At 45.3% G+C, this 57,671-nt stretch carries 54 protein-coding genes, 3 pseudogenes and 1 riboswitch (1 of these 58 running past the window's edge); of the genes and pseudogenes, 27 read left to right on the top strand and 30 right to left on the bottom strand.

Annotated elements, in window-relative coordinates:
- The 4 genes from ACFQNG_RS15790 to ACFQNG_RS15775 all read right to left on the bottom strand — a co-directional run.
- A protein-coding gene (locus ACFQNG_RS15790) for an endonuclease V (protein WP_379866491.1) crosses the window boundary here: on the bottom strand, positions 1–297 show its start. It extends 405 nt beyond the left edge of the window; the window shows 297 of its 702 coding nt (coding positions 1–297); the start codon lies at positions 295–297; the stop codon falls past the left edge of the window.
- A 132-nt stretch (positions 298–429) separates the two neighbouring features.
- Positions 430–684 (bottom strand): integrase core domain-containing protein, encoded by a 255-nt coding sequence (locus ACFQNG_RS15785; protein WP_379866489.1) that lies wholly within the window; start codon positions 682–684, stop codon positions 430–432.
- Positions 681–1,001, bottom strand: a complete 321-nt coding sequence (locus tag ACFQNG_RS15780) for a DDE-type integrase/transposase/recombinase (protein ID WP_379866487.1) — start codon at positions 999–1,001, stop codon at positions 681–683. The genes ACFQNG_RS15785 and ACFQNG_RS15780 overlap by 4 nt, the downstream gene beginning before the upstream one ends.
- 268 nt (positions 1,002–1,269) lie before the next feature.
- Positions 1,270–1,428, bottom strand: coding sequence for a hypothetical protein (locus ACFQNG_RS15775; RefSeq protein WP_379866485.1), 159 nt, complete (start codon positions 1,426–1,428; stop codon positions 1,270–1,272).
- A 204-nt stretch (positions 1,429–1,632) separates the two neighbouring features.
- On the opposite strand from ACFQNG_RS15775, the gene ACFQNG_RS15770 reads away from it, so the two are divergent.
- On the top strand, positions 1,633–1,866 hold the full coding sequence (locus ACFQNG_RS15770) for an HNH endonuclease (protein WP_379866513.1): 234 nt from the start codon (positions 1,633–1,635) through the stop codon (positions 1,864–1,866).
- A gap of 249 nt (positions 1,867–2,115) precedes the next feature.
- On the opposite strand, the gene ACFQNG_RS15765 is transcribed toward ACFQNG_RS15770, so the two are convergent.
- Together ACFQNG_RS15765 and lysA are read right to left on the bottom strand one after the other, a co-directional pair.
- Complete coding sequence (locus tag ACFQNG_RS15765; protein ID WP_379866483.1) at positions 2,116–2,673, bottom strand: GNAT family N-acetyltransferase; 558 nt, start codon at positions 2,671–2,673, stop codon at positions 2,116–2,118.
- A 118-nt stretch (positions 2,674–2,791) separates the two neighbouring features.
- The gene (lysA, locus tag ACFQNG_RS15760; protein ID WP_379866481.1) at positions 2,792–4,111 is read right to left on the bottom strand and encodes a diaminopimelate decarboxylase; all 1,320 of its coding nucleotides are present in this window, start codon (positions 4,109–4,111) and stop codon (positions 2,792–2,794) included.
- A 113-nt stretch (positions 4,112–4,224) separates the two neighbouring features.
- Positions 4,225–4,415, bottom strand: a riboswitch (Lysine riboswitch).
- A gap of 179 nt (positions 4,416–4,594) precedes the next feature.
- On the opposite strand from lysA, the gene ACFQNG_RS15755 reads away from it, so the two are divergent.
- The 5 genes from ACFQNG_RS15755 (at position 4,595) to ACFQNG_RS15735 (ending at position 9,146) form a co-directional block, all read left to right on the top strand.
- Entirely contained in the window at positions 4,595–5,689 is a 1,095-nt protein-coding gene (locus ACFQNG_RS15755; RefSeq protein ID WP_379866479.1) for an ATP-binding protein, read from the top strand.
- Complete coding sequence (locus tag ACFQNG_RS15750; protein WP_379866477.1) at positions 5,686–6,219, top strand: DUF5682 family protein; 534 nt, start codon at positions 5,686–5,688, stop codon at positions 6,217–6,219. Before ACFQNG_RS15755 ends, ACFQNG_RS15750 begins: the two co-directional genes overlap by 4 nt.
- The gene (locus tag ACFQNG_RS15745; protein WP_379866475.1) at positions 6,164–7,069 is read left to right on the top strand and encodes a hypothetical protein; all 906 of its coding nucleotides are present in this window, start codon (positions 6,164–6,166) and stop codon (positions 7,067–7,069) included. Before ACFQNG_RS15750 ends, ACFQNG_RS15745 begins: the two co-directional genes overlap by 56 nt.
- Positions 7,070–7,080: 11 nt before the next feature.
- Positions 7,081–7,950: a hypothetical protein gene (locus ACFQNG_RS15740; RefSeq protein WP_379866473.1), complete on the top strand. Its 870-nt coding sequence runs from the start codon at positions 7,081–7,083 to the stop codon at positions 7,948–7,950.
- A gap of 107 nt (positions 7,951–8,057) precedes the next feature.
- Entirely contained in the window at positions 8,058–9,146 is a 1,089-nt protein-coding gene (locus ACFQNG_RS15735; RefSeq protein WP_379866471.1) for an NAD(P)H-dependent flavin oxidoreductase, read from the top strand.
- Between the two features lie 94 nt (positions 9,147–9,240).
- On the opposite strand, the gene ACFQNG_RS15730 is transcribed toward ACFQNG_RS15735, so the two are convergent.
- From ACFQNG_RS15730 to ACFQNG_RS15720, 3 genes and pseudogenes are all read right to left on the bottom strand, one after another.
- On the bottom strand, positions 9,241–9,936 hold the full coding sequence (locus ACFQNG_RS15730; RefSeq protein ID WP_379866469.1) for an LrgB family protein: 696 nt from the start codon (positions 9,934–9,936) through the stop codon (positions 9,241–9,243).
- A complete protein-coding gene (locus ACFQNG_RS15725; protein WP_379866467.1) occupies positions 9,933–10,304 on the bottom strand; it encodes a CidA/LrgA family protein in 372 nt (123 codons plus the stop codon). Before ACFQNG_RS15725 ends, ACFQNG_RS15730 begins: the two co-directional genes overlap by 4 nt.
- A gap of 442 nt (positions 10,305–10,746) precedes the next feature.
- Positions 10,747–10,872: pseudogene (locus ACFQNG_RS15720) on the bottom strand (LysR family transcriptional regulator); the annotation flags it as partial.
- Between the two features lie 322 nt (positions 10,873–11,194).
- Between ACFQNG_RS15720 and ACFQNG_RS15715 the strand changes: the two are divergent.
- Complete coding sequence (locus ACFQNG_RS15715) at positions 11,195–11,689, top strand: SgcJ/EcaC family oxidoreductase (protein ID WP_379866465.1); 495 nt, start codon at positions 11,195–11,197, stop codon at positions 11,687–11,689.
- Between the two features lie 149 nt (positions 11,690–11,838).
- Here ACFQNG_RS15715 and ACFQNG_RS15710 read toward each other — a convergent pair whose 3' ends face one another.
- Positions 11,839–12,882 (bottom strand): tyrosine-type recombinase/integrase, encoded by a 1,044-nt coding sequence (locus ACFQNG_RS15710; protein ID WP_379866463.1) that lies wholly within the window; start codon positions 12,880–12,882, stop codon positions 11,839–11,841.
- 505 nt (positions 12,883–13,387) lie between these two features.
- Positions 13,388–13,846, bottom strand: a complete 459-nt coding sequence (locus tag ACFQNG_RS15705) for a GNAT family N-acetyltransferase (RefSeq protein WP_379866461.1) — start codon at positions 13,844–13,846, stop codon at positions 13,388–13,390.
- A 203-nt stretch (positions 13,847–14,049) separates the two neighbouring features.
- On the opposite strand from ACFQNG_RS15705, the gene ACFQNG_RS15700 reads away from it, so the two are divergent.
- The gene (locus ACFQNG_RS15700) at positions 14,050–14,652 is read left to right on the top strand and encodes a hypothetical protein (RefSeq protein WP_379866459.1); all 603 of its coding nucleotides are present in this window, start codon (positions 14,050–14,052) and stop codon (positions 14,650–14,652) included.
- Between the two features lie 45 nt (positions 14,653–14,697).
- Here ACFQNG_RS15700 and ACFQNG_RS15695 read toward each other — a convergent pair whose 3' ends face one another.
- A complete protein-coding gene (locus ACFQNG_RS15695) occupies positions 14,698–15,759 on the bottom strand; it encodes a M28 family peptidase (protein ID WP_379866457.1) in 1,062 nt (353 codons plus the stop codon).
- A gap of 653 nt (positions 15,760–16,412) precedes the next feature.
- Positions 16,413–16,748, bottom strand: a complete 336-nt coding sequence (locus ACFQNG_RS15690) for a hypothetical protein (protein ID WP_379866455.1) — start codon at positions 16,746–16,748, stop codon at positions 16,413–16,415.
- A gap of 479 nt (positions 16,749–17,227) precedes the next feature.
- Between ACFQNG_RS15690 and ACFQNG_RS15685 the strand changes: the two genes are divergently transcribed.
- The 7 genes and pseudogenes from ACFQNG_RS15685 to ACFQNG_RS15655 all read left to right on the top strand — a co-directional run bounded on the left by ACFQNG_RS15685 (position 17,228) and on the right by ACFQNG_RS15655 (position 25,405).
- The gene (locus tag ACFQNG_RS15685) at positions 17,228–17,383 is read left to right on the top strand and encodes a hypothetical protein (protein WP_379866453.1); all 156 of its coding nucleotides are present in this window, start codon (positions 17,228–17,230) and stop codon (positions 17,381–17,383) included.
- A 295-nt stretch (positions 17,384–17,678) separates the two neighbouring features.
- Entirely contained in the window at positions 17,679–19,421 is a 1,743-nt protein-coding gene (locus ACFQNG_RS15680) for a sigma 54-interacting transcriptional regulator (RefSeq protein ID WP_379866451.1), read from the top strand.
- Positions 19,422–19,791: 370 nt separating this feature from the next.
- The gene (locus ACFQNG_RS15675) at positions 19,792–21,186 is read left to right on the top strand and encodes an amino acid permease (protein WP_379866449.1); all 1,395 of its coding nucleotides are present in this window, start codon (positions 19,792–19,794) and stop codon (positions 21,184–21,186) included.
- 288 nt (positions 21,187–21,474) lie between these two features.
- Positions 21,475–22,838, top strand: a pseudogene (gene gabT / locus ACFQNG_RS15670) (4-aminobutyrate--2-oxoglutarate transaminase).
- Positions 22,839–22,850: 12 nt separating this feature from the next.
- Complete coding sequence (locus ACFQNG_RS15665; protein ID WP_379866447.1) at positions 22,851–24,272, top strand: aldehyde dehydrogenase family protein; 1,422 nt, start codon at positions 22,851–22,853, stop codon at positions 24,270–24,272.
- 118 nt (positions 24,273–24,390) lie between these two features.
- Positions 24,391–24,966, top strand: a complete 576-nt coding sequence (locus ACFQNG_RS15660) for a DUF2087 domain-containing protein (protein WP_379866445.1) — start codon at positions 24,391–24,393, stop codon at positions 24,964–24,966.
- 13 nt (positions 24,967–24,979) lie between these two features.
- A complete protein-coding gene (locus ACFQNG_RS15655; protein ID WP_379866444.1) occupies positions 24,980–25,405 on the top strand; it encodes a GNAT family N-acetyltransferase in 426 nt (141 codons plus the stop codon).
- Between the two features lie 44 nt (positions 25,406–25,449).
- Here the strand turns inward: ACFQNG_RS15655 and ACFQNG_RS15650 are convergent, their stop codons facing one another.
- Positions 25,450–25,626 carry a hypothetical protein gene (locus ACFQNG_RS15650; protein WP_379866443.1) on the bottom strand — a complete coding sequence of 59 codons (177 nt, stop codon included), beginning with the start codon at positions 25,624–25,626 and terminating at the stop codon, positions 25,450–25,452.
- 137 nt (positions 25,627–25,763) lie between these two features.
- The gene (locus tag ACFQNG_RS15645; RefSeq protein WP_379866441.1) at positions 25,764–26,669 is read right to left on the bottom strand and encodes a LysR family transcriptional regulator; all 906 of its coding nucleotides are present in this window, start codon (positions 26,667–26,669) and stop codon (positions 25,764–25,766) included.
- 160 nt (positions 26,670–26,829) lie between these two features.
- Here ACFQNG_RS15645 and gltB point away from each other — a divergent pair, with 160 nt between their 5' ends.
- The 5 genes from gltB to ACFQNG_RS15620 all read left to right on the top strand — a co-directional run bounded on the left by gltB (position 26,830) and on the right by ACFQNG_RS15620 (position 38,320).
- Entirely contained in the window at positions 26,830–31,416 is a 4,587-nt protein-coding gene (gene gltB / locus ACFQNG_RS15640; protein ID WP_379866440.1) for a glutamate synthase large subunit, read from the top strand.
- 11 nt (positions 31,417–31,427) lie between these two features.
- Positions 31,428–32,906 carry a glutamate synthase subunit beta gene (locus ACFQNG_RS15635; protein ID WP_379866438.1) on the top strand — a complete coding sequence of 493 codons (1,479 nt, stop codon included), beginning with the start codon at positions 31,428–31,430 and terminating at the stop codon, positions 32,904–32,906.
- A gap of 380 nt (positions 32,907–33,286) precedes the next feature.
- A complete protein-coding gene (locus tag ACFQNG_RS15630) occupies positions 33,287–35,029 on the top strand; it encodes an ABC transporter ATP-binding protein (protein WP_379866437.1) in 1,743 nt (580 codons plus the stop codon).
- Between the two features lie 964 nt (positions 35,030–35,993).
- Complete coding sequence (locus tag ACFQNG_RS15625; RefSeq protein WP_379866436.1) at positions 35,994–37,319, top strand: MFS transporter; 1,326 nt, start codon at positions 35,994–35,996, stop codon at positions 37,317–37,319.
- A 380-nt stretch (positions 37,320–37,699) separates the two neighbouring features.
- Positions 37,700–38,320: a DUF2238 domain-containing protein gene (locus ACFQNG_RS15620; protein ID WP_379866434.1), complete on the top strand. Its 621-nt coding sequence runs from the start codon at positions 37,700–37,702 to the stop codon at positions 38,318–38,320.
- A 277-nt stretch (positions 38,321–38,597) separates the two neighbouring features.
- Here ACFQNG_RS15620 and ACFQNG_RS15615 read toward each other — a convergent pair whose 3' ends face one another.
- Together ACFQNG_RS15615 and ACFQNG_RS15610 are read right to left on the bottom strand one after the other, a co-directional pair.
- Entirely contained in the window at positions 38,598–39,665 is a 1,068-nt protein-coding gene (locus tag ACFQNG_RS15615) for a C45 family autoproteolytic acyltransferase/hydolase (RefSeq protein WP_379866432.1), read from the bottom strand.
- A gap of 66 nt (positions 39,666–39,731) precedes the next feature.
- A complete protein-coding gene (locus ACFQNG_RS15610; RefSeq protein ID WP_379866431.1) occupies positions 39,732–40,322 on the bottom strand; it encodes a TetR/AcrR family transcriptional regulator in 591 nt (196 codons plus the stop codon).
- A 442-nt stretch (positions 40,323–40,764) separates the two neighbouring features.
- On the opposite strand from ACFQNG_RS15610, the pseudogene ACFQNG_RS15605 reads away from it, so the two are divergent.
- The 3 genes and pseudogenes from ACFQNG_RS15605 to ACFQNG_RS15595 form a co-directional block, all read left to right on the top strand.
- A pseudogene (locus ACFQNG_RS15605) lies at positions 40,765–42,222 on the top strand (spore germination protein); the annotation flags it as partial.
- A complete protein-coding gene (locus ACFQNG_RS15600; protein ID WP_379866429.1) occupies positions 42,219–43,484 on the top strand; it encodes a GerAB/ArcD/ProY family transporter in 1,266 nt (421 codons plus the stop codon). The pseudogene ACFQNG_RS15605 and the gene ACFQNG_RS15600, both read left to right, overlap by 4 nt.
- Entirely contained in the window at positions 43,468–44,664 is a 1,197-nt protein-coding gene (locus ACFQNG_RS15595) for a Ger(x)C family spore germination protein (RefSeq protein ID WP_379866428.1), read from the top strand. Before ACFQNG_RS15600 ends, ACFQNG_RS15595 begins: the two co-directional genes overlap by 17 nt.
- A gap of 167 nt (positions 44,665–44,831) precedes the next feature.
- Here the strand turns inward: ACFQNG_RS15595 and ACFQNG_RS15590 are convergent, their stop codons facing one another.
- From ACFQNG_RS15590 to ACFQNG_RS15565, 6 genes are all read right to left on the bottom strand, one after another.
- On the bottom strand, positions 44,832–45,314 hold the full coding sequence (locus ACFQNG_RS15590) for a DedA family protein (protein ID WP_379866427.1): 483 nt from the start codon (positions 45,312–45,314) through the stop codon (positions 44,832–44,834).
- Between the two features lie 18 nt (positions 45,315–45,332).
- Positions 45,333–46,247, bottom strand: a complete 915-nt coding sequence (locus tag ACFQNG_RS15585; protein WP_379866425.1) for a lysophospholipid acyltransferase family protein — start codon at positions 46,245–46,247, stop codon at positions 45,333–45,335.
- Between the two features lie 4 nt (positions 46,248–46,251).
- Entirely contained in the window at positions 46,252–47,025 is a 774-nt protein-coding gene (locus ACFQNG_RS15580; RefSeq protein ID WP_379866423.1) for a GNAT family N-acetyltransferase, read from the bottom strand.
- Positions 47,026–47,135: 110 nt separating this feature from the next.
- The gene (locus tag ACFQNG_RS15575) at positions 47,136–47,450 is read right to left on the bottom strand and encodes a hypothetical protein (RefSeq protein WP_379866421.1); all 315 of its coding nucleotides are present in this window, start codon (positions 47,448–47,450) and stop codon (positions 47,136–47,138) included.
- Positions 47,451–47,720: 270 nt separating this feature from the next.
- The gene (locus ACFQNG_RS15570; protein WP_379866420.1) at positions 47,721–48,977 is read right to left on the bottom strand and encodes a threonine synthase; all 1,257 of its coding nucleotides are present in this window, start codon (positions 48,975–48,977) and stop codon (positions 47,721–47,723) included.
- 1,108 nt (positions 48,978–50,085) lie between these two features.
- Positions 50,086–50,514, bottom strand: coding sequence for a GNAT family N-acetyltransferase (locus ACFQNG_RS15565; RefSeq protein ID WP_379866419.1), 429 nt, complete (start codon positions 50,512–50,514; stop codon positions 50,086–50,088).
- Positions 50,515–50,635: 121 nt separating this feature from the next.
- On the opposite strand from ACFQNG_RS15565, the gene ACFQNG_RS15560 reads away from it, so the two are divergent.
- Together ACFQNG_RS15560 and ACFQNG_RS15555 are read left to right on the top strand one after the other, a co-directional pair.
- A complete protein-coding gene (locus ACFQNG_RS15560; protein WP_379866417.1) occupies positions 50,636–52,018 on the top strand; it encodes an aminotransferase-like domain-containing protein in 1,383 nt (460 codons plus the stop codon).
- A 139-nt stretch (positions 52,019–52,157) separates the two neighbouring features.
- Complete coding sequence (locus tag ACFQNG_RS15555; RefSeq protein WP_379866416.1) at positions 52,158–52,430, top strand: hypothetical protein; 273 nt, start codon at positions 52,158–52,160, stop codon at positions 52,428–52,430.
- A gap of 14 nt (positions 52,431–52,444) precedes the next feature.
- On the opposite strand, the gene ACFQNG_RS15550 is transcribed toward ACFQNG_RS15555, so the two are convergent.
- Both ACFQNG_RS15550 and ACFQNG_RS15545 read right to left on the bottom strand, forming a co-directional pair.
- The gene (locus tag ACFQNG_RS15550; RefSeq protein ID WP_379866414.1) at positions 52,445–52,921 is read right to left on the bottom strand and encodes a DsrE/DsrF/DrsH-like family protein; all 477 of its coding nucleotides are present in this window, start codon (positions 52,919–52,921) and stop codon (positions 52,445–52,447) included.
- A 16-nt stretch (positions 52,922–52,937) separates the two neighbouring features.
- Positions 52,938–53,165, bottom strand: a complete 228-nt coding sequence (locus ACFQNG_RS15545) for a sulfurtransferase TusA family protein (RefSeq protein WP_379866413.1) — start codon at positions 53,163–53,165, stop codon at positions 52,938–52,940.
- 294 nt (positions 53,166–53,459) lie between these two features.
- Here ACFQNG_RS15545 and ACFQNG_RS15540 point away from each other — a divergent pair, with 294 nt between their 5' ends.
- Entirely contained in the window at positions 53,460–53,762 is a 303-nt protein-coding gene (locus ACFQNG_RS15540; protein ID WP_379866412.1) for a DUF3817 domain-containing protein, read from the top strand.
- Positions 53,763–53,793: 31 nt separating this feature from the next.
- On the opposite strand, the gene ACFQNG_RS15535 is transcribed toward ACFQNG_RS15540, so the two are convergent.
- Together ACFQNG_RS15535 and ACFQNG_RS15530 are read right to left on the bottom strand one after the other, a co-directional pair.
- Positions 53,794–53,991: a hypothetical protein gene (locus tag ACFQNG_RS15535; RefSeq protein WP_379866410.1), complete on the bottom strand. Its 198-nt coding sequence runs from the start codon at positions 53,989–53,991 to the stop codon at positions 53,794–53,796.
- Positions 53,963–54,943, bottom strand: a complete 981-nt coding sequence (locus ACFQNG_RS15530; RefSeq protein WP_379866408.1) for a GAF domain-containing protein — start codon at positions 54,941–54,943, stop codon at positions 53,963–53,965. Before ACFQNG_RS15530 ends, ACFQNG_RS15535 begins: the two co-directional genes overlap by 29 nt.
- 153 nt (positions 54,944–55,096) lie before the next feature.
- Between ACFQNG_RS15530 and ACFQNG_RS15525 the strand changes: the two genes are divergently transcribed.
- Positions 55,097–55,909: a serine hydrolase gene (locus ACFQNG_RS15525; protein ID WP_379866406.1), complete on the top strand. Its 813-nt coding sequence runs from the start codon at positions 55,097–55,099 to the stop codon at positions 55,907–55,909.
- A gap of 198 nt (positions 55,910–56,107) precedes the next feature.
- Here ACFQNG_RS15525 and ACFQNG_RS15520 read toward each other — a convergent pair whose 3' ends face one another.
- From ACFQNG_RS15520 to ACFQNG_RS15510, 3 genes are all read right to left on the bottom strand, one after another.
- Positions 56,108–56,365, bottom strand: a complete 258-nt coding sequence (locus ACFQNG_RS15520) for a hypothetical protein (RefSeq protein ID WP_379866405.1) — start codon at positions 56,363–56,365, stop codon at positions 56,108–56,110.
- Positions 56,352–56,900, bottom strand: a complete 549-nt coding sequence (locus ACFQNG_RS15515) for a S1 RNA-binding domain-containing protein (RefSeq protein ID WP_379866404.1) — start codon at positions 56,898–56,900, stop codon at positions 56,352–56,354. Before ACFQNG_RS15515 ends, ACFQNG_RS15520 begins: the two co-directional genes overlap by 14 nt.
- 167 nt (positions 56,901–57,067) lie before the next feature.
- The gene (locus ACFQNG_RS15510) at positions 57,068–57,475 is read right to left on the bottom strand and encodes a GNAT family N-acetyltransferase (protein WP_379866403.1); all 408 of its coding nucleotides are present in this window, start codon (positions 57,473–57,475) and stop codon (positions 57,068–57,070) included.
- Between the last annotated feature and the right edge of the window lie 196 nt (positions 57,476–57,671).

Genomic DNA, 57,671 nt, shown 5'->3' with positions numbered 1-57,671 from the left:
TTCCCACGCTTTTAAGAAGAGAGGGAGTTCGCGAAAAGCGAGAAACCCAGGAATATACTCTTGCGAAACGGTATCTTGGCAATGAACGGTTTCAACTAGTTGTTTGCTTGCATAGTCCATGATCGCAATAACGGCTACGGCTTGTTGATTATCTGGGAAGTAAGCCAAGTCGACACCCGCCACCAGCCGAGGCTGCCCAAGATAAGGGGTAAGCCGAATCTGTTGCCGGAGCGAGTGCTGAATGGCCCTCATTTCATCCAATGACAAATCAAACGAATGGATTGGGTTGATTTTCATAAAAATGCCTCCTAAATGACAGGAAAATCCTTAGGCTATCTCGATCTTACCATAATCAATGAAAAGGCAACCAATATAGTAGCATAGACTTAATGAACCCCGTATGTCCAGACAATCATGCAACGTTTGAAGTTACAGATTGACGAAATTCGGTGACAGATATCCAAGCGCTGAGTGAGGTCTTTCATCATTGTAAAAGGCTATGTAATGATCAATGTCCTGTTTAGCTTCCAGGAACGAACCATATTCTTGGAGCCAAACCGTTTCCTCTTTTAGCGTACGAAACCAACGCTCAATGTAAGCATCAGCGTCAGGATTGTTGTAACCCGTTCTTTCTTGCTTCATTCCAGCATCTTTCAGCGCTTTTACATAACGTCGGCTGGTCATTTGACAGTTTTATCACTCCGTATGCTTAGCCCTTTGCCTTTTACCCCTTCAGGAAAACGGTAATTCAAAGATTGGTTTACAGCCATAAGAAGCTCCTCGGTTCTGCAGAACCGAGAGAAAGAATAGCCTACGATTTCTCTGTCAAATGCATCAATCACCGCAAACAAATACCCCCAGCCATCTCTGCCACACCAGACTTTTGTCATATCTACTTGAAAATGCTCATTGGAACGAGTAACGGGAATCTTTCCTGGTCGCTTTTTTCGTTTGGCTTCAAAACGCTTCGTCTTAACTAGTACATTCAACTCCTTCATCATTCGGTAAACACGTTTGCCATTAACCTGGAGTTGAAATCACTTTTTTAGCCATACTCGAATACGGCGATATCCGTTCGTAGGAAACTCGCCACACAACTTTAAAATCTTTTGACGAAGCGATGCTTCTTCTGTCTTTTCTCGCTTCTTAGGTTGTTCTTGCTTAAGTAAGGCATTTCCATAGGTACGTTTGATTTGAAGGGCATATGTAATTTTGGGACCGAATACCCTTCATCCACCAAGGTTCGTGCCAACTCTCTTAAACTTACCTTCAGCCCCAATTGGTCTTTTTTCTGAGGATCTCAATCTGCATTACTTGGTGAACAAGCAATGCCTTGTCTTCTTTCAATTCTTTCTCTAATTCTATCTCCCGTTTAGATGGATTTGTTGCCAGGGCTGAAAGCCCTCGCTCCTCATGGCTTCTTTCCAATCCATTTTGCCCTCCCCTTTCCTTGATTAAAAAAGACGTTTGACATGCGATGCAATCAAGTCACTCAACGTCTTGGTTTCCCGACGCACTTTATCCCTCAACCGTTTGCGGAGTTTTTTCTTCGCATCCGTCGCATGGAGGACGACGTCATCCCCCTTTTTGAGGACGTGGGAACTATACTTTGAGAAACGTCTTGGCATTAAGATGGTGGACAACCTCAAAGGAAAACGCCAGCTTCTGCAACTTTGGAAAGAACAACAGGGCATTTGCCCTGTCTGTAAAGAAAAGATCACCAAACTTACAGGATGGCACAGCCACCATATTGTCTGGCGATCTCTAGGTGGTTCCGATTTGCAAGAGAACCGCGTTCTCTTACATCCAAATTGTCACGCCCAAGTCCACAGCTTAGGGATAACCGTTGAGAAACCGCGTCCCTAACGGGGCGTTTGAAGAGGCTTGAGCCGTGTACGGGGAAACTCGTATGTACGGTTCTTAGGGGGGGAACGGCTCCGAAAGGAGCCTGCCCTACCCGACACCCCCTTTACAAGTGGTTAATTAATGCCGCATGGGTGCCGTAATAAGCCGTTCCTCTTACATTATAACCACGACCATCATAATAGTTTGTAATCATAGCAGCAGTAGTAGGCCCACATGATGAATAAATAAGCGAGCCCCAATGAGGCTCGCTTATTTATTGACATAACGTTCGCGATATTCATCTTCAAGCATGCTCATGATGATAGAATCGTGGTACTGGTGATTGTAGAATAACGCATCACGCTGAACGCCTTCTTTTTTGAAGCCCAGCCGTTCATACACATGAATCGCACGTTCATTGTATGAATAAACATTCAGTTCAATCCGATGTAAGTTTAAATCACCGAACGCATAGTCCAGCATCAGCTTCATCGCTTCGGTGCCATAGCCTTTGCCTTGATGGATTTGATTGTCAATCGCAATGCGGATATAGCAACTGCGGTTGAACGGATGGATCTCAAGCAGTTGAATGTCACCTATGACGGTGTCGTTTTCCGTTAAAGCGATGAGCATGAGCACACCGGACGAATCTTGGGCCTTTCCTTCAATATACTGCCTCACTTGTTCTCTGGTGAAGCATTTTTGCGTCCCGGTGAGGCGTCTTGTTTCTTTATTGAACAACATGCGGAAATACAATTCCGTGTCTTCGACGCTAATCGGCCGCAAATATACCTGATCTCCTTGTAAAAAGCGAACGGGTGTATACATGAACGTTCCCTCCTGTATCCATATTAACTATAGCCAATTCTCCCTAATTTGAAAATGTTTTTACTAAAAAACAAAAAAGAACCTGACCAAGTGACAGGCTCTTCTCTCATTTATAAAACTAAATTTGTGATAATACAGCTCTTTTACGGTCTTTGCGGATCAGGTCTTCATAGGTTTCCCGCTCCACAACCAATTCCGCTTCGCCATCTTGGACGAAGACGACGGCAGGACGGCGCAGGCGGTTATAATTGCTCGCCATGGAATAACCATAGGCCCCAGTCGACAAAACAGCAAGAATATCCCCGCTATTCACTTTGGGCAGGGCGATGTCCCAGATGAGCATGTCTCCGCTCTCGCAACACTTCCCCGCGATGGATACCGTTTCCGCCGGCGGCAACGACGCTTTGTTGGCAAGCAGCGCGTCATATTTCGCTTGATAAAGCGCGGGACGGATATTGTCTGTCATGCCACCATCCACAGCGACATAGGTGCGAATGCCCGGAATTTCTTTGATCGAACCGATCGTATAAAGCGTGGTACCCGCATTTCCCACGATGCTGCGACCCGGTTCAATCCAGATCTCCGGTCTCGGCAAGTCGCGTTCATCCCATGTGGCCGCCACTTCACGGGTAATAGTCTCCACAAAGGCCTCGATCGCCACCGGATCATCTTCGCTTGTATAGGAGATGCCAAAACCACCGCCCAAGTTAAGCACTTGTACTTCATACCCCATCTCTTCATGCACCCGATCCAAAAACGCCCTGACGATCCGAACCGCCTGCACAAATCCGGTCGTATCAAAAATTTGCGATCCGATATGCACATGAATGCCCAGGAGGTTAAACTGTTTTTTTGCCAGCGCGTGTTGGATCGCCTGCATGGCTTGCCCATCGGAGACACCGAAGCCGAATTTCGAATCTTCTTGGCCAGTGGAAATGTATTCATGGGTGTGCACTTCGATACCGGGTGTAAGACGGAGCATCACATTGACGCGTTTGTTGGCAGTGCTCGCCAGATCATGGAGCAACTCCATTTCATAGAAGTTATCCACGACATAACACCCGACATTCGCTTCGAGGGCCATCCGCAATTCTTCTTCCGTTTTATTGTTGCCGTGAAAGTGAATGCGTTCAACAGGGAACCCGGCTTGGAGAGCGGTATACAACTCACCGCTGGACACGACATCCAGAGAGAGGTTTTCTTCGGCGGCCAGCTGTGCCATGGCGATACAGCTAAAGGCTTTGCTGGCGTAAGCGACTTGAAAAGCAAAACCGCTTTGTTTGAATGATTCGACAAAACGGCGGCTATTTTGCCTGATCAACGCCTCATCATATACATAAAGGGGTGTTCCAAACTCTTTGGCCAATTCCATCGCATCGCACCCACCAATGGTGAGATGGCCTCGCCCGTCAATGCGGCTCGTACCAGATAAAGGCATAAAAAAACCTCCCAATCACGAATGAAATTAGGAGAATACAGTCGGGCCAAAATAAAAAACACCATCTGACTATAGACGGCATCCCTCATTAAAACCGCACCATAACCATATCTCCTGAAGATAGCGCACCACGCATATGCGGATCGATATACGTGACAGTTCTGCCCCTGTTCGGGTACAGACCCAGCCCCCCTGCCCAGAGAAAGCAAGAGAACTTCGGCGACTTTTCCTTTCCATCGCTGTCATGGATCTTCTCTGGATCTCAAGCCATGTACTATTAAAAGTCGCAACCTCTACCTCATCAAGTTATGATGAGGTTTTGCTTATGCAGTTGGTTTATTAATGTGTTTTAGTATAGCACGCAATAGGTTCGATGTGAAGAGGTTAAACACATTCTTTACAATGTATTGCGAACATAAGTTCGGTATGTGATGATAGAGAAGTGAGCGCAACAGATACATACAACAGAGAGGGGACCGTCTTATGGCCGTTCGTTACCCTGCAGAAATTCGCTGTCAAAAAGAATTGGAAGCTTTGCAATTGGCAGATACATATCCCAAACCGCAAGGATGGCTGCTGTCACCACGGATGGTGGAACGTTTCATTTTAGGTTCCGAAGAAGAATGGGTTACCAAAGACGGAGAGAAAATCCGCATTCGGCCCAAATACTGGGGAGATCGATCCTTGATACAAGTAGCAATTGCCACCTTGGCATCGGATCGCGGGCTTATGTTGGCGGGTGAACCAGGAACCGCCAAAAGTTGGTTATCCGAACACCTATCCGCTGCGATTTCGGGAACCTCTCAATTAATTGTCCAAGGGACATCCGGCACCAATGAAGATCAGATCAAATACACATGGAATTATGCGATGTTGATCGCGCAAGGCCCGTCAACGGAGGCGTTGGTGGAAAGCCCGATGATGGATGGCATGAAACAAGGAAAGCTTGTTCGATTTGAAGAGTTAACCCGTTGTCATTCGCAAATACAAGATGTGATGATCTCCATCTTGTCTGAGAAGCAAATCGCAATTCCCGAATTGAACACTGTAGTCAATGCGGAAAAAGGCTTTAATGTCATCGCGACGGCAAACACGGCGGATAAAGGGGTCAACGACATGAGCGCCGCATTAAAACGCCGGTTTAACTTCGTGGTGATTCCTGTGCTCACTGACTTGGAACAAGAGATGAAGTTGGTGGAAGAAAGAGCCAAGGAGCAGATGCTCAGCTTGGGGTTGGAAGCGCAAATCCCACCTGACCTCGTGCGCCTGATGACTACCGTATTCCAAGAATTACGACGCGGGAAAACCATCGACCGCCAAATGCAAATCAAAAAACCTTCCACCGTGTTAAGCACAGCCGAATTGATTTCGGTGATGTCCAACAGCGCGATTCTTTCTACTTACTTCGGAGACGGCTCCATCCAAATGAAAGAAGTGGTGCGCAGCATGTTTGGTGCGGTATCCAAAGAGGATGACACGGACTTGGATGTGGTCAAGGAATATGTGGAAACCGTCGTTCGCGACCGCGAAGGCCAGGTGTGGGCCGATTTTTATCAAACATGTAAGGAGCAATTATGAGTCACATTCATTTCTTACCGATCCGCCACCATTCTCCGTCATGCGCTTATCACGTTCAGCGGGCGATTAACCAAATTCGCCCCAGCCATATCTTGATCGAGGGGCCCAGCGATGCCAATCCGTTGATTCCGCATTTGCTGGAAGAGGATCTGCAACTTCCCGTTGCGATTTATTCATATAAAACCTCACCGCAACCAGAACGGTTGTATTACCCTATATGCGATTATTCACCTGAGTTTGTGGCGATTTTCACGGGATCCTTGTTGGGTGCCCATTGTTCTTTCATCGATATTCCTTCCGCATGGATGATGGAGACACGGAAACTTGGAGAACGTGTTGAAACAGGAGAATGGTGGGCTCGGGGAACCACACTGTATATGGAACGACTGGCCCAAACGGATCAAAAAGACGAAGGCGGAAAAAGAGGCATTGCTTTCGTCGGGGCTCCACTTGGTGGAAAAGGGGGTAGCGGAGTTGGTCCAGCAAGGATACAGTATGGTCAGCGAACAAAGTATCGCTACTTTCGCTGAATTGTCTGAGTTTGTGAAGTCGTATAAACTCCGGCGTCTGGGTAATATTCTTACCTCGTTAAAAGAAGAGTTGCATTTTCACCCGACGAACCAAATCGAAATCGCCCGTTTGTTAAGCGACGCTTGGTTTACCGTAGCGGCGATCCGCAAACATCTGCAAGACGGTTTAAAGAACCCTGTTTTGCTAGATGAGCTCGTCGGAAAAACTTGGCGCAAAACAGAGCTGGAGCGAGTATCCGGGTTGAACTTGGTAGAGTTGGGGTATGAACGCCAACTCCTGACTTCCGGCTTCATCGTGGAGACGAGTATGTTAATCGATTTGAATCAAGGAACGTTATTTGCGGAGAAGCAGATTACCCCGCAAAAAATGAACATATCTTCCAAGGCATCTTACTTTCAAGTGCTTGAAGCGGATTCAGCTTATCTCTATCCAGGTCAGGAACCACGCCGAATCAAGCTGGAATCCTTCCGGCAGCGCACACTGACGCACACCGATTTAGATCGGTTGGTGCCCTATGCGGTTTCTTCTTTTCAACCTCTGCTAACTCAGTTGCAAGAGCAAGCTTCCTCTTTATTCCCGCAAGAAGAGATTTGTGCCCTGATTCATCCGAAGCTGTTGGTGCAAGCGGGAAACGTTGTATATGCGATTGATCAACAGCATCGCATGTTGCGTGTTGCCGAAAAAAGTAGAGGTGGCTTGAAACGTCTGGTCAAAGAGTTTGCTGATGGGTTGCTATTTGGCAAACTCCTGTTAACCGATCAGCCGGTTTTGTCTGTTCTCTCCTTTATTCCGTTGGATTCTCCTACGCATGCACGGTATCTCTACACTTGGCCCATGATGAAATGGTGAGGAGGGAATCGATGACACAGATGGTTAGGCTAATCGAACAGTTAGAAGAGCAACTCCTGTTTCTGTTGGCCTCCGGTTTACAGCACGCCCGTTTGGAAATGCAGGAGATCGCCGAGCAGGCGACTCTTTGGCAAGAATGGGGGTTTCCCGAGCTGTCCCATCATTTAACACAGCTAGCAGACAAGCAAGGGCCAGAACAAATCACGCAACTATTCTTGTTGCTGCGGCAATGCGATTGGCTTAAACGGCAATTTATCCAACTTGATTCTTATGATCCACCGAAGAAGCGACAATGCAAAAAGAATAGCAAATGGTCTTTATATCCCCTCTCTCTGATGACAATGAATGAAACCAGCTATATCATCGTCCATCTATGGGAGCAACAAAAAAAGAAAGAAGAGGGGGTCCTGATCTGGATCCCAGAATCCTGTTTTCCCACCCCCATCCGGCCCCGGTTGCTTAGAAGTGTGTTTGAGGTGGAAGATTGCCAATTCGACCACTACTTTGCCCTTGATAAATCGACCCATCTTCCCGTGTTCCGAGTGAAGGTAACAAACGAGCTCGATGTCGAAGCAGATGAATTAGTCCGTTCCCTTTCGGGGCGGATGTGCTTGAAATTGGCTCGGGGCGCGGTTTATCTTGACCGACTCAAGGAATCCGACAAGACGAGACGGTGGACCTTGTTCAATAACACAAGCCGGATGAACATGAAGCAATTAGAGCAAATCTGGCCGGCCTATTGCTTTTATTACAAAACGGAGCAATTTTTCATTCCGCTGATCTTCGCGAATCAATTGGATTTAAAACAGGCCGTGATCCTGCATGTGTATGAATCAGCTTGGACGGACGAACAATTAAGTGTGTTTAAACAAGAGAGATAGAGTGTGCAAAGAGTGGCACATACGTTTGAGTGCCTCTCTTTGCAAAGCCTGACCGCGACGGCTTTGTTACAATATAATTAGTTTTGCGAAAAGAAGGGGGTAGCAAGATGTTTCAGCAAACAACATTTGCTTCGCTATGTTCCGTTCAACACCCGATTGTTCTGGCCCCGATGGCGGGAGGGGTCACAACACCCGAATTAGTCGCGGCTGTATCCAATGCGGGTGGATTGGGTTCATTGGGTGCCGGATATTTGTCTCCAGCCAAATTGCGCGAAGAGATTAAGGAGATACGCATGCGCACTTCGCGTCCATTTGCTGTCAATTTATTTGTTCCCGGAAATGATAACAGCCCGGATAACAACGTATGCACTGAACTAAAAACCGGCCTCAAACCCATTTGTGACGAGTTGGGCATAGAGCCGGAAGAGTTGACTTGCGCTTATGAGGATCAGTTTGAGGAGCAATTTGCCGTTATTATAGAAGAGCGTGTTCCCGTCTTCAGCTTTACGTTTGGGATGTTGGCGAAAGAGAAGATTCAGAAATGCAAACAGGCAGGGATTCTTACCATCGGCACGGCTACAACGGTCCTTGAAGCAATCCGGTTGGAAGGGAGCGGAGTGGATGCGATTGTCACGCAAGGAAGTGAAGCCGGAGGGCATCGCGGAACCTTTGCGCATCCATACCATGAAGCGTTGATCGGAACCATGGCATTAGTGCCGCAAGTGGCGGATCACGTCAGTATTCCCATCATCGCGGCTGGTGGCATCATGGATGCAAGGGGAATCGTAGCCAGCTTCGCCTTGGGAGCCTCTGCCGCTCAGATGGGAACAGCCTTTATCCCATGCAAAGAAAGTGGCGCCCACCCTTTATATAAAGACGCGTTGCTCCGAGCTTCAGAAGATCGGACCGCCGTTTCGCAAGCGATTAAGGGTAAAGCCGTCCGCGGATTGCATAACCGTCTGATGGACTTGGTTGAACAGATGCCGACAACCTTGCCTTACCCGTATCAACATGCCCTGACACAAAAAATCCGCCAAGCCGCAGCCCAACAACAACGCCCTGAATGGATGTCCATGTGGGCGGGCCAAGGAATACGCCTGGCTAAAGAGACAACTGTTCAAGACTTCATGACAGAAATAACAGAAGGGATTGGCAAACTATTGGGAAGATTGAATGAAATAGATAATAGGCAATAGTGATTCAATATAGATAAACCGAATTGTAGTATAGATTGGTTTGCGATATAAACAAAAAATGCATTGTCTGATCGAATCGCGTTTTTCCGGTTAATTACATTAAGAAAGATAGATTGGGTAATAACAAAATCCAAATGAATGTGATAAAGGCCCCAATGATCATGGCCAAACTGGAAAAGGTACCTTCCAACTCGCCCAGTTCAAACGCTTTGGAAGTTCCAGTGCCGTGTGCACCCATTCCCATCAATAATCCTTTGGCAATGGGGGATTTCAAGGAAAGAAGTCGGATGAGAAGCGGACCCAATACAACGCCGGATAAGCCGGTAATCATCACAAAAACAGCGGTTAATGAAGGGTTTCCGTGAAGCGTTTTGGCATATTCCATCGCGATCGGTGTGGTAACCGAACGAGGAATAATGCTGATTACCATGATTTTGCTTAGCCGGAACAGAAGCGCAAGCAAAATGGACGTGATGACGGCAAAAAATGAACCTATGCTTAAGCTGATAATCATTTCCTTCAAATGTTGTTTAAGAAGATCTTGAAATTTGTACATGGGAACAGCGAAAGCGACCGTGGCCGGACCCAACATATAGGTTAACAGTTGGGTTCCCGAAGCATAGGTGCCGTAGGGGATGTGAAAGCACTCCAAGATGATGATCAACATAAGCGGTGTGACAATAATGGGTGAAAAAAGCACAAGGGTGATCTTGGAGTTGATTTTTTTGCTCACCACAAAAATCAAAATGGTGAGCAATAGTAACAACGCTTCAAGCAAAAGGTGCTTCATATGGCTTTTCCCTTCTTCCGCTTTTGCAAAAATTCGGCGACAAGTCCCGTAATACACATCACAACAGCTAAACTAATCCAGACAACAGCAACCATTCGCAAGCCTTCTAGACCAAAAATTTGCGGAAATTGAATAATCCCGACGGTTGGCGGGACAAAGAAGAGCAAAAGTTCCGCCAACAACCATTTAGCGCCTTTTTCCACCCATTCCAAGCGGATGACTCGAAATTTAAGTAAGCAAAACAGAATCACCAAACCCACAAAACTTCCGGGCAGTTTTTGAAACTTGAGTAAGTAAGTAATCCCTTCCCCCGCAAGAAAAATGAGATAAATGAGCAATATTTGTGCGAAGGTAATGAAGATCTTCATAGACTCCCTCTTTCTGACTAGAAGCTATTTCAAAACCATCTTTTTGATGGAGAAATGGCTATGGCGATCGCTCCAAAACCGTTTTCCCATTCGCTTCATTTGTCCATCGGCGCTCATCGGGAAAGGTTTTTCCGCTCATCAACGACTTTTGAAATAACTTGTACTTAAGCGATAACTTCTGTCTGGTTGTTCGACTCTGGCTGAACAGCTAAAAAGAGCAGTTAACTATGCTGGTTATTCAACCGCTTTTATCTGCAACCCTTGTTTTTTTGGTAGTTCTCGCTGTCCATATTTATAAGGTAACGAGATTTGATCCATTCGTAAAGAATATATCTTTTATTATTGTTATGCCTTTTAGTTATGATTGGGACGGATTTTTTTAATTAAGTCGATAAGGGTTTTGGCAGCATATGAGAGGTAACGATGTTTTTTGGTAATCAGTCTCATCTTCCATACTTTTGATCATTTTGCTGATGGAGGGTTGCGACAGATGCAATGCTTGAGAAGCTTTGGTAAAACTTTTGTATTTGGCAACGGTTAAAAAATACTTTAATTGGCGTATTTCCAATGGCAAATCCTCCTGTATTTTTATATTCCTTCACCGGTTCGGACTTAGAAAATGCTTACTGAATTTATTTTACCGATTGAGCCTGAGAAATCGCCAAACATTTTTCTGCTAAGAACAAACCACTCACAACCATGATCACAACAATTGGTTGCCGTACACAACCGTAGCAATGAAGTTTATCTTCATAATCTGCTGACTGGTAAAATGGGATGAATCCGATTTGTATTACCCCCTTTTATAAATACTCATAATAATGAAAGGGGGAAACCAATCGCATTTCTAATATTCTGATCGCAAAAGACATTATGAGGAGGAAATATCCATGAGCTCTCAAACATTTCGACCGTCACACTCGCCTTCTAACTCTGATGAGACTGAGGTCCGTTCGCTCTACCAACAGCTGTTGGAGGGCTGGAACAAGCGCAGTGCCGATGCCATGGCCGAGCCTTTCGCTGAGGACGGCGAACTCATCGGATTCGATGGGAGCCAAGTCACAGGACGGGCAGAGATTGCTTCGCATCTTCAGCCAATCTTTGCCAATCACCCGACTGCCGCCTTCGTGAGCAAAATTAGAAGCGTGCGCCTTTTTGGTCCTGAAGTTGCCGTGCTGCGCGCGGTTGCGGGGATGGTGCCGCCCGGACAGTCGGACATCGATCCCAAGCTTAACACTCATCACACACTCATCACAGTGAAGCGTGAGGGAAAGTGGCGTATCGCGCTCTTTCAGAATACTCCGGCCCAGTTTCATGGAAGACCGGAATTGGTCCAGAAACTGACAGAGGAGTTGCGGCAGAGTTCACTCATCAGACCAGTGTGATATTCATTGCAAACTAGTTAGATCTCCCGCTTCCCAATACACTAGGGAATACAAAAATGACAAAAAATTCCCTATCAGCGATGGGGAATTAACAGGGAAGGGATACCTAACCAAAAGGATCATCCGTTTATTGGGATGATCCTTTTGGTTTACATCAATTCATCCAAACGATCCAATTCTTCATCCTTTTGATCATTCACTACGTGTGTATAAATCTGGGTGGTATTGATCGAGGAGTGGCCCAGGATCTCTTGCACCACACGGATATTCGCGCCGTTGGAGAGGAGGAGGGTGGCCAACGTATGACGCAATTTATGTGGCGAAATGTTTTTGGCTTTAGGAGGCAAGCCGGCTTCTTGGACATATTTATTGATGATTTTATTGATCGAAACACGGCTGATGCGACCCCCATCCCGGTTTAAGAACAGGGCCAACTCATGTCCGGGCGCCGGGGTGGGGCGAACAGCCAAGTAATCTTTCAGGGCGGAAGTGGCCGTATTGTTGAGCTTGAGCATGCGCTCTTTGTTCCCTTTTCCCAAGACCACGATACGGACGGTTTCTTTTTGTTCTTGAATGCTGGTTGTATCTAAACCAACCAGCTCAGATACACGCAAGCCGGTGTTAAGAAAAATGAGCAAGATGGCGAGATCGCGATACCGCAGCCAGCTCAAGCGCTTGTAGTTTCTCGTATCAAAGAAGTCATGCACGCTGTGGACTAGGCGCATTGCTTCATCATGCGTCAAAAAAACAGGAACCCGTTGTTTGTTCCGCGATCTCAATGTCACATCCTCAAATTCGGTCATGGGATTGCGGTCCAAGGCTCCGCATTTAACCAGATAGCGAAACAGGGACTGAAGAGAGGCGCGCTTGCGGTTTTTTCCCGCATGCGAATTTTCCCTCATCTGTACTGTTTCCACCAGTTTACCTTTTATTTTTCGGGTCACTTTCCGTTCATAGCCATGTTCAATATACCGAAAAAAACGTTTAATGGTGCGGCCCGTCACTTCCTCCAACTCCACGCCGTGCTCCTCCAAATAATCGAAAAACAGATTGAAATCATACACATATGCGGCCACCGTTTCGATGGAGCGGTCGGCGCTGATCATCTCCAATATGTATTCCTGGACATCTTCGGGAAGCTTAAGTGCCAGTCGATTAATGTTTTCTGGCAATTTGCGCGATAAGTACTTCATCGTTGTTTCACTCCGTATCAAATAATCATAAAAAATCGTTTGTTATATTTACAAACGAACTCAAAAATGAAAAAAAGGGGGTGACCGATAGGTCTCGGACATAAATAAAAGGGCCTTTTTAGGCTTTTTTGGTTTACGAAAAACAGAGAATGGCTGCATCCCTTGGTGCGAAAGGGGTTGAGCTGATTCGATTAAACAAAAAAACGGGTTCCGTCGAAAATGGGTTGAACATTCATATTATAGATAGATAAACCGGTATGGATGGCAATAAAAAAACATCCCGCGCTTGATCGTTTAGGAAGAATACAGGAATTGAAAGGTTGCTCAAAAGGGGATTTGATCGCTTTGTTGATTTACGAAAGATACGTTTCGTAAATCAATTATTATTATAGTAAATATTAAGGACAAAATCATCGATTATTTCACAATGGACAAATAAAAAAGAAAGCGCATATGCGCCTTCTTGTCAAACATAGGAACTCTTCTGGTCACGTTTGAATGATTGTCAAAGGTGTTTTTCAAAATAAATAAATTCCAAGTTGTTCATCATGGTTCGCTTCGTTTCAGCGTAACCGTTCTTGCGATAAAGGTGCTTGGCAGCCGCTTGAATCGTAGTGGTGTCAAGGCAGATGGAATGGTAACCCAACTCCAGCGCGCGTTGTTCCAATGCGTGGAGCATCTGTTGACCGAATCCCTTTCGTTGATGCAGGGGATGGACTCTCATGCGTTTGATTTCGGCTAGGGTATCGGTTTTTCTTTTGATCGCGCCCATGGCGATCAATTGTTCATCCAGGACCCCGACCAAGAATTCACCGCCTGATTGAAGATAAACTTCTTCGATTTTAGTCAGATCGTCATCCCAAGGGCCTTCACCCGGATTGGCTCCCGTTCCAGGTAAAGACCGATAATGCAATGCGATCACATCAGACCGATCTGATGGTTGATATCTGCGAATGGTCAACATGCGCTACACCCCCATATTGATAATCATATATCTCTTGCCTTGATCTTTCATCTCCATCCAACCAACACTCAACAAAATTTCACCTCCGATTTTTTGTTTATTATGACATATTTGACTCATCTGCACTACATATTGTCCAAATGGGTTCAGTAACGTACCATATGGGTAAATTCTTTCTTCTCCAGGAGGTTTTTTTCTTGATTTTGAATTTCAGAATTTGGCTTATTCCGATGTATGTTCTTATCTTCGCTGGCTTGCTTTATGGGTTGCATCTACTGCAGGAGATTTCTCAATATGAACGTGGCGCTTATTATTTTTCCGGAAACGCATCGGGTTACATTGTTTTGTTTGCAATCATGAGTGTGCTACTTCTGCTTTCTTTGCATTGGAATAGACGGGCGAGGCGATTTTGGCTGATCGTCGGCGTCCCGCTTTTTCTCTTTGCCGGGTTTAAGTATATTCAACTTTTTGAATTGGGTACGCGAGTGGACGGCCAGAAGATCCAAGCAAACAACAAAATTTATGCGTGGTCTGAAGTCAGACAGGTCACAGTCGATTGGAGCGGCAATGCGAACGCCAAAAATCTTTACCTCGAGTATTCACTCATCTTAAACGATGGTTTGTCCATCAATGTGTTAAGCCCTGAATTTGATGCCAAACGAATGGCCAATATCCATGAAAAAGTGAAACGAGCCCATATCCCCATCGTCGTGCGAACCCCGCTGAATGAACGGGCGATGAAACGGATTGAGCGGGATTACAGCAAGGAAGAAGCCGCATTGCTTCACCAATTCTTTGCTGATTAGCATATAAAAATCGGCTGAAGAAGGTCATTTCAGCCGATTTTTCCTTTATTTTGTTGCCATCGGTTCGCGCTTCATTCCATGGATTTCCTTGATATTTGATGTCCATTTGCCTGCAAGCGGTTTAGGCTCGGCAGCGATTTTCCTGATTAGGTTGGCTACTAAAGTACCGGATTTTTTCAATAGGTCTTTTTGGATTTTGTCCAAAGTGTCCCCATCCGTATGATAGTTGGGGTCATCAGAAAGATGAAGGAAAGCGACCGGGATCCCCGCTTCTTCAAAGGGAACGTGGTCACTGCTGGTGGAATATCCGCGTTGATGTGGCAAATTTAGTTCAATCGCTTCTTGTTCGGCCAAATCGGCCACAAACGATTTCGCATCCGGAGATGCGGTGAGGATATTAAAGGTGTCTCCGACACCCACCATATCCATATTAATCATTCCCGCCATCTTCTCTTTGTCCTTTGGTTTCAGCGAATTCACATAATGCTCCGAACCAACCAATCCGGCTTCCTCCGCACCGAAGGCGATAAATTTGAGGTTCATATCCAGCTTTTTACTGGATAAGACACGCGCCACTTCCAGCATCGTGCTGGCGCCGGAAGCGTTATCGTTCGCGGCGGGGGTATCGACGCCATCATAATGGGCTCCTAGAATCAATGTCTGAGCGGTGGCTGCTTTTTTCGCCGCTTTATGCGTGCCGATCACATTTTGCGAGTAAGTGTCCAGTATCTCCGTTTTGACTTTCATTGAGACCGTCACGTTTTGTCCGCTTTCGATCAAATCTTTCAGATGCTTCCCATCCGCATCAGATAAGCCGAGTGCGGGGATATCGGAGGGTTGTCCGAGTGTGCCGTTTATCATGCCCGTTGTGTTATTGAATACGATTGCGCCAATCGCTCCGGCCTGTGCCGCATTTTGCACTTTTTCATAAAAAGACAATTCTCCGCGCTGGATCAAGGCGATTTTCCCTTTGACATCGGTCTCGGCAAAATCAGCGACTTTGCCGAGACCGGCAAATTTCAACTCGGCTTGCAAACCTTGTTCCGGTGTGCTGGGGGAGTAGGAGAGTACTTTGGTGGTGATGGCTTGATTCCCGGGTGAAAGCATTGTCAACTCTGCTCCGTGGTTAATAAAAGTCCGGAATGGAAATTTTTGAATTTCGACATCCAAACCCATTTTGCGGAAACGATTAGCAATCACCGCCGCCGTCTGATATTCCCCTTTGGTTCCGGCAATGCGAGCGTTAACCGGTTGGACATCCAGGTGATGTCTTGAAAAATTCGTTCGCTCGATATATTTCCAGTGTTCTTGTTTTGCCCTTGCCCCGGGAGAGATGTGAAAGCAGTTCCGAATATGAATGCGGCGGAAATCAAAAGGAACACACCCGTTCTAATCGTTTGTAATTTCATATCGCACCACCTTTTTATTATTGTTTATTATATATATTCTATAAATTAAAATAAGACCCTCTATTAAAAGCTGAGGTGCTTCACTCAAAATTGATGGAGATGGTTTACACCATTTTTTATTAGCGGTTCATGAAGGATCAGCCCCATGACAGGTTCCCAAGTGATTCTGTCATGGGGCTGACTCATTTACATGCAACCATATTTTGAGGGAATGATTCAACGTAGACCGATATTCCCCCTAGTCCGAGCTTGGCGGGCTGTCCTCAAATCGGTATTTTCCCAATATAACAACAAAAAATTCAAACCGGTCTGCACTACATACGATAAAATACTTAATTTATTCGGAAATTATCAACCTACAATTGTCACATCACGCGCAGAAACCACTATGCGTCGCGGAACTCCAGCCCGGCAGGATATCAAGGTAGCGTCTCCGAAACGGTTCACACTGGCCACATAAACGCTGATCGGGCGACGGGAAACCCCGCGAATGACAACCGTTACAATTTGGCCTACATACATGCGCAATGTTCCAGGCGCCACACGAGGAGGTAATTGCTCCACATTGCCTTCATCCATCTCATAAGCGGATTCATAATCGGTATCGTAATCGTAAGAAAGGTATGGATCGTAATCATCATAATACATAAGTTGATTCACTCCTTTTATCCATGGACCTAGTTTCATGATATTCGCCACTTCATCATGCGTACTAGAATATTTGCCTATTTTGACAAGGATGGGTATTTGCAGATGTAGAAATCTTTATAAATGCAATCACCCTTTTTAAAAATAGGAGAATCATATGACATTCAAACAAATCGTCGTGATGATCTGTGGGCTTCTATCCAATCTATCGAGATCCGTAATCATGACACAACCCTTTTTCTCATATGAGAATGCGATTCGCGAAAAAGTGTTTGTAGAGGCCCAAAGGAAATCCGTGCCAGCATCGATCGACCAGTGGCCAATCTTACCGCCTTGTTGGTGGATTCTGGAGAAGATACGAGGGTAAACTTCCATGAACAATTGTTGAGAAGTTACGGTTGTGCCGGCCCAAAGTCAACAGATCATGCCTGTGGTAAAGTAAGGCAACACAAACGCCTAACCGTGGATATACTGAAAAATCAACGGGCATCCTACCCCCAAAGGGGGGAACAGAACCAATGGGCAAAAAAATTGCCAAAGACAACAACGGACAAAGGAAAGTGAAAGTGAGTGGCGGAGAAGGGCGCAACGGCAGATTGAGCCAATTCAAAAACCGCACGCAACCAGGTGATCCGTATGCCCGTGATTATATGACGCGTTCGGATGAAACCTGATAAAATTTAATGAAAGCTTCCCAACCGGCCAGCAGTGATGCTGGTCTTTTGTAGTTAGTATTCTGTACAAGTTATTTCAAACGTCGTTGATGAGCGGAAAAACCTTATTCCGATGAGCGCCGATGGACAAGTGAAGCGAATGGGAAAACGGTGTTGGAGCGATCGCAATTGCCATTTCTCCATCCAAGTTTGAAATAACTACTAGAATGAAAATTGTATCAGCAATGATCATGCCCTATATTATTGATAAATGAGATGATGTGGAGCTGAAAGCATTTAGTGAAAGGAGAGGACCATGGATATCATACGGTCAATGAATACAGATTTTGTCATTATTGAAGATTCGATTACAGTTGAAGAAGCCCTGGATTTACTTAGAAAAAATAAAGGAAGATTATTGATTGTGCACAAAGGTGAAGTGCCAGTCGGAGTTTGCGACAGTCATACCCTGCTTTTACAAACACATAAATTGGGCAGTCCGCTTACGTATAGTGAAGAATTTAAAATGATAAGCCAAGATTGGATTTTATCAGAAGCTGATCTCATGCATGAATACTTGCTCATTCAAAACGAAAAAAAGGAGATGATCGGTTGGTTGGATCATAAATCTGCCGAAATTCAGTATTTAAAACAGAGCTTTTCCCAAGATTTGCGAGATTTGATGACTGATCTGGAAGCCATTGTCGATTCTATCTATGACGAAATTTTAGTTGTGGATGCGAAAGGAACAATCTTACGTGTGTCCAAGCGAAGCAGTCATAATCTGTGGGGTGTGAATCCAGACTCTGTGATTGGGAAAAATATTTTAGAGTTAGAGGAAAAAGGTTGGTTTAAACCTACGGTTACCCGAAAAGTACTTGCGGAACAAAAGAAACTCTCAGTTATACAAGAAAATCGTTTGGGAAGGAAAATTCTTGCCGTTGGAAACCCGATTTTTAATCAAAAAAAACAGATAGAACGGATTGTGATTGCTTCCCGGGATATTACAGAAGTGACACAACTTGCTCGCGAACTGAAACAAGCAAAGCAATTAACGGAAAAATACCGAAAAGAAATCAATACCCTTCGCAAACACCAACAGATTGGGGATAAGCCAATTATTTATCAATCCAATCAAATGACAGAACTAATCGCCGAAGTCAAACGTGTCGCCAGTGCAGAGTCCACAGTGATTATTTATGGAGAATCCGGGGTGGGCAAGGAATTGATCGCTCAAGCCCTCCATCATTTCAGCCCACGAGCAAATCACCCATTTGTCAAAATTAATTGCGGATCCATACCGGAAAACTTATTGGAGAGTGAATTATTCGGGTATGAAAAAGGAGCATTTACCGGTGCGCTTGGCCAAGGAAAAAAAGGGTTGCTTGAACTGGCTCATAAAGGAACATTGCTTTTGGATGAAGTGGCTGAATTACCTTTAAGTTTGCAGGTCAAACTGCTGCGAGCGATTCAAGAAAGAGAAATCATGAAAGTGGGGGGGACCCAAGTCGTTCCGATTGACGTAAGATTCATTGCGGCAACCAATAAAAACCTAGAGGAGATGGTCGCGAAGGGGGCTTTCCGTGAGGATCTTTTTTACCGTCTTCACGTCATACCTTTGCATGTGCCTGCCTTGCGAGAAAGAATTGAAGATATAGAGTCTCTGGTCTATTATTTTGAGGAATTTTTCAACAACAAGTTTTCATCCAAAAAACATTTTTCTGAAGATGCTTTAGAAATGATGAAGGCATATCATTGGCCGGGAAACGTAAGGCAATTACAAAATACAATCGAAAGAGCGATGGTGGTTACCTCTAGCGAACTTATCACAGCCAATGAACTGGCCAAAATCTTAAAAAACCGCATCACCAATTTGTCTCCTGTGCAGGTTAATGCGATAATCCCTCTTCAAAAAGCCGTCGAGCTGACAGAATCGCAGTTAATTCGAATGGTGCTCTCCAAATACAAAACCATTACAAAGGCGGCCGAAGTGTTGCAGGTAAGTCAACCAACGATCAGTCGACGATATCAAAAATTATTGAATCAAGTAAAGGAGTAATACGTTCAGATTCCCACAGATCTCCATACTTTTTGGGTTCATATCATTCAGTGTATCCTTGGCCTTTTTATACTTATAACGGCCAAGGATTTATTTAACTTAATATTATCCATTCAAAATTGAATGATATCCATTCGATTTTGAATGGATATGGATCTTTTTCTAGGGCGTGTCTGATAAATATGTCGGCATGAAACTTGCTTTAGATAAGGTGACGGTTATTTACTACAGGTTAAAAGGGAGGGGGAGTTATATTACGAAAACATGAGAATGCATTCACTTCCATTGCATTTGCTGGATCATCGAAATTCATTCAATGGAGAATTATGAGAATTGACCTTCAACATTCTTGCATTGGGAGGGAATCTCTTTGAACCGACAGGAAACGAATTTGAAGAAGAGTTTAAAAACCCAACATCTTACTATGATCTCCATAGGGGGAATCATCGGCGCGGGACTGTATGTAGGAAGCGGTGCGGTTATACATTCAGCCGGCCCCGGTGCGATCTTTTCGTATGCCCTGGCAGGGTTGCTTGTCGTATTTGTCATGAGAATGCTGGGTGAAATGGCTTCAGTGAATCCTGTCACCGGTTCATTTTCCACTTATGCCCGTGAAGCGATTGGTCCATGGGCGGGATATGCCATTGGTTGGCTATATTGGTTCTTTTGGATCATCGTCGTCGCCATTGAAGCGAATGCAGGAGCGGCAAGTCTTCACGATTGGTTTCCTCAGATCCCAGTTTGGCTTTTCAGTTTCATTTTAACTCTCCTTTTAACACTCACAAATCTTTATTCAGTAGAATCATTTGGGGAATTTGAATATTGGTTTGCCCTTATTAAAGTGATAAGCATTGTTTTGTTTATTGGTTTGGGACTTGCTGTAATCTTCGGTCTTGTACCGGGAATTGAATCCCCCGGTCTGTCCAATTTAACCGGGAGAGGCGGATTTATGCCCAACGGGGTAGGGGCAGTCCTCTTAGGGATTACGATTGTCATTTTCTCTTTCTTTGGTACGGAAATCGTTTCAGTGGCGGCTGGGGAATCAAGTGAACCGTCGAAAGCGGTTAGAATCGCAACGAACAGCGTTGTTTGGCGAATTCTTGTTTTCTTTATCGGTTCGATTACAGTAATTGTGACACTGCTGCCTTGGAATTCCGGGGATGTTCTCAAGAGTCCGTTCATCGCTGTGCTTGAACACATTAAAATACCGGCCGGGGCCCAAATAATGCATTTCATCGTTTTGGCCGCGGTCCTTTCTTGCTTGAACTCCGGATTATACACGAGTTCGCGTATGCTGTACGGAATGGCTCAAAAAGGAGATGCGCCCAAGGCCCTTTTGAAAGTAAACCGTAATGGTGTGCCGGTTCGGGCGATCCTTTTCAGCACGTTTTTCGCTTATATCAGTGTCATCTTCAACTACATTTCCCCCGACAAGGTGTTTCTGTTTCTCGTCAATGCTTCCGGTGGGGTTGCGTTGTTGGTTTATCTTGTGATCGCGGTTTCGCATTTGCGGTTACGCAGAAAGATGGAACGTGAAAATCAGGAGCTTCAAGTAAAAATGTGGGGATTCCCTTACCTGTCGTATGGAACGATTCTCTCTATGATGGCCGTTTTAGTCGCGATGGTATTTATGGATTCCATGCGATCACAAGTTATCCTTACCATGCTCATTGCCGTTTTGGTTATGGGATCGTACTTTCTGATTCAAAAAATGAGCAGGGAAAAAATAGTTAGCGAAGATAGCGAGACCAGAACAGCAGAATAATCAAAAGTAAAATAATTCGCTCTATACGATGAAGGAATCTTCTTTTACTCCCATCGTTCATGTGAAGTACCTCCTGGATATCATTTGGGATCAAGAACATATCCCTGAATGTGGCCGGGAGGTGCTTTGATTTAAAGTGGGCATGATCTTATTCAAATTTGAATAAGATCTGTTTTCTTTCGTTGCAACCATCAAGGATAAATATCAAATGTTGATCCATTGGCACAATAATTGCATCTGTTAAAGGATAGTAGTGGATTTTTTACTTTTCTACGGGAGGGGTATCAGATGCAAAGCAAAACAACGAAATTTATCAAGTTGAATACAACGATTCCAGGCCCCAAGGCACAAGCCTTATTAGAAAAAAGAGAGAAAAATATCCCCCGTGGTCCCTCCAACACCGTTCCATCTTTTGCGGAAAAGGGGGAAGGAGCACTCTTAACTGACGTTGACGGCAACACGTTTATTGATTTTGCCGGAGCGATCGGAACCCTCAATGCCGGGCATTGTCCGCCCAAAGTGGTGGAGGCGTTGAAAGAACAACTGGACAAATATCTACACCCCGGCTTTAATATCATGATGTATGAGCCTTATGTGAAACTGGCGGAGAAGTTAAATCAAATAACACCCGGCTCGCATGCGAAAAAAACATTTTTTTTGAACAGCGGGGCGGAAGCTGTAGAGAATGCGGTTAAAATCGCCCGGAAATACACTGGAAGAAAAGCGATTATCTCCTTTGAGAGAGGTTTTCATGGCCGAACGCTGTTGGCGATGTCGTTGACTAGTAAAGTGAAGCCCTATAAATATGAATTCGGCCCATTTGCACCGGAAACGTATAAAATGCGATATCCTTATTACTATCATGCCCCTTTCGGTATTACGCCCGAAGAGCTTGATCAGGATATCCTTCGTCAACTGGAAGATTTCTTCATCTCCGAAGTACCGGCAGAAGAAGTGGCAGCGATTATTATGGAACCGGTGCAAGGGGAAGGTGGATTCATTGTTCCATCAAAAAAGTTCGTACAAGGGGTGAAAAAATATGTGAAAAGTACGGGATTCTCTTTATTGCTGATGAGATACAAACCGGATTTGGACGTACTGGAAAAATGTTTGCCGTTGAGCATTATGGTGTCATCCCTGATTTGATGACGATGTCGAAATCGATTGCCGCCGGATTGCCGATTAGTGCCGTAACCGGTCGAGCTGAGATCATGGATGCACCCAATCCCGGAGAAATCGGCGGCACCTATGGCGGAAGCCCGCTGGGATGCGTCGCGGCTCTGAAAGTTATTGAGATGATGGAAGACAGCGGTTTGGTCAACCGGGCCAATGTGATCGGCGAAAAGATTATCTCCCGTTTTGAACGGATGAAGCAAAATTTTGATTTCATCGGGGATGTACGGGGTCTTGGAGCTATGTGTGCATTGGAAGTGGTAAAAGATGTGGGCACGAAAGAGCCAGATAAAGAACTGGCCGGACGAATCATCAATGACTGTGTCCGTCGGGGTGTCATCATTCTGGGAGCCGGTCTCTATGGCAACGTGATTCGCATGCTTTCTCCGCTTGTCATTACGGATGAGCAGTTAGAAGAAGGCCTGGATGTAATTGAGTCCGTTTTTGCGGAAGTTGCACAAGGAAAAGAGACAGAATAAGGGGTTTAACGAATGAATAAACAGTTGTTTATTAATGGAAAATGGATAGATGCAAGCAAGGTTGTTCCTCTTAAATCTCCGTATAATGGAGAAATCATTGCTGAAATTCCCGAAGCCTCTTTAAAAGAGGTAGATCAAGCAATTGAAGCAGCTTACCAAGCTCGCATGACAATGGCTAAAATGCCGGCGTACCAACGTGCAAAAATTCTAGAAAATCTTTGTGAGCTGTTGGAAAAGCGATCGGAAGAGGCAGCCCGAATCATTGCGAAGGAAGCCGCCAAACCGCTTACCACGGCCAAAGGAGAAGTGGCCCGTACCATTCAAACTTATAAGTTTGCGGCAGAAGAAGCGAAACGGATCCATGGCGAAACCTTGCCGCTGGATGCGGCTCCGGGAGGAGAAAGCCGAATCGCTTACACCGTACGCGAATCACTTGGGGTGATTGGCGCGATTACCCCGTTTAACTTTCCGATGAATTTGGTGGCTCATAAAGTGGGTCCTGCCATTGCCTCTGGGAATACGGTCGTTTTAAAACCGGCTTTGCAAACGCCTTTGTCCTCGTTTTTCCTTGCTGAATTATTACAGGAAGCCGGATTGCCAGCTGGAGCTTTGAATGTCGTGACAGGACGAGGCAGTGTTGTTGGCCAACGGATTGTCACCGATGACCGGGTAAAAATGATTACCTTTACGGGAAGTCCTGCTGTTGGGATGGCCATCCGCAACAAAGCGGGGTTAAAACGTGTGACTTTGGAGCTCGGTTCCAACGCGGCCTTAATCATAGACAAAGGAGTCAATCTGGAAAAACTGGTTAGCCGCTGTGTGACAGGTGCCTTCGCCTATCAGGGGCAAGTTTGTATTTCCCTGCAACGGATCTATGTTCATGAAGAGATGTACGATAATTTTGTTGAAAAATTCGTGGAAGCCACGGAGAAACTGAAAATCGGTGATCCTCTGGATGCGGAGACCGATGTTTCAGCCTTAATTTCACCTGACGATGTGCAGCGTGCCCTCAGCTGGATCGAGGAAGCAAAACAAAACGGAGCAAAAATTGCAACCGGAGGGATCGCGGATCGGAACATCCTGCATCCCACAGTGATCTTGCAAGCCGATCCTTCCTTGAAAGTATCCTGCCAAGAGGTGTTTGCTCCTATTGTGTTGATTAACAAGGTGAAATCGATGAAAGAGGCCATTGAGTTGGTGAATGATTCGCGGTATGGTTTGCAGGCGGGCATTTACACTGACAATGTTCATACAGCATTGGAAGCTGCCGAATTGTTGCATGTCGGCGGTGTGATGATCAATGATATTCCAACTTTTCGGGTCGATCATATGCCATATGGGGGTGTAAAGGAAAGCGGGTTGGGGCGCGAGGGTGTGAAATATGCAGTTGAAGAAATGACAGAGTTGAAGTTGGTCGTATTTAATCGGAATTAAAAGAAGAAAGTTAGTCAAGGAGAGGCGCCAACCTCTCCTTTTTTCTGCCTTGTTCGCAAGCTGAAATTAGATTATTATCTAATTAGATGACCATCAAATTAGATGGAGGTGAAATTTCTTGCAATTAGATCGATTGGTTCAGTTTCACAAAGCCTTAGCTGACCCCACCCGCATTCGCATCATCTCCTTATTGGCCAAAGGCCCCCTGCACGGGCAAGCTTTGGCTGGGAAATTGGGTTTGACCCCGCCGACGATTACGCACCATGTAAGCAAGTTACGTGAAGTGGGGTTGGTCTTTGAGAGAAGGGACAAAAACACCCTTTATTTTCATCTTGATGTCAAAACATTGCAACGAAAAGCGAGCGCGATCACAGAGATGGCACGCGAACCAGAAAGGGAAGGAAGAGAACCAATGGAAAAAGACAGGTTGGAAGTGATCCGGAACTTCTTCACCGCTGACGGAAAATTGAAGCATCTGCCGGCAAAGCATAAAAAGAAGTTGATCGTCTTGCAGCATCTCATTAAAGATCTGAAGATGGGAGTGAAATATCCTGAACAGGAATTGAATGAATACATCAAAAAGTTCCACGAAGACTATGCGACGATCCGTCGAGAGTTGGTTGTCCACCATTTTATGTATCGGGAAAATGGCCTATATGAGTTGAATCCATCCGACTTATGGAAAATCGTTTAGGGGGAGTCGCAACATGATCAACATGATTCAGCCAAGCGCGGAAACTGAGAATGAGTTTGTGAAAAGCCAGTTGATCCAATACAACTTGCACCATGTCCCGGCAGCAAAAGAAAAGCCCTATCAGCTCATTGGATACCACATAAAGGATGAAGCCGGAACCATCATCGGCGGAATTTGCGGCGTTTTGTATTGGGGACGCACTTGTTTGCAAATCGATATCCTCTGGTTGCATGAATCTTATCGAAAGCAAGGGCTTGGTTCCGCGTTGTTGCGTCGGATTGAACAAGAGGCCGTAGCACGAGAGGTTCATTTGGCCCATTTGGAGACTTTTGATTTTCAAGCGAAGGATTTCTATATTAAGAATGGTTATGAAGTTTTCGGTGTATTGGAAGACTGCCCCATCGGACACGAACGGTATTACCTGAAAAAGAAACTGTGATGGAACATGATATACGATCAATAGACCCAAAATTAAAATCCGGATTATTCACCCGGATTTTCCAGCTCATCAATCAATTCTTCAAAGTCGGCAATGAGATTGCTGAGGGTATAAGATTTGTCATGATTCATCGCATCCAGACGATCAGCCGCGCGGTGAATGATTTGACTTGCCTGCTTCAGGTCCTGGATGGATAAGTCCAATTGGTATTGCTTGTTCATGGAATCTCACCTCCCATTCTAGTGTTGGGTAAGAGCGTTTAAGTCATACCGCCCAATCCACTTACTCAATATACCATAACTTGCCTAATCTTGAGTTAAAGAATCCCCTGTATGATTGAAATCAGGGGATTTCCTCATCATTGGCTAAATCGATTCAGCATGGTGAAAAATTCCCCTATAAAGTCGTAAAACAATTGTTCGGATGGAGGAAGTTTTCGCTTTTTGGGAATGATCACTCCCACCGTTCGGGCCAGATCTGGTTCGCTGATCGGAATTTTGATGGTTCCCCGCGGGATGCTGTCAATCAGAGTCACTTCCGGCAACAGCGTGACCCCGAGCCCTGTGGCGACCAATCCTTTAATCGCATCGATGTCTTCGCCTTCAAAGGCCACTTTCGGTTCAAACCCCATTTGAAGGCAGGCGTTGGCCACCAGTTGGTACAACACAAAGCCTTTGGGGAATAAGGCAAACGACTCATCTTTGAGTTGGCTCAGGCGCAGAGCGGGATAGTCGGCCAATGTGTGATGAGATGGCAATAATGCCACAATCTTATCCGAAAAAAAGATATGGCCTTCCACTTCTTTGATATCAGTGGGGACCGGCGCGATAAAGGCAATATCGATTTCACCGCTGATGACGGAATCGATGAGATAATGAAATGAACCTTGCTTGAGTTGAAAGCGGATGTTTGGGTATTTCGCCCGAAAAGCGGAAATCACAGTGGGCAGGATATAGGCTGCCAAACTGCTGGGAAAACCCAAGCGGATGGCCCCTTTCGCCGGATCCAGATACTCCTCAATCTCTTGCTTTGCCTTTTCAATCTCCCGTAACGCCTTTTCGGCGTGATTCAAGAAGATTTTCCCTAAGGCGGTCAGCTTGACATTTCGCCCTTCGCGGATGAACAACGAAACTCCCAATTCAGATTCTAGATTGGCAATTTGCCGGCTTACAGCGGATTGTGCTACATGGAGCGCGTGTGCGGCTTCGGTGACATGTTCGCGTTTTGCCACTTCAATGAAATATTGAATTTGTCTTAACTCCATAACACAATCCCCCTTCATAATCGATCTAAAAATGAGATCAGTTTGATCGGAAATATATATTGTTAATATAATTATACAAATATAAAATAACAATACATGCGAACGTGATATTTTCTAACAAACTAAGCACTAACTAATCTTCACAAAGGAGTGAAGAATGATGAGTCATACAGAATTGCCAAAACAGCAAGGACTTTATCATCCCGAATTTGAACATGATGCTTGCGGCATCGGATTTGTCGCCAGTCTAAAAGCAGAAGCTTCACACGATATTGTCGAGCAAGGGCTTCATATCCTGCGTCAATTGGTTCACCGTGGTGGCGAAAACCAAGCGACGGGTGACGGCTCAGGGATCATGATGCAGATTCCACACGAATTCTTCAAGAAAGTGTGTAAAAAACTGGGGATTTCATTACCGGATCCCGGACAATACGGAGTCGGTATGATGTTTTTACCCCATGAACCGTCTCTTCGAGCAGCTTATGAGCAGAAATTGGAACAGATTATCGCTGCGGAGGGGCAAACCCTGTTGGGATGGAGAACCGTACCGACTAATAGTAAGAATATTGGGAAAATAGCCAAAGAAACGCAACCGGCGATTCGCCAAGTTTTTATCGGGAACAAAGAAGGGCTCGACCCACTATCCTTTGATCGTAAACTTTATGTTATTAGAAAACTGATGGAAAAGGAAGCGGGTGAAGATTTTTACACGGCTACCATGTCAAGCCGAACCATTGTTTATAAAGGTTTGTTAACGCCTGCGCAACTGGGGGAATTTTATCTCGATCTGCAAGATCACGCATTTGCTTCCGCTTTTTCCATGGTGCACAACCGATTCAGCACCAATACCTTCCCAAGTTGGAAACGGGCCCATCCGAACCGTTACTTGCTCCATAACGGCGAGATCAATACCTTGCGCGGCAACGTGAATTGGATGATCGCCCGCGAAAAAATGTTCCAATCTGATGTGTTTGGTGAAGATCTTGACAAGATTCTCCCTATCTTGGATATGGAAGGCACCGATTCCGCGATCTTGGACAACTGTTTTGAATTCTTAACCTTGTCTGGCCGTTCGTTGGCACATGCGGCGATGATGATGATTCCGGAACCTTGGGAACATGATGAGCAAATGAGTGAGCCGCGCCGCTCCTTCTATGAGTACCATAGTTGCTTGATGGAACCGTGGGATGGTCCAACCGCCATCGCTTTTACGGATGGAAACCAAATCGGCGCCATTCTCGACCGAAATGGCCTTCGTCCCGCCAGATATTATGTTACCTCTGATGATATGGTGATTTTCTCTTCCGAAGTGGGCGTTGTCGATGTGCCCGAAGAGAAAGTGGTTCGCAAAGCCCGCTTGCAACCGGGGCGCATGTTGCTCGTGAGCTTGGAAGAAGGCCGCATTATCAATGATGATGAATTGAAAGAACAGATTGCCAAAGAAGCGCCATATCGCCAGTGGTTAGATGAGCATTTGCTTGAATTGAAAGATCTGTCCGAACAACCCCGTGTCACGGAACTCGACTCGGACACGGTGTTCCGCTTGCAAAAAGCATTTGGTTATACCTATGAGGAATTAACTAAAAACCTGTTGCCGATGGTGACCGAGGGAAAAGATCCCGTCGGGGCCATGGGAAGCGACACTCCGCTCGCTGTCCTGTCTGACCGGCCACAACTCCTGTATAACTATTTTAAACAATCTTTCGCCCAAGTGACGAATCCGCCGATTGACGCGATTCGTGAACAATGTGTCACTTCCACGATGACCCTTTTGGGATCGGAGGGCAATTTGTTAAAACCTGAACCCACTCATTGTCGTCGCATCCGTTTATCCACTCCGGTGATTTCAGATGATGAACTGGGCAGAATCTTGGTCAATTCCCATCCTGAATTTACAACCAAAACGCTTCCGATGCTGTTTAATGTTTCTAAGCAGGATGAATTGGAACAAGCCTTGGATGAGTTATTCGCCCGTGCGGATGAGGCGATCAACGAAGGAGTTACCTTGCTTGTCCTGTCAGATCGCGGAGTGAATGAAGAGTTTGTTGCGATTCCCGCTCTTTTGGCCGTCAGCGGCCTGCACCATCATTTGGTGCGCCAGGGAACGCGCACCAAAGTGAGCATTCTCGTCGAATCGGCTGAACCGCGCGATGTGCATCAGTTGGCCATGTTGATCGGATACGGAGCAGATGCGATTAATCCTTATCTGGCCATCGCCACTTATAAAGAGTTGATCCGGGATGGGTCATTAACCAACATCACTCATGCCGAAGCGGTTCGCCGCTATATCCAAACGGCGACGGAAGGCATCGTGAAAGTCATGTCCAAAATGGGGATTTCCACGATTCAAAGCTACCGCGGCGCACAAATTTTCGAAGCTATCGGAATCGGCAAGGAAGTCATCGAAAAATATTTCACCCGTACCTCATCGCAAATCAGTGGGATTCAGCTCCATGTCATAGCGCAAGAAGCGGCCATGCGCCACGCTCAAGCGTTCCACCCGCACGCGTACGATGAAAAAGCGTTGGAATCGGGCAGTGAGTTGCAATGGCGCCGCGACGGGGAGTTTCATGCGTACAATCCCAAAACGATCCACACATTGCAGCAAGCATGCCGTCGCAATGACTATTCCTTGTTTAAGAAGTTTACGGAGATGGCCAATGATGAACAACTCACCTTCTTGCGGAGCTTGTTTGCGTTCAAGTCGGATCGTTCATCCATCCCGATTGAGGAAGTGGAACCGGTTGATTCGATTGTCCGCCGCTTTAAAACCGGAGCGATGTCGTATGGAGCGTTAAGCCAAGAGGCGCATGAGGCGTTGGCTATCGCCATGAACCGACTGGGTGGAAAAAGCAATTGCGGCGAAGGTGGAGAAGATCCACGGCGTTACGAATTAGATGCCAATGGGGATTCCCGCCGCAGTGCAATCAAGCAAGTGGCTTCCGGGCGCTTCGGTGTCAACAGCCACTATTTGGTCAACGCGGACGAGATTCAAATCAAAATGGCGCAAGGCGCGAAACCGGGCGAGGGTGGCCAATTGCCAGGCAACAAGGTATACCCGTGGATTGCGGAAGTTCGCGGATCCACTGTGGGCGTAGGGCTCATTTCACCACCGCCACACCATGATATCTATTCCATTGAAGACTTGGCGCAATTGATTCATGATCTGAAAAACGCCAATCCGCGCGCACGGATCAGTGTCAAGTTGGTATCCAAAGCCGGCGTGGGTACGATCGCCGCCGGGGTGGCCAAAGGTTTGGCCGACGTGATCGTCATTAGCGGACATGACGGAGGAACCGGCGCTTCACCTCGCACGAGCATTAAACATGCCGGGATGCCATGGGAGCTTGGCCTGGCGGAAGCCCATCAAACCTTGATGTTGAACCAATTGCGCGACCGCGTGGTACTGGAAACAGACGGAAAAATGATGACTGGTCGGGATGTGGTGATGGCCGCTCTCTTAGGCGCTGAAGAATATGGTTTCGCCACCGCTCCGCTCGTTGTTCTCGGATGCGTGATGATGAGGGTTTGCCATTTGGATACATGTCCAGTGGGTGTCGCAACGCAAAATCCGGAATTGCGCAAGAAATTCATGGGCACGCCCGAGCATGTGGTGAACTATATGATGTTTGTGGCGCAAGAAGTGAGAGAAATCATGGCTGAGCTTGGTTTCCGCACGATCGATGAAATGGTTGGACGCACGGATGTGTTGACGGTCAGCGATCGCGTGAAGGCGCATTGGAAAGCGAAGTACCTGGATCTGTCGCCATTTTTCCATCAGCCTGAAGTTCCCGGTGAAGTGGGCAGATTTTACCAAACGCCGCAAAACCATCGTTTGGAAGAATCCCTTGACCACCGTGAACTGGTCTCCCTGTGCCAGCCCGCACTGGAAGAGGGGAAACCGGTGAAGGCATTCTTCCCGATCAACAATACCCATCGGGTGGTGGGAACAATTCTGGGCAGCGAAGTGACGAAGCGTCATGGTGAACAAGGCTTGCCTGAGGACACCATCCATCTGCGATTCAAAGGTTCGGCGGGACAAAGCTTTGGCGCGTTCGTGCCCAAAGGCATCACCCTGGATATCGAGGGCGATACCAATGACTATGTCGGCAAAGGGTTGTCCGGCGGCAAAATCATCGTGAAGAAACCAGCCTTGGCTCCGTTCGCTTCCCATGAGAACATCATTATCGGTAACGTTGCCTTCTATGGCGCCACCTCGGGAGAAGCCTATATCAACGGGATGGCCGGAGAACGTTTCTGTGTGCGCAATAGCGGTGTGCACGCTGTGGTTGAAGGGATCGGAGATCATGGATGTGAGTATATGACCGGCGGTCGCGTTGTCGTCTTGGGATCGGTGGGCAAAAACTTCGCGGCGGGGATGTCCGGCGGTGTCGCTTATGTGCTGGTTGACGACCTCGAACAGTTTCATAAGCATTGCAACAAAGAAATGGTTCTGCTCGAACAGTTAGTGGAGAAAAAAGAGATCGAACAAGTTCGGAACATGATCACCAAACATGTGCAATATACTTCCAGCCAACGGGGGAAAGCCATTTTGGCGGAGTGGGACAGTCAAGTGCAGAAATTCGTCAAAGTGATCCCCAAAGATTACAAGGCGATGACGGAAGCGATCAACACACTACGGCAAACGGGCTTGTCCTTTGCTGAAGCAACGGCGGCCGCGTTTGCCCAATTAAAGAAGAGCCGTGAGCAAAAAGCGAAAAACAATGCCTTGGTCACGACAGGATAGGAGGGGATATTATGGGGAAACCTACTGGATTCATTGAATATGAAAGGGAAGTGCCAAAAGAACGAGATCCTCTTTCGCGCCTTAATGATTGGGGAGAGTATCAACTTCCATTCTCCGAAGAAAAATTGCAAATCCAAGGGGCCCGCTGCATGGACTGCGGCACCCCTTTCTGTCATACAGGTATTGATCTGAACGGTTCTACTTCCGGTTGCCCGTTATATAATCTCATTCCTGAATGGAACGATCTCGTCTATCGTGGGCGTTGGAAAGAAGCGTTGGAACGCTTACTCAAAACAAACAACTTCCCAGAGTTTACCGGACGGGTGTGTCCGGCTCCTTGCGAAGGGTCTTGCACCGTTGCCATCCATGATCCTGCCGTGGCCATCAAAAGCATTGAACAAGCCATTATCGACAAAGGCTTTGCCGAGGGTTGGATTGTGCCCCGACCACCCAAAAACCGAACAGGGAAGAAAGTCGCGGTGGTTGGTTCCGGTCCGGCAGGTCTGGCTTGTGCGGATCAGTTAAATAAAGCGGGTCATTTGGTTACGGTGTTTGAGCGGGATGACCGCATTGGCGGGTTGTTGATGTACGGAATTCCCAACATGAAGCTGGAGAAAAAAGTGGTTGAGCGCCGCGTGAACTTATTGAAACTGGAAGGGATCACCTTCGTTACCAACACAGAGATCGGCAAAGATGTGACGATGAGTCAATTGCAAGCGGAGTTCGATGCTGTGGTTCTCTGCGCAGGGGCACAAAAACAACGGAACCTCGACATCGAGGGGAGAGAATCCACCGGCATCGAGTATGCGATGAAATATTTGACCGAGTCCACCAAAAGCCTACTCGATCCGCAATATGGCGAACCCACCATTTCCGCTGAAGGAAAGGATGTGATCGTCATTGGTGGGGGAGATACCGGTGCGGATTGTGTCGCGACCGCATTGCGCCAAAAATGCCGGAGTGTGGTGCAGTTTGGTAAGCATCCCCGATTGCCGGATGTACGTAACATTGATAACCCTTGGCCGGAATACCCTTATGTTTTCACGCTGGATTATGCGTATAAAGAAGCTGAAGCGAGATTCGGCAGAGATCCTCGCCAGTATTCGATCGCGACCAAGAAGATTGTGAGTGATGAGCAAGGTCACGTGAAAGAGCTGCACACGATCGATATGGAGAAGATTCGCGGAGAAGACGGCCGTTACACCTTTAGAGAGATTCCGGGAAGCGAGCGGGTCTGGCCGGCACAACTCGTATTGATCGCGATTGGTTTTGCGGGAACGGAAGAAAGACTCATCTCCCATGCGGGACTTGAGCATAACAATCTCAAAGTGAAGGCGGCTTATGGCGATTATCGCACCAATCTGGAAGGTGTCTTTGTCGCGGGCGATATGCGAAGAGGGCAAAGCTTGATTGTATGGGCGATTCATGAAGGCAGGGAAGCGGCCCGTGAGTGCGACAAGTATTTGATGGGATATACGAATTTGCCATAAGACACTAATCATGCGGATATCAACAAGAGGGTTCTCTCTTTATGGGGGAACTCTCTAATTCAACCAGCAATGCAAATGCTAATGAATTTGACAAAAGAATCGTTGGTTACGATATTAAGTGATCAAATCCATTTACCCCCTTAGCAATTTGCTGAGGGGGAATTTTTTTACACAGGTTGGAACTTTCGTGCCGTTTTTGTGCGTATCTCGAATATACCCCTAAGTGATTACTAACAAGATAAGATGGATATTTCCGATTATTTTTTATAGTATAAATCGATGAAATATGATGTTTACTCCTGCACGGAACATCTTCTTATTTGTAAATGGTGTACCCCTTATATGTGTTTATTTAAATAACACAAAAAAAGGGGTAAATCATGCGTTTTCCAGTAAAAAAATTTTTCTCATATTACAAACCGTATTTAAAGTTGTTTCTTTCGGTATTGGCGTGCGCCTTTATCGTATCTGCTGTGACTTTGGTGTTTCCATTGCTCGTTCGGTATATTACGAAAGATGTTCTGGAAGGAGACTTATCCACTGCGCTAGGTGAAGTGTACTGGATTGGTGGGCTGATGCTTGTTTTAGTCGCGATCCAGAATATCGGGAACTACTTTGTAGACTACAAAGGTCATGAGGTCGGTGCTCGTATGGAAAGGGATATGCGTAGCGAGTTGTTCGCGCATATGCAGAAGCTTTCCTTAAGCTTTTACGATAAGGAAAAGACAGGTCAGCTCATGTCTCGAATAACGAATGACCTGCTACTGCTTTCCGAGCTCTACCATCACGGTCCAGAAGACTACGTCAAATATCTCGCCCGTTTTATTGGAGCATTTGTCATTTTGTTCTTTATTAACGCCCCCTTAACGATCGCTGTGTTCTGTTTTTTACCATTCTTAGGTGTCTTTACATTGTATTTTAATAAGAAGTTGAACAAGGCATTAAGAAGAAACAAAGAGCGAATCGGGGACGTAAACGCACAGGTAGAGAATAGTCTATCGGGAATCCGCGTGGTAAAATCGTTTGCCAACGAGCACGTAGAGATTGAGAAGTTTAACCGAGAAAATAATCGTTTCCTCGATAGCCGAAAGAAAACGTACAAGGCTGAAGCGTATTTTTTCAATGGTGTTGAAGCGTTTATCCAACTGATTACGATCACGGTGATTATCTTTGGTAGTGCTAGTATTGTGAATAACACTTTAGAGTTAGCTGATTTGATTACTTTCTTACTGTATATCAGCTTTATGATTGAGCCAATTCAACGACTGACTCATATGAGCACGCAGTTTCAAGAAGGAATCACTGGCTTCCAGCGCTTTATGGAAATCATGAATCTGAAGCCAGCAATCGAAAACAAACCGAATGCCATAACCTTGCCAGAGGTACATGGTGAGATTGAGTTCAAGCAAGTTTCCTTCCGTTACGAAGACCATTTGGACAATGTCTTAGTAAACCTGTCGCTTCGTATACAACCGGGAGAGTACGTTGCGTTAGTTGGTCCGTCTGGTGCGGGAAAAACTACATTATGCTCGCTCATCCCTCGCTTTTATGATGTGACAGATGGGGAGGTGTTACTAGACAGGATCAACGTCCGTGATATCGACCTGCAGTCATTAAGAAATAACATCGGTATTGTACAGCAAGATGTTTACCTTTTTGCGGGAACGGTGATGGAAAATATCCGCTACGGAAATCCAGCGGCGAGCGATGAAGAAATTATCGCGGCAGCCAAGCACGCCAATGCCCATGACTTTATTATGAGCTTGCCAAATGGCTACCACTCCGAGATCGGACAAAGAGGTGTCAAATTGTCTGGTGGTCAAAAGCAGCGACTAAGTATCGCTCGCGTATTCTTAAAAAATCCACCCGTTCTGATTTTAGATGAGGCAACGAGCGCGCTAGATAACGAGAGTGAAAGCATCGTCAAGAAATCACTAGAATCGTTAGCTAAAGGACGTACGACCCTCGTTATTGCCCATCGCCTTTCCACTATCCGCAATGCTCAACGAATTATTGTACTAACGGAGGACGGTATTGTGGAACAAGGTACGCACGATGCGTTACTTGCACGCGATGGAGTGTATGCACACCTGTATTCCAAGCAGTTTGAATTGCAAGTATAAGCTCTTTAAACAAACTGTTGATGTTGATATGTTGAACAAGCTCACTGTTCTTGCAGTGGGCTGTTTTTCTGTTCTTAACGTACAGGGGATTATGTCTAAGCGTACAATTCTTCATAGGATCGATCTCGTACCTCTTGTTGAGTGTACCATCTGAATGCTCGGCAACGGAAGGGATCGAATGATCAAATAAAATAAACAATCGATTGCTTAACGTGTAGGTAGTCGTTTCTGTATTTAGATAAAAAAGGAGAAGCAGGCGGCCAGAAGGCCGCTTTTCCGCCCTGAAACACCCACATATACCGTTACAAAACAAATATTTTGTTACGTTGAGTATATAAGTATAAATCGATGATGCTGTTTTCATACTTGATCAGCATCTTTCTTTCGCGTCTCAATAGATAAAGTTAACTATAGTATTGAGAAATGAAACGAAAAAATTTATTAATAGCATATGATGACTGGGTGTAGATCATTTATCGCCATTCATGCTATTTGTAATTACTGAATACCCTGTATAAACACGAAATGACTTGAGTTTCCTAAGTAACGCCTCAAGTCATTTTTTTCATTTATTGGGCAAATGTCAGCAAAATCGGTCGATGCTCCCTCCACCCCATATATGATTGTTGGATGTTATCAGAACGATTCGTGTGTTTTTGACTTGATCTGTTCCAAGAATATCTATTCTCACTACTCTTTTTAACGGCGAAATGGGCCAAATGCGTCAGGAGCCCGATTTCTGTTTTTGCGCCTCTTTCCTCCTCGAAGATGTTAAAATGTCCGTTAGTTTTATGCAACAACTCCCAAATACCGGTACAACTATCAATTCTAAACTGTCGTTACTGAATGATAAATGATATTCTTTGAAAAGAAATAGTGTTTCTGATAGTTATCAAAGCATCTGAGTGTTGACGAGGCCAATAAAGAAGCGTTCAAACCAGTACTTCAAGAGGAGGATGTAACAATGTCTCAATCCATCGAGCGCTTAAAGAAGCGACGCATCGCAGGCAACATCTTCAAAGGATCGGTTGGAAATCTAATTGAATGGTACGACTGGTACGTCTATACTGCTTTCGCGGTGTATTTCTCGGCCGAGTTCTTCCCCAAGGGAGACCCGACAAGCCAACTGCTTAACACAGCGGCGATCTTCGCCGTCGGCTTCCTGATGCGCCCGATAGGGAGCCTGCTGTTGGGCCGATACGCCGATCGTCATGGCCGTCGTGCCGCGCTGACGCTTTCCATCTCCGTCATGGCCGGTGGTTCTCTGATTATTGCCTGCACACCTGGTTATGGAACCATTGGCGTGTTGGCTCCCATTATTCTGGTTATCGCACGCCTTCTCCAAGGGTTGTCGCTAGGTGGAGAATATGGAACTTCGGCAACGTACCTGTCCGAAATGGCCAGCAGCGGCCGCCGCGGCTTCTATTCGAGCTTCCAGTACGTCACGCTCATTGCCGGACAGCTGGTGGCACTGGGTGTTCAGATCATCCTCCAACAAATACTCAGTGAACCCGATATGAAGTCCTGGGGCTGGCGTATTCCCTTCGTTATCGGAGCAATGGGGGCATTGGCTGTATTGTGGCTGCGCCGCACGATGGACGAATCAGAGCAGTTCTCAAAAATGGGTTCTGAAAGCCGGGCTAGCGCTGGGACAATTCGAGCTCTGATGAAGCACCCCAAGGCGGTGCTGACAGTAGTCGGACTTACGCTCGGCGGAACTGTTGCCTTCTATACCTACACAACGTACTTACAAAAGTTCATGGTGAATACGGTGGGACTCCCCACGGAGGTCGTCAGCTGGATCAACTTTGTTGCCCTGCTGGTATTCGTCGTACTTCAACCTCTCGCCGGCATGCTGTCCGACCGGATTGGACGGCGCCCGCTATTGATTAGTTTCGGTATCCTCGGAACGTTGTTGACGGTGCCACTGTTCCTTATCTTGGAACAGACGAAAAACCCTATCGGCGCTTTCTTGCTCATGATGGCGGGTCTCATCGTTGTCACTGGTTACACTTCCATTAATGCAATCGTGAAAGCCGAGCTCTTCCCAACAGAAGTCCGTGCCCTTGGCGTGGGTTTCCCTTACGGAGTCACCGTGGCGGTGTTCGGCGGGACGGCGGAGTTCATCGCGTTATGGTGCAAGAGCATTGGCTTCGAGTCACTCTTCTACTACTACGTAGCTGCCTGTATTGCCGTGAGCTTCATCGTCTACTGGCGTATGGCTGAGTCTTCTAAGGTCTCCCGCATCGAAGCCGAGCTCGACGATGAAATGCGCGAGCAATCTGAATAGCTCCCAGACACAAACAAACCGGTACCCTGCACGCTAAGGGGTGACCGGTTTGTTTGTTATGTTGACTTTGCATCCGGTGACTTGGCGCTAACCGGTGTGCCACCGATGACCAACAGTACAGCGACCATCGACATAACCAATCGTGTTATGTACCTTTTCAAACTCATCTAATTGACCCAATAAATGGAATCTGTCGTGTTGCGCTAGCTACAAAAAGTTTACCAACCCTTACCCGTTTTTCACCGGTTGATTGACTTTTTGTTGATCTGTTCCCCCAGGGCAAATGGCGGCAAAATAGCCGGATGCTCTCTTCTTAGAACGCGAAATGTGTGATAAAATCTAATTAATCGACTAATCATTTCGTTCTGAAAGGAGTCATCATGAACGATAGTCACCGGCATCTTATCTATTTACTTATCGGACTCATCGTTTTCATCTGGTCAGCGATCGAACCGCTCGAGCGGTTCACCTGGTTTCTTGAGGTTGCCCCTTCAACCATCTTTATTGCTGTACTGATTTATATGTATCCGCGTTTCCCCCTTACACACCTCACTTATCTTCTAATCTTATTCTGGTCCATTGTCATCTTTATCGGCGGGCACTACACATACGCGGAGATGCCTCTGTTCAACACCATTCGCGATCAATTCCAGTTAGACCGCAACTATTATGACCGCTTTGCCCATGTCATTCAAGGCTTGGCGCCGGCCATCTTTGCCCGCGAAATCTTTATTCGCAGACAAATCGTGTTGCATCGGCGTTGGCTCGCATTTCTGGTGGTGTGTGTCTGCTTGGCTTTCAGCGCGGCATATGAGCTGCTTGAATTTTTTAGCGCTTTGGTCGGCGGCGCGCAAGTGGATGCTTTTCTCGGCACGCAAGGCGATGTCTGGGATCCCCAATGGGATATGACATGTGCACTCATCGGGGCTGTATTATCCTTAGCCTTGTTTAGCCGCATGCATGATAGACAAATGAACAAAGGGAATAACGAATCTCTCTAATCGACAAAGCACTTGCCGGTACAATGGTAAGTGCTTTGTTTTCCAGATGGAAAAGGGCGAGCTGCCCACGGCGTAACTTGCCGTTAGTGGAAAGATAAAAAAATAAGCCGGGGTATTGGCCTAGTTCAGGTACCCACTAGCTTACTTAAAACGTTCAATACACAAAAAACGAATCCTGTGACTGGGACGCGTTACCCCCCTGTATTCGTATAAGAGTTGAAATGGCTTCAGGATTCTTAAGCAAAAAAGCCTACAATGACATATTGCAAAGGCATTTTTATATCGAATAGATTAAAAACTCGTTGGAACAGGGATTGCCATTGGCTATATACATTATTCCTTCTTCTGGAACCATGATGAACGAGGCTAGCGTTTGCATTTCCCAAATCGCTGTTTTATGGGGATCAGGATGTCTGCAGATGCTTACGGGATAATCTTGGTGGTCGGACAAAATCTTCATCATCGTCTCGGGCGTGATGGATCCCGCGTGTTGTCCCAGCAAATGTTGCATTCTTTCCCTTCGTTTTAAACTATCTGGCAAAATCGTAGCAGCCATATCGTGGGCTTGAAACCGCTCGGTACAATAACAATTGGTATGAAACAATAAATCATGGTGTGGTTCGATCATTTCAACATCATCAAATACACTTTCGATACCAACCATTTCTCCGCTCGCGCTAGCCAGATGATAATATCCAACTCCTCTTGCCATTTGTTGCAACAAATCAACTGCGTCCTTAAAGGAAAATTGCCTCATCACTTTTGGAAGATAGCAGGCCAAGGGGATATTAAACCGATAGGTGCCTGTTTCCGTAAAAAGAGAGTTGGCACACATTCCGAATCCAGCCGAGCTTAAGGTATATTCCACAATCCCTCCTAAAGACAAGGCAAGCTGCCTGATGCCACTTCGATGATGGATTTTTAACAAATACATCGAGTACCTGGGGTACCAATCAATGTTTTGTCCCAAAATCGTTTTTCCGTCAGCCGTCACTTTGCCGCTGGCTGCAAACGAAGTGCAAAGACCTAGAATATTTCTATAATAAAAAGATAATTCTAATATTGTGCGAAGTGCGAACATTCGCTGAAAGGAAATGCCCAGTGCGTCTGCTTGTCCTTGGAGCTGTTGAATCAGTTCGGGATCATAGGCTTGTGTGGCGGGAATAAATTTAGATGCTTCAGCAATGACATGATCAATCTCTGTTTGATATCCTCTTGCTAAAATACTAAGTGAATCCTCTAGAGAAAACAAAATCTCCCCTTTACAAGCATTTCCTATTTGCATTCCGATCTCGTATGGAGTTCCATAACACTCCACGACAGGTAATGATTTCGTTTCTTCCACTAGAAGCCCTACCTTTCGTGCTGTTTTTGTGGATACCTTCTTCGGTCCCGTTCACTACTACTTGTCTTAGGAATCCACGCTGATTCCAAACCAATAATCCTTCCATACCCTTTCGATTTTTTGCTCTTCGAAGCCAGGATTTAAGAGAAAAGCCATAAGCAATCCAGCTCTTACACATCGGAAAGAAAAATCGATCTCTTCCAAGGGAGTGTTTCGAATTTTTCCTGCACGGATCCCCTGCTCAAAGATGGCACGCAACTTACTTGAATAGCCTAATTCCATTTGGGAAAGATCTTGAAAGATTCGTTCTTTTAGTGGCACAGGTGGAAACAACATTACACGGTTCCAAAACGCGGAAATCTCCGTATTTTTTGCAAAAAAGAGAATATATTGTCGGAAAATATAAAATAGCTGATCTTGAAACTCTAGTTTTTTTGCTTCATTGATGATTTGATCCATAAACTGACGATACTGGATAATGCATTTTTCAAGGATAGCTAGGTATAATTCCTCCTTTCCCTTGAAATAAACATAGATGGCAGGCTTAGTGATGCCAACTTGCTCGGCAATTTGATTCATCGTAGTTGCTTCATAACCATTCATAGCAAAAAGTCTAAGTGCTATTTTTTCGATTTTTTCTCTTGTTGATTGATTCATCATTCAACACCTTCCCAATTACCTACCGGTAAGTAAACCATAACAAAAATAAAGGGAATATTCAATCAGTAAGACCGTCGCCATCAAGCTAAGAAAAAGGATTCCAGGTAAACATAATCACGATGTTTCTTATATTCCGCATATTAACCCCTCTTTCTGCATGAGATTTTTTCAAATGCACATATTAACATCAGGTGATTCATATGTGGCAAGCAATCGTTTCCTACCTGCCTGATTGGGATGTTTTCTTAGGGGCGTTTTTCGCTTTTCTCATCCCGTATGTCATTAAAAAATTAGCCAACTGGATTCGCACTTGAAAGGAAGAGTGTCGATGTTTAGACGCAGGAAATTAAATAAGATTGGGAAACAGGAAAAAGCGAAATCATCTCCACAAAAGTTCATGTCCAACCAAAATGCCGACCACTGAACTTACAAGTGATTTAACCTCTTAACCTCTAATCTTGTACTCGTCAAAAATGAGATCGGCCACAATCCGGATGTCATATTTCGGCAGTTTAAACTGGGATCCACCGATCTTCAGGCTGCGGTGGTTTTTATCGATGGATTGACAGATCACGACCTGATCGACAAGATTATAAAATCACTCACGCTTGATGTTACAGAGTCCTATCCTGCGAAACAACTGCCCGGAAATATCACGGACTTTTTGAAAGATCATGTTCTGCCTGTCAGCAAAATAAAGGAAGTTTACAGCTTAAAAGATGTAGTGAAAGAGGTATTGACAGGATCTACAGCGTTTTTCGTCGATGGGGTATCTGAGGTTTTCATCCTGGGAACACAGTCCTGGAAATCCCGTAATATGGAGGAACCGATTACAGAATCGTTAGTACGCGGGCCAAGGCTCGGCTTTAATGAAACATTAGTCGACAATATTTCGCTTTTGCGGCGCGGGCTTCCCGCTTCCGAGTTGACCATCGTCCCTTATGAGGTGGGGCGGCGCACGAAGAAAAAATTGATCATCGCTTATATGGACGGAATTGCGAACCCGGATCTGGTTCAAGAGGTGAAAAGCCGCATCGAGCGCATCGACATCGATGATGTACCAGAATCCGGATACATTGAGCATTTGATTGAAGACAATTATCTGAGTCCGTTTCCGCAAGTCCAGAGTACGGAACGCCCGGACCGTGTCATGAGTGCACTCCTAGAAGGGCGGGTGGCCATCTTACTGGACGGGACGCCTTTTGCGCTTATTGTACCGCTCACGTTTTTTATGCTCTTGCAATCCCCGGAGGATTATTATTCGCGCTGGCTTCCGAGTACGCTGCTCCGGACGATGCGATTTGTGGCAGCCTTTTTTTCCCTGTTCCTTCCGGCCCTCTATGTCGCTTTCCTTTCTTATCATCAGGGATTGATTCCTACCAAACTGGCCCTTGCCATCGCAGGCACGCGGGAGGGAGTTCCGTTTCCCGCTTTAATTGAAGCTTTGCTTATGGAAACAGCGATTGAGATTTTACGGGAAGCCGGACTGCGTCTGCCCAGGCCGGTGGGCCAAACGGTCGGGCTCGTCGGCGGGCTGGTGATTGGCGAAGCCGCTGTAAGGGCGGGAGTTGTCAGTCCGATAAAGGTTATCATCGTGGCAATCACGGCGATCTCCTCCTTCGCCATCCCGATGTATGAAGCGGGAATCGCTCTGAGAATGCTGCGTTTTGCCGGCATGATCTGTGCAGGGGTGTTGGGCATATATGGGGTGATCCTCTTTTTCCTGATGATCGCCATCCATTTTGTGAAGCTGAAAAGCTTCGGTGTTCCTTATGTATCTCCGGCAGTCCCCTACCGCTTAAGCGACTGGAAAGATTTCATTATCCGACTGCCGATTTCGAAGATGAAACAGCGTCCGAAGATGATGCATCCACAGGATAAAGTGCGCCAAAAATGACTCTCAAAAAAAGGTTTCTCCAGGTTGATTACCCGTCGGAAAACCGTATGACGACTTCGCAAGCGGCTGTTGCCGTCTCCTCATTCCCGATCGGAATGGGGATTCTGTCACTGCCAAGAGCCGTAGCCATAATTCATGTTAAAGGAAGTGTACATCCGTTGATTACCCGCCCGCAAGACCGCATAAACACGATACAAGCTGCTGTAGCCATAACCTCCTTTATTCTTGGGTTAGGCATTCTGAGTTTGCCAAGAGGGGTTACCGAGAAAGCAGGAACAGCGGACGGATGGATTTCTACCCTGCTTGGTGGGGGCATTGCGATGATTATTGGGATCATGATCGCTAAATTGTGCCAGCGCTTTCCGGGAAAAACATTCTATCAATTCAGCCAGGAGATCACGGGAAAGTGGTTAGGCGGGCTGTTTAATCTCATCATGGTGATTTACTTTACATTGATTGCCGGGCTTGAAGCCCGCGGCATGTCTGAAGTAACCAAACTGTTTTTGCTCCCGCGAACGCCAAGGGAAGTGACCATTCTCACATTCATGTTTGTTGGCATATATCTGATTACCGCCGGAATCAACTCGATTGTCCGCCTCTTTGCACTTTTGTTGCCGATTACTGTCATCATTTTTTTCGTCCTTCTCGCTTTAAGCTTTGACGTTTTCGAATTCAATAACTTGCGCCCGGTGATGGGCTTGGGTATTTCACCAGTGCTCAAAGGGCTGAGTGTAACTTCATTGTCGTATATAGGCTTTGAAATCATGCTGCTGTTGGCCGCATATATGAAAGAACCGAACAAAGCCGTTCAAGCCATTCTGGTAGGCACGCTGACTCCAACTTTAATTTATACCTTCATCGTGGCGATCGTGGTGGGATCATTTGGTGTGGATGATGTAACGACATACTCATGGCCAACCGTCACTCTGTTCAGGTCGTTTGAAGTGACTGGCATCGTTTTTGAACGTTATGAAACGTTTCTCCTGGCCATCTGGATCATGGAGCTTTTTACAACCTTTGTCGGGGCTCACTATTTTGCCGCCCTCGGGTTGGCCCAACTGTTTAAAAAACAGGACCAGTTATTTAAATATGCCTTGCTGCCGGTGATCTACATCATCGCCATGACCCCGAAAAATCTCAATGACTTATTTAAGTTGGGGGACTGGATCGGTTACCTTCAATTGTTTCTGGTCATTGTGATCGTGCCAGTCCTGATGTTCGTCGCCATACTAAGGGGGAAAAAGCATGATCCGGTATCCTAAGATGCTATTTTTGTTTCTGGCATTCCTCCTCTTTACGGGGGGATGCTGGGACAAAAGAGAAATCGAGGATTTAGGGTTTATCGTAGGCATCGCTTTGGATAAAGCAAGTGAAGAGGGGCCTGAAGATGAAACGGAGGAAGTCGTCCCCGGGGAGCGCACGAAGCATGTCATCACCACGACAATGCAAAGGGTTGTTGCCAAACCATTTGCGGGAGGAGCAGAGAAAGGCGGAGGAGGCCAAGCGAAACCTTATATAAACAGCTCTGCCACCGGAGACTCCATACCTGAAAGCATCCGGGAATTGATGCTTACAGATGACCGTCTCGCTTTTGGGGAGCACGCGAAAGTGCTTGTGATCGGCGAGGAACTTGCACGAAATATGAATATGCAGCACTTGACCAATCGTTTTCTCCGCGGCTATGAAGTCAGATTAAGCCCGATCGTGCTCATCGCCAAGGGGCGTGCCAGCGAGACGTTAGAAGTTGCGGATCCAGGAGAAATACCGGCATTTCACCTGATCGGAATCGTAGATCATGAAAAGAAAACAGCTAGACTGTTACCCGCCGTGACTTTAGCAAAAGTATCGAGCAAGCTGTCGGCAAACTCCAGTTTTCTTCTGCAAACAGCCATTGTCAAAGATAAAAAGGTAAAATTTGAAGGAGGTGCCGTCATCAAGGGCAGTACCAAAAGGTTGATCGGGTTCCTGAACGAGCAGGAATTGAAAGGCCTCAACTGGCTGACCGGACGGGGAAAGGGAGACTTAGTGAAAGGGTTCGACGAACAAACCCATCGTCTCATGGTTTATGAGGCCCAGTTCATCTCAAGCAAAATCCAACCGCATGTGCAAGGAGAAAAAATCTCCTTTGACGTGGACATTGAATCAGAAGGGAGTTTGTACGAAGACTGGATCCCTGCCGGTAACGCTTTTGACAACCAGTTCTTAAAAAGAGTGGAAAAAGCCACACAACAAGAAGTAAAGCGACTCACAGGCCAAACGCTGAAAAAAATCCAAAAGCAGTACAAAGTTGATGTTGCCGGTTTTGGGGACCAGCTCAGAATCCAATATCCGCGAGTATGGCAAAAAGTAAAAAAAGATTGGGACAAAGAGTTTAGCCGCGCGACAGTGAACGTGGATGTGAAAATTACGGTGCGCGATTATCAAGCCAAGGGCGGAAAATAGTTGGAGAGAATCTCCATTTTACATGCAACAGCAAAAAAGAGGTTGTTGACAAAGAAGGTTAACAACCTCTATATTTGGCTGATCGCTGGGTCTCAAGTCATCATTGCCCAATGAATTGGCGAGCTTCTCGCTCACTTTCAATAATGCTCCAACACGAAGCTTCCTAGCTACTTGCCAATCCCATATCCGACAAACAAATAAACACTAACCCAAATGATCGTCCCGCATAAGGAACTGATGAGATACTGGTAACCATTTACTTTCAATGCTCCGGCGCTGTAGGAGACGCCCATCCGGACACCCGGGATAAAGTAGGAAACTGGGATCCCCCAAGCTCCATACTTGCGCACAAAATCAATCGAGCGTTCCCGCCTTTTGTTCATGTAACGACATTTGCGCCGAGCGGGAAACAGTTTTTGCTTGCCGAGTGAAGCAAGATAATAGTTGATTAACGAACCGGACAATACGGCGACAACAGACAAAAGGAAAGTGGGCAACAGAGCGAGCGCCCCTTTTGCGATGAGTGTGCCAACATAGAGTAACACCGCTTCATCTGGTATCGGAAACCCGATAATCCCAAGCAACAAGATAAAGAACAGTAAGGGATAACCATAGAGTGCCACCCAACTAAATAAAATCGCTTCTGTCAACCGTATCGCCCCTTTGTGTTAACATGCTTCTGATGATGTCTCCTCTTTTTCCCATCGCTCATCCGCATTAAACCAATAAAACCATTGACCAGGAGCATCTTTCACCATTTTTTCCATTTCTACATTCAGCGAATTGATCGCTTCCATCCGTTGCTTGCGATCAAATTTCTCATAAAGGTGGATCGGTTCCCCAAAGATGAGACGGTGTCGGAACTGCCGATCGCGGTAGCCCATAAACGGGACAACCGGAATCTGTTGCTCCAAAGATAAGACCGCCGCTCCGCCGGGTGTTCGCGTTTTCTTGCCGAAGAAAACGGATTCCGGAAATTGCGGGCGGTAAAAGTCTCCCAACAAGAAAACAACGCCATTGTCCTTGAGATGGGAGGTTAACTTTTTCATCATTAACAGAGGGGGCGTTTCATCATAATCGAGCCCATCGCATCCCAATCGTTGAAATAATAAGTAGAAAGGCCGAATCTCTTCACTTTGAGCCGTTACCACGGTTAAGCAAGGGTATTTCATCGATAAATACCAATAATAATAGAAAAAATTTCCTAAGTGCGGTGTAAACAAAATAGCCCCTCTCCCTTGTTCCAATACCTGTTGCAGGACTTCCTCTCCCTCTACCTTAAAACGCCAATCAAGGGATTTGTGTAGATTGGATGAATCGATCAGAATCTCATAGAGCGCAATAATGACGGAACGAAAATATTCCCTACCATAGCGGGATAACATTTGATCAGATTGATCAGGCAAAAGCTGGCGCATATTTCGCAACACCCGGGTCCGTTCTTTTTTGGCCAAAGCGTATACCGTATCGCCCAATAAGCAAAAAAACGGATAGCATACAGTTCTGGGAATCACACTAACCCACCGTTGCAACTGACTCAATCTTTTCTCGTCCGTGGTGATTTTAGCAATCCACTCGTACATGGCCTTACATGCCTCCCATAAACCGGCGTTGATATTTCTTTGTCATTTTGGCCGTTTCCAATACGACGAAAAAATCAGTCGAACGAAAGGCGGGATCGTAAATGGGCTCACCGGCAATCTGAGCGCCCAACCACTTATATCCCTTTAATAGAGGCGGAAGCTTGCGGTAGACTTCACGCATATTAAATTCGGTTTCACCTAACCGTTTCAGACCAGGAATCACATGACTGGGAAGGGGTTTGATGTTGTATCGATCCGTAATGATTCCTTCAATGCACAACATGCTGTATAACTCGTTGATCTCTCGTGTTTCGTGAATGGGTACACTAACACAGCCGACGAGATATTTATGCCCGCTCCCTTTGATATAATCGGCAATTCCCGCCCATAACAATTGGATGGCGCGCCCGTTGCGATACGCCTGATCGATGCAGCTCCGCCCCACTTCCAGCGAATCCGCTTTAAAATCAGCGAAGGCGGTCAAATCGAATTCCGTTTCGGAGTAAAATCCATTGTTTTCCACTGCCTTCTCCCCTGCTAGCATGCGATAGGTGCCGACAACTTTATCATGATCTGTATCCACCACAATCAAGTGGTCACAGAATTGATCGTATTCATCCATTTCCATTCCCGTCTCATTCACAAGGGAAGTGAGTTGTCCTTCTTCGACAAACACTCGGTAGCGTAAACGAAAAGCTTGTTCGAGTTCTTCGGCGGTTTCTGCTAATTTGACTATCAATGCACTCGTTTTCATGTCCATGGTTTCCCCTCTTTTCATAAACACAGCTCTCCTCTTTTGTACCAAACCAATGTTGGATAATTGTAAATATCTTTTGTAAATTTAGAGGGATAAGTGAATGGATCATTAATGGTTTGTAAAGAGAGCCGCTAATTTGTTTTGCTGTCGGAATGGAGCCACTCATGTAACTGACGATACGACTTGACCTTGCCGAGATTAACCTCCCCCAGTCTTGTATCAATCATCATATGAATGTCCTCTGATTCAGATAACAAAAACAATAACCAGTGCATCGTTTTTTGCGCCACAATTCCAGTATAGTTTTCCAACAGCGCTCTATGCTCTTCTTGCAAAGCTTGGCCGAGACAGGCGAATCGTTCCCCCTCCTTCATTAATCCCAAGCTTTGTTGCACGGAGCGTTCAACCGCTTTGGCGACAAACGCCCCCATCACATCAACCGCCAATGCTTCAGGTTTCTTCGTCTTTTCTGCACGCCCACTTCCTAACGGGACTCAAACCAAATTCAGATGATTTGTAAGAGTGTTATTAATCAAATTAATACATTCTAATGATAGACCATTTAAACGGTCGAGAAAAGAGGCATTTGTGAAACATAGGAAACAAAGGAAAAACTTTTGATATCTTCCGTTGAACGACTTATGTTGTATTAGAACATGAAACCATTTAGAGCAAATTCACCAGTTAATGCTGCAAGAATAACCGGAATGATTGGACTAGGGCATGTCTGGCAAATCAAGTTGATTGATAGGAGGCGGCGGAAAAACCTTTTCCCGATGAGTGCCGAAGGACAAGTGAAGCGAATGGGAAAATGGTTTTGGAGCCGCCGACATATTTATCAGACACACCCTATATCCATTTGAAGTATTAATAATAAGTATTTTATCCTCTTCTGTTACCTTTTTTTCTTTGATGAGTTGTTTTAATGCCCCTAGGGTTATAGCTGATGATCGTTCCACATAGATTCCGTGTTTAGCCAAATGTTCTTGTTCCAACTCTACTTCATCATTTGGAGGTGATATGGCATCATTATCGAAATATTGAATCGCTTTTATAGCTTGATAGGTTACTCTTGTACCACTTAAAGAAGGAGTACGTACAGTTTCCCCTTCAAAGAAGTTCAAGTAGTTTGCTCCATCTAATACTTTTTTTAATCTTGGAAATGGCTCTACAGCGATGAGTTTGGGTATTTTTGCTATATACCCCATCTCCTGAGCTTCCATAAACCCTTGCCATATTCCCCAAAGCAGATCTCCACGTGAAGAACTAGGGATAAGAATCTTCGACGGCATATCATCTTTTTTCTTTTCGATAATTTCATAAGAGATCGTTTTATATCCTTGTAAGCCAAAAGGATTACTTCCTACAGCATGAAAAAAATCAGTTGCTGGAAACCATTCCTTACTATTTATTAGTTCGGCAATATATGTTTTATCATAAACCAACTTAGATCCTGTTTTTTCCATTGCCTGTTTCCAAATCGGGTTAATATTTGGAGAAGTAAAGATGACACATTTAACTCCTCCTCTTGCTGCATATGTTGCAATCGAAGCTCCAGCATTACCAGTTGATGATACAATGACACCTATTTTCTTGGTAGATATTGCATGTGCAACGACAAGTGGACTCATTCGATCTTTATGAGATCCAGTTGGATTTTGACCTTCATTTTTTAACCATAGAGATTGAATACCCAATTCCTTAGCTAAGTTATCTAAGCAAATAAGAGGCGTATCTGCTTCCCCAAGTGTTGGAAAACTTAAATATGGTAGCAGTGTATGATATCGAAAGAGACCTCTTTCATGTTCATTCAACTCAAGTTTCTGTTCTTTATATTTAAAGGTAATGTTGGATGGAGTTCCATCTTGAAAGCATTTTGGACAACCATTGTGATCTATTTGTTCATATAAATTAAATATAGATTCACACCGGAGACACACTAAGTGATTAATATTCGGATTTAATTCATACATGATTTCACATCCTTTCACCCACTAGGGATTGTCTGATAAATATGTCAGCGGATCCAAAACCGTTTTCCCAATCGCTTCACTTGTCCTTCGGCACTCATCGGGAAAAGGTTTTTCCGACGCCTCCTATCGATCAACTTGATTTGCCAGACACGCCCTATATTGTCAACGTAACACAACCTTATTTATAAGAAAAGTTGAGTTATTTAGTCTCGTCCTTTCTTATGAACAATTCTTCCAAGATCCAATATGAAATGTTATGGGCCATTTCTATATCACCAATGTCATTGGACAACTTTGAAGATCTGTCAAACACCTAACAACCATACTGGTGGCGACCAGCAGATTTACCAGTCAAGGTATACGCATTCTCATTTGTGCTGAATAAGAATGGCCATCTCGTTTCATAACGGGCATTGATGATCTAAAAGTACATCCGGTGTAAGTCATCCCAGATAAAAACCTCTGCATGGATGACTTTAATGGCTTTTGTTTTAGATTTTGTTTGTAATAAAAACCAATTTGTCTGGTCCGGCTAACTTTGAAGTATTTACAGAACAAGTCTCGGAAAACTTCGGTAAAATCATTAGCTTAATGCTTCAAGAATTGAAGAGAAAGAGATGAAAGAATGCCATCAGCGTACCCGGCAAGCATAACCGGTTCTTTTCTCGGTTACGAACGTGTATAATAAACACAAACATACATTCGCGTTTGGGGTGGTATCATGTTGAAGGACTTGAAACGATACCTGAATACCGGCATTCTTGTCGACATCATTTATATGGACCGAAACGAGCAATTCACAAAAAGGACTGTTAGGCTCAAAGAGATAAGCGGAGAACGCGTTAAGGCTTACTGCTTCACACGACATGCTACTAGGGTATTCAAGATAGAGAATATTTTAGCCGTATTGCCTTCAGCAAGAGTAAGAACCCCGGCCTAATACATTCGATGTCTTTAACCCGTAGAAGGATTAAGAAAAACATTTCTAAAAAAGTTCCTCGGGGTCTTTCAGAATTTGTTAGAACCAACAAACACCCGTACCCCAAGGGACGAGTGTTTGTTGAATCTACCCTAATTTAACCTTGCTTTATTAAGTTTTCGTTTGGAATCAAATGTTTTTGGTTTTTTCTGCGGGCCGTCTGCTCATCATTTCTCTTCGTTCAAATCCATATTGTTCGTAAAGGCCGTGAGCATCACGGGTGCCCAATATCATTAGGGTATGGCGGACGGCTTCATGCTCCACCAGAATTTGCATCAACCATTTACCTAATCCTATTCCCCTATGGTCCGGATGAATGATGACATCACAAATCCACGAAAATGTGGCGTAATCTGTAACCACCCGCATGAATCCGACTTGTTCCGATTCGTTGTAAACACCGAAACACAATGAATTTTCTATGCTCTTTTCAATCCGGTCTCTTGTTCGATCGGCGGCCCAATAGCTTGATTGCAATAGCGCATGAATGGCATCCAACTCCAACAAGTCCTTGCAGTCGCTGATACGATATGGTAAACATTTATGCTGCCACTCCATCTGTATCCCCCTAAATAGTTATTGTTTTTGATTTTTTTAGTATAATCGATACAGATTCATCTAAAAACATTTATTTTCTTGATCTGTACCCGTACAGATCAAGAAATATTAAGGAGATCCAATGGACAAGAAATACGAAATAATAAAGGGATTCATTCAAGATCAGATACGTTCTGGAAAGATCAAAGCTGGCGGTAAGCTGCCATCCATACGGGAAATATCCAACCAATTCGCATGCAGTAAAAACACGGCTATTCGCGCTTATGATGAACTTGAGAAGGACCACCTTATCTATTCGGTCCCCAAAAGCGGTTACTTTGCAGTGCTTCGTTCATCAACTATCAACCACCAACCTTCAGGACTAATCGATTTTTCCTCCGCTTCACCGGATCCGGATGTTATGCCATATGAAGATTTTCAGCACTGTCTTAACCGTGCCATTGAGCTATATCAAGACCAGCTTTTTTCTTATTCGGACCCACAGGGGTTCTTTTCCCTTCGGATGGAACTCGAGAAGCACCTGGCTAGATCGCAAGTGTTTGCAAAACCAGAGCAAATATGTGTTGTTTCTGGATCGCAACAAGCACTTCATCTACTGACGGTCATGCCTTTTCCAAACGGCAAAAGCACCATCCTTGTGGAACAGCCTACCTATTATGGTATGCTTCGAACGATCAATCTCCTTGGGGTTACCGCCATCGGCATTAGGCGTACCAAGGACGGCATTGATCTGGAAGAGCTAGAACGACATTTCCGCAGCAATCATATCAAGTTTTTTTATACAGTCCCTCGTTACCATAATCCACTTGGAACGAGTTACAATCAGGAACAGAAAAAACAAATCGCCCGGTTGGCTGAGAAATATGATGTTTACATTGTAGAAGATGATTATTTGGCTGATTTAGAAATAAATCCCAAAGCAGACCCTATTTACAGCTATGATTTATCCGCACACACCATATATGTCAAGAGCTTTTCCAAAGTGATGCTACCTGGCCTGAGACTGGCGGCGGCCGTCTTGCCGAGATCACTGATGGAAACGTTCCGACTCTTTAAAGCTTCTTGTGATTTGAGCTCGCCCGTATTGTCCCAAGCGGCCCTTGAAATTTACTTGAACTGCGGCATGTTCTACAGACACACGGCTTATATGCGTGAGCGTTATCGGATACGTATGGAAGCATTACGAAACGCATGCAATCACCTCCTTCCTCCAGAAATCGACGTCAATGTGTCGGAAGGTGGCATCTTTGCGCAAATCATCCTTCCTGACCAAATTCCCGCAATGGATCTGACAACAGCTCTCAAACAACAAAATGTACTTATGATGCCAACAGATTTATGTTTTCTGCAAACATTTCCAAAAGACAATGGTATTAGAATCAGCATCATCCACACCAACGAAGCGCAGATCGAAAGCGGCATCCGCTTGATCGGCAAAGCCACTGAGAAGCATTTGCTGCACCAAAAAACGCCTCAAACAACTTCAGTGATTGATTGGGTATAAATATAGAGAACAGCCGATTAGATAGGATAAGGCAAGCTTAATGAATCCAAACAGGCGAACTGTTTCCGACATAAATAACCCCCATTCAGCATAAGAATAAGCTGAGTGGGGGTTATTTATCGGGTCAAGGAGGCGTACCATGAGTCATTTATTCTGTTTGCTCCCAGGTGAACAAGCAACGATCTCTTGTGGCGCTTCACCCTTTTTGTTCCGAATCGATATCCTGATAAGGCCGAATGATGCCATTCACATCGTCCGTAGTGATCATGGAGCACGACTGGAACGTCATTCAGAAGATTTAGGGTGTAGTACCATCTCCGTACCGGACCGTTCCCTAGTATATATCCGTTGTTCGTCCCAAGAACGGGACTTTTCCATTATTGACATTAACCCACAGGAATGCGGGAATTGATTGTGCTCAGTTTCTCAAACAAATAGATTAATATTTCCCGCATTTGCTTCTGAGATATAGGTGGCCACCCCTGCATATTCCAGACCATCAATCAGTTCCTCTTTTTGAATTCCAAGCACTTCCATCGACATCGTACAGGCAATGAGCTTAACATCCAATTCCTGAGCCAATTGGATCAATTCATCAAGGGTAGCGACATTCTTCTTTTTCATCGTCGCCCTCATCATGATGGGACCCAGCCCTCCGAAATGAAGTTTGGATAATCCCAATTTTTGGGGTCCGCGAGGCAACATCCAACCAAACATCTTGTCCATCCATGATTTTTTTACAGGAACAGCTTGTTTTTTTCGCAAGATATTCAGTCCCCAAAATGTGAAGAACATGGCTACCTGATTCCCCATCGCCGCAGACCCGGTCGCGATAATAAATCCGGCCAGGGCTTTATCCAAATCACCGCTAAATACGACAAGCGTTGTTTTTTTATCACCCATGGGATGCCCCTCTCTTTTACCCTTTTTTGACCCAGAAGCAATAAGCTTCGGCGATCGTTTGTTGTTTCACAACAGTATGGCCATTTGCTTTGGCCCACGCGGGAATGTCTTGGAGTGAACCCGGATCCGTCGTATGTAGTTCCAAAATCTCGTCAGCGGCTAATCCGTCAATCGCGCGCTTGGCTTTCACTAGGGGAAGAGGACATTGCAAACCTTTACAGTCAATTACTTTATGAGCCCCCACATCATCGCACCCTTTCGTTTTAAATATATCTGTGGAAATAGAGAAAACTGCCCAATGTCAGGATACCGGATAGAGATTTCTGACCGTGTGAACGAATGTATTCAACAACTGTCAATCAAATTTAAATTTTTAAAAATATAACGCGTTGTTACCATCATAAATAAGAAGAAACCATTCTGTCAATAAAATATTGTCTTGTGTATCTGATGACTTGGAGAAAAAGACACAGTTTGTTAAAATGTTCACAATCATTGACTGAGTATTTTATGGTTAACTTAATGCTGAGGTGATCTAATGCTTAAACAACCCATCGGTCGTCTACGTGTCATTGGTTTTCTTGAAGGAATATCTTATCTCATCTTATTATTCATCGCCATGCCGCTAAAGTATTTAGCCGGTTACCCCATGGCGGTGACGATTACAGGCGGGTTGCATGGACTATTGTTCGTTCTCTTTATCGCCGCCGTGATCCATGTTGCCTTTGTCCACCGTTGGTCCATGAAGCAGATATTCGGGGCGTTGGTCGCTTCCGTCATCCCATTTGGCACATTTGTATTGGACAACCGCTTAAAACGTCATCCCTCTCATGCGGCGTAAAAGATGGGTGCTGATTGACACCCATCTTGTTTTATTCTCCCAAATCCTCCCATTCATTCCGGTGTTGCTTGACAAATCGCAAATACTTTTCTTTCACTTGCAGCCGCTCATCATCAAATAGCCCATTTTTCATCAAATGCACAAACTGCCTTCTTGTGATGGAGCCTTCTCGATAAAGTCGGTTCAACCGTCTGCGTTCTTCAACCGGAAGTTTGTGTATCAGGTCCATTTTCCGACTCCTTCCGTTTTCTCAGATCGATGTAGATAAGTGGATAAATGAGGCTGGCAAACAACATGGCTCGCTCTATTTCTATTTTCTCATAAGCGTTTACGGGCATCCCTGTGATAGATAATACCCCGATGGTCTTTCCCTCTAGCGTACCCGCTTTGATGGGCACACATAAGATGGATCGGTACACCTTGCGGGAGAGCTCTTTACGATCATACTCATACTCTACCGATTCCACATCTGGCACATAATAAACTTCATTTGTACGGTACGAGACACCCGCAGAGCTTCCCATGATCGGAGGTTGGTATAATTTCACCCGATGCGAATGGCCGCTTGAATGGGCATAATGAACCAGGACATCTTCCTCAGGGTGTTTGACATGGATAATTACGCGCGGATTTTTCTCGCGAAAATCTTTAAAGGTATTCACTAAATAATCCAGAAGATTCATGAAAATATCATCGCGATTTTGGCGAAAATGCTTTTCTTCTACCAAGGCAGCGGCAATTTCGTCCGCGGCGTACATGATTTGCGACATCGTGTAAGTCTCATCGTCATAGCGGTTGTCAAGTTCTTCATACAGTTCTTTCAATGTCTTAATTTCTTGTGACATCTTGACCAAGCTTTTTTTCTGTTTTTCGATCATCCCTTCTTTCTCTTTAACCAGTTCTAGCAGATCTTGCCGTTCCTGTTCCAATAAGACGACCTTTTTCTCAAGTTCTTCATTTTCTTCCCTGCATCGTTCCAACTGAATGAGCGCCATCTGTCCGCCCTGATCCATCTCATCCAAGCTTCGGCCCATCCAATCGTTTTTTCCCGTGGCAAAGCGATAGATATGGATCACCAACATGGCTACCAACCCAATGGCCACGATATATGCGAGAAAATCAAGGAACCAACCTGAGCTCTTATCAAAAATCTCCGCTAACTTGATCAGATCCTCCGCCATATTCTCTCCCCTTACACTCGGCGTCAACAACATAGTCAATCAACTTGTACAACCTAAAAAGATGACCTATCACAATTATATCGAATATTATATTTTTTTAACAATAAAAACAAGTCATATTTATGGGGTAATAAATGACAGAGGTGAACTGCCATGACTTTTAAACGATTAGCTCAACATTTAGAACAATGGAAAAGGGAAGCCGTTGGAAGTTGGGGTGTATGGATCGAAGATTTAACCAGTGCCGAAACTTGGACTTGGAATGAAACCGAGTTATTTTATGCGGCAAGCATCATAAAGGTTCCAATCATGGTTGCCGTCTACAAACAAGCCTTTGCAGGACGTTTGGCTTTGGCGGATGAGATCATCCTGACGGCGGAAGACCAAGTGGGAGGCGCCGGGGTTCTTCAGCATCTGTCTCCTGGGATAAGGCTATCGGTGCAAGATTTAACCACACTGATGATCATCCAAAGCGACAATACGGCGACCAATATCCTCATCGATCTGCTGGGAACGGAGATTATCCGCGAAACACTGAGCGAACTCGGCATGAAACAAAGCAGTTTTTATAATAAATTAATGATCGTTCCAGCCGCATCAGAAGGCTTGAATATGATCACCGCGGCAGATATCGCCCAATGCTACCGTAAATTGGCGCGCGGAAAAGCAGTCTCCCATCATGCCAGCCGTCAAATGGTGGAAATCTTAAAAAAACAACAACTCCGCGATTGCTTCCCCGCTTTCTTGCCCAATAATCAAGACGACATCGTGGGTTCGTTGCCCAAGTGGGAGTTGGCCCACAAGACTGGTACGGTCACCCGAACCCTGCATGATACCGGCATTTTATATGTGGGATCGCACGCGATCTTGATGGTGGCGCTCAGCCGTGATTGTGACTACCATCAGGCGCAGCCGCAAATAAGTCGGTTAGCCCAGTTGGTGCATCAAGCATACAGTGACCAATAAATGACAAAAAACCTCCAGGCAGAGAAAGAAATCTGCTTGGAGGTTTTTTCTTTTAACAAGAAGTACTGTTGCTCCTGGTGGTAAGAAATCCCCGCCTCTTCATGCGGAGGGAGGTTCATGTCTTCACCCAAATTTATGGCGGATCAAATATTGCGGATCATTTATCGTGTTCCTATTTATATCCAGATAGACTAGGGACTAATCTTTCGCTTCCATCCACATCCCCTTCACTATTACAGACTTAATTACCCAACTATCCTCATCCTTCACACATGGAAAGCGAATATCCTGGGTGGGATGATAAAGGTAGAGATGCCGATCGGTTTGCAACAAAACATGGCATTCACAGATTAATTGTTCAATTTCTTGGCCGGACAATTTCTTCCCCAACCGTTCCTCCAAGCGCTCGCGCAAGTGGCGGGAGAAATGAAAGCGACGGTGGCTAAAGACGATCACCAGCCTGCTCCACTTCCTTTAGAAAGTGGTATACTAAGTCCCGCTGAAAATCCGGAAGCGCTTTCATCATTGTTATGGTAAAGTGGAAAACGCCCATTTCCTTAACTAATTCATTGATTTTCTTCTTTGAAATTTCGGAAACCAAACCAAACTCCTTAGAGAAAAAGGCTATAATCTCATCTATTTCTTCTTTAGGCAGTTTCTTTTCAGGCAATTGACTTTTCATCTCTTTGAGCAAGGCAAACGGACTTTCCTTTTCAGCCAAATACATCAATGAAAGTTCCAGTTTATTATATTCTTTAATCTGTTTCACCTGAGCCTCCAGCATGTGATTCACTTCCAGTTGGATTTCTTGAGGGATTTGCGAGATGTGAATAAGCCCCGACACAAGATGGCGATCCCTGGTCACCACAAATGCACCATAATCAACGAGTTTCGTTACTCGGACAGGCACGATTTCACCTTCATCATAGGGAAGTCCCTGTTCGTGGCGTTCTTTATTTAAATATTGCGAAATTCTTTCGTCAATGCTCATATATCTCTCCTCCGTCTCTGTAGTACTTTTCATTATATAGGAAAGGCCAACGTTCGTAATAGAGGGTAATTTGTTTTTTTGCATAAAGGATTTCTCTTGAGATAAACAGAACCCCCTCCCTATTGCTATACCCGATAGGAACAAAATAAAGCCCCAAACCAGAGGCTTTACATAAACAAATGCATTCCGGGTCCATCGATGGGACGTTCAACGAAGCCAAACTTCTCATAAAAGCCTTTTTTGCCTCTGGCGCAAGCAAGTTGAACCCAACGCACTTCATTCTCCTTACAATAAGCCAACAACCTCTCTAAGATATGGCGTCCGATTCCCTTTCCTTGGTGAGAAGGCGTCACAATCATATCTGTGATAAACACTTGATACCCTCCATCCGACACGATCCTGCCCATTCCAATCAACCGTTCTTCCGGATCATAAGCGCACACAATATGCCAACTGCGGGTGATGCCTTGATAGATTCGATCTTCATCAAAACGACCACTTTCATTCCAACCGGTCGTACGATATAGATTCAAAAAAGAAACTTTATCCGGAATTGTATGTCGATAACGAATCAATGCATAGCCACCTCAATTCTTAAGGTTTCAACTTATTAATACGGATTCTTTTCAATCCATTTTATCCTAAGACACTTTCCGCCGCGAGTCTCCGCAATGGATGGATCGTAGCGAAAAAGCCCTCCATCAAGGAGACTGATGCAAAAGCATAACATGATTTGTAAAAGTGCCTTCGGGCACTTTTTTTGTTACACTG

The organism is Laceyella putida (assembly GCF_042665195.1).
GTDB lineage: Bacteria > Bacillota > Bacilli > Thermoactinomycetales > Thermoactinomycetaceae > Laceyella > Laceyella putida.
The sequence above is the reverse complement of the archived record's forward strand: the minus strand, read 5'-3'. Positions and strand labels throughout refer to the sequence as shown.

What these genes read in the sequence shown, in the direction of transcription:
- ACFQNG_RS15570 (WP_379866420.1), bottom strand. Translation starts at nt 48,977, where the DNA reads ATGTATGAATTAAATCCGAATATTAATCACTTAGTGTGTCTCCGGTGT.
- ACFQNG_RS15550 (WP_379866414.1), bottom strand. Translation starts at nt 52,921, where the DNA reads ATGGGTGATAAAAAAACAACGCTTGTCGTATTTAGCGGTGATTTGGAT.
- ACFQNG_RS15560 (WP_379866417.1), top strand. Translation starts at nt 50,636, where the DNA reads ATGGACAAGAAATACGAAATAATAAAGGGATTCATTCAAGATCAGATA.
- ACFQNG_RS15555 (WP_379866416.1), top strand. Translation starts at nt 52,158, where the DNA reads ATGAGTCATTTATTCTGTTTGCTCCCAGGTGAACAAGCAACGATCTCT.
- ACFQNG_RS15780 (WP_379866487.1), bottom strand. Translation starts at nt 1,001, where the DNA reads ATGATGAAGGAGTTGAATGTACTAGTTAAGACGAAGCGTTTTGAAGCC.
- ACFQNG_RS15725 (WP_379866467.1), bottom strand. Translation starts at nt 10,304, where the DNA reads ATGAAGATCTTCATTACCTTCGCACAAATATTGCTCATTTATCTCATT.
- ACFQNG_RS15770 (WP_379866513.1), top strand. Translation starts at nt 1,633, where the DNA reads ATGGTGGACAACCTCAAAGGAAAACGCCAGCTTCTGCAACTTTGGAAA.
- ACFQNG_RS15595 (WP_379866428.1), top strand. Translation starts at nt 43,468, where the DNA reads ATGATCCGGTATCCTAAGATGCTATTTTTGTTTCTGGCATTCCTCCTC.
- ACFQNG_RS15530 (WP_379866408.1), bottom strand. Translation starts at nt 54,943, where the DNA reads ATGGCGGAGGATCTGATCAAGTTAGCGGAGATTTTTGATAAGAGCTCA.
- ACFQNG_RS15565 (WP_379866419.1), bottom strand. Translation starts at nt 50,514, where the DNA reads ATGGAGTGGCAGCATAAATGTTTACCATATCGTATCAGCGACTGCAAG.
- ACFQNG_RS15655 (WP_379866444.1), top strand. Translation starts at nt 24,980, where the DNA reads ATGATCAACATGATTCAGCCAAGCGCGGAAACTGAGAATGAGTTTGTG.
- ACFQNG_RS15730 (WP_379866469.1), bottom strand. Translation starts at nt 9,936, where the DNA reads ATGAAGCACCTTTTGCTTGAAGCGTTGTTACTATTGCTCACCATTTTG.
- ACFQNG_RS15750 (WP_379866477.1), top strand. Translation starts at nt 5,686, where the DNA reads ATGAGTCACATTCATTTCTTACCGATCCGCCACCATTCTCCGTCATGC.
- ACFQNG_RS15585 (WP_379866425.1), bottom strand. Translation starts at nt 46,247, where the DNA reads ATGTACGAGTGGATTGCTAAAATCACCACGGACGAGAAAAGATTGAGT.
- ACFQNG_RS15735 (WP_379866471.1), top strand. Translation starts at nt 8,058, where the DNA reads ATGTTTCAGCAAACAACATTTGCTTCGCTATGTTCCGTTCAACACCCG.
- ACFQNG_RS15540 (WP_379866412.1), top strand. Translation starts at nt 53,460, where the DNA reads ATGCTTAAACAACCCATCGGTCGTCTACGTGTCATTGGTTTTCTTGAA.
- ACFQNG_RS15765 (WP_379866483.1), bottom strand. Translation starts at nt 2,673, where the DNA reads ATGTATACACCCGTTCGCTTTTTACAAGGAGATCAGGTATATTTGCGG.
- ACFQNG_RS15695 (WP_379866457.1), bottom strand. Translation starts at nt 15,759, where the DNA reads ATGCTTTCACCCGGGAATCAAGCCATCACCACCAAAGTACTCTCCTAC.
- ACFQNG_RS15515 (WP_379866404.1), bottom strand. Translation starts at nt 56,900, where the DNA reads ATGAGCATTGACGAAAGAATTTCGCAATATTTAAATAAAGAACGCCAC.
- ACFQNG_RS15620 (WP_379866434.1), top strand. Translation starts at nt 37,700, where the DNA reads ATGAACGATAGTCACCGGCATCTTATCTATTTACTTATCGGACTCATC.
- ACFQNG_RS15665 (WP_379866447.1), top strand. Translation starts at nt 22,851, where the DNA reads ATGAATAAACAGTTGTTTATTAATGGAAAATGGATAGATGCAAGCAAG.
- gltB (WP_379866440.1), top strand. Translation starts at nt 26,830, where the DNA reads ATGAGTCATACAGAATTGCCAAAACAGCAAGGACTTTATCATCCCGAA.
- ACFQNG_RS15610 (WP_379866431.1), bottom strand. Translation starts at nt 40,322, where the DNA reads ATGAATCAATCAACAAGAGAAAAAATCGAAAAAATAGCACTTAGACTT.
- ACFQNG_RS15600 (WP_379866429.1), top strand. Translation starts at nt 42,219, where the DNA reads ATGACTCTCAAAAAAAGGTTTCTCCAGGTTGATTACCCGTCGGAAAAC.
- ACFQNG_RS15650 (WP_379866443.1), bottom strand. Translation starts at nt 25,626, where the DNA reads ATGAACAAGCAATACCAATTGGACTTATCCATCCAGGACCTGAAGCAG.
- ACFQNG_RS15685 (WP_379866453.1), top strand. Translation starts at nt 17,228, where the DNA reads ATGGGCAAAAAAATTGCCAAAGACAACAACGGACAAAGGAAAGTGAAA.
- lysA (WP_379866481.1), bottom strand. Translation starts at nt 4,111, where the DNA reads ATGCCTTTATCTGGTACGAGCCGCATTGACGGGCGAGGCCATCTCACC.
- ACFQNG_RS15740 (WP_379866473.1), top strand. Translation starts at nt 7,081, where the DNA reads ATGACACAGATGGTTAGGCTAATCGAACAGTTAGAAGAGCAACTCCTG.
- ACFQNG_RS15680 (WP_379866451.1), top strand. Translation starts at nt 17,679, where the DNA reads ATGGATATCATACGGTCAATGAATACAGATTTTGTCATTATTGAAGAT.
- ACFQNG_RS15715 (WP_379866465.1), top strand. Translation starts at nt 11,195, where the DNA reads ATGAGCTCTCAAACATTTCGACCGTCACACTCGCCTTCTAACTCTGAT.
- ACFQNG_RS15710 (WP_379866463.1), bottom strand. Translation starts at nt 12,882, where the DNA reads ATGAAGTACTTATCGCGCAAATTGCCAGAAAACATTAATCGACTGGCA.
- ACFQNG_RS15785 (WP_379866489.1), bottom strand. Translation starts at nt 684, where the DNA reads ATGACCAGCCGACGTTATGTAAAAGCGCTGAAAGATGCTGGAATGAAG.
- ACFQNG_RS15705 (WP_379866461.1), bottom strand. Translation starts at nt 13,846, where the DNA reads ATGTTGACCATTCGCAGATATCAACCATCAGATCGGTCTGATGTGATC.
- ACFQNG_RS15625 (WP_379866436.1), top strand. Translation starts at nt 35,994, where the DNA reads ATGTCTCAATCCATCGAGCGCTTAAAGAAGCGACGCATCGCAGGCAAC.
- ACFQNG_RS15645 (WP_379866441.1), bottom strand. Translation starts at nt 26,669, where the DNA reads ATGGAGTTAAGACAAATTCAATATTTCATTGAAGTGGCAAAACGCGAA.
- ACFQNG_RS15630 (WP_379866437.1), top strand. Translation starts at nt 33,287, where the DNA reads ATGCGTTTTCCAGTAAAAAAATTTTTCTCATATTACAAACCGTATTTA.
- ACFQNG_RS15535 (WP_379866410.1), bottom strand. Translation starts at nt 53,991, where the DNA reads ATGGACCTGATACACAAACTTCCGGTTGAAGAACGCAGACGGTTGAAC.
- ACFQNG_RS15580 (WP_379866423.1), bottom strand. Translation starts at nt 47,025, where the DNA reads ATGAAAAGAGGGGAAACCATGGACATGAAAACGAGTGCATTGATAGTC.
- ACFQNG_RS15525 (WP_379866406.1), top strand. Translation starts at nt 55,097, where the DNA reads ATGACTTTTAAACGATTAGCTCAACATTTAGAACAATGGAAAAGGGAA.
- ACFQNG_RS15635 (WP_379866438.1), top strand. Translation starts at nt 31,428, where the DNA reads ATGGGGAAACCTACTGGATTCATTGAATATGAAAGGGAAGTGCCAAAA.
- ACFQNG_RS15755 (WP_379866479.1), top strand. Translation starts at nt 4,595, where the DNA reads ATGGCCGTTCGTTACCCTGCAGAAATTCGCTGTCAAAAAGAATTGGAA.
- ACFQNG_RS15690 (WP_379866455.1), bottom strand. Translation starts at nt 16,748, where the DNA reads ATGAAACTAGGTCCATGGATAAAAGGAGTGAATCAACTTATGTATTAT.